Genomic DNA, 57671 nt, shown 5'->3' on the forward strand with positions numbered 1-57671 from the left:
ATCTCGGTCGACGCGGCGCGGTGGATTCCGATGCCCGGCTGGAGGAGGCCCGTGGCCTCGCGCTGGCGATCGGGATATCGGTCTGTGCATCGCATGCATTCCGTATCCGCACCGCTCGGCCGGCAACGCTGTTTGGCGGCGGGCAGGTGGATATCATAGCGGCCAGTCTCCAGGATGAGGACGCCGAACTGCTGATCGTCGACGGCAGCCTGTCGGCGATCCAGCAGCGCAATCTGGAAGAACGGCTCAAGGTCAAGGTCATCGACCGAACCGGGCTGATCCTTGAGATCTTTGGCGAGCGCGCCGCGACTGCCGAAGGTCGCCTCCAGGTCGAACTCGCGCATCTTGATTATCAGGCGGGCAGGTTGGTGCGCAGCTGGACCCACCTTGAACGCCAGCGTGGCGGTTTCGGCTTTCTGGGCGGCCCGGGCGAAACCCAGATAGAGGCCGATCGCCGGATGATCCGTGATCGCATGGCCAAGCTGCGCCGCGAACTCGAACAGGTCAAACGAACCCGCGGATTGCACCGAGAGCGCCGGCAGAAGGCCCCATGGCCGGTGGTCGCACTGGTCGGCTATACCAACGCGGGCAAATCCACCTTGTTCAACCGGCTGACGCATGCCGATGTAATGGCTGAGGATCTGCTGTTTGCGACGCTCGACCCGACGATGCGCGCAATCCGTCTGAATGGCGTCGAAAAGGTCATTCTGTCCGACACCGTGGGCTTCGTCTCGGATCTGCCCACCGAGCTGGTCGCAGCCTTCCGTGCGACGCTCGAAGAGGTTCTGTCGGCCGATCTGATTATCCATGTCCGCGATATGTCGCACCCCGAGGCGCAGATGCAGGGTGAATCGGTCGAGGCGATCCTCACCGATCTGGGGCTCGAGTTCGATCCGGTGCTGGCGGGCCAGGGGCTTGCAGTTCCGATGATCGAGGCCTGGAACAAATGGGACGCGCTGGATGAGGACACACGCGCGTTTCTGCTCGAAACCGCTCCCGATGATCGCACGGTCTGTCCGATGTCAGCGTTGACCGGAGAGGGGGTTTCCGAACTGCTGCGCACCGCGTCTGCTGCACTGGTCATCGGGCACCGCGTATATCCGGTGAGCCTGCCGCAGCATGACGGGCAGAAGCTTGCCTGGCTGCACGCGCATGGCGAAGTACTGGAATCGCATGAGCAGGGCGATCAGGTCGCACTTTCGGTCCGCTTGTCGGATAAGGACTGGGGCCGGTTCCAGGCGCTATAGCGCGCGTGTCGATCGCTTGGCGCGCTGCCACAGCTCTTCTTTCTGCGCGAGCGAAAGCCCGCCAAAGGCATCGCCGGCATCGATTTCCATCGCGCGGAAACGGCGTTCGAATTTTGCGTTGGCTGCCCGTAGCGCATCTTCGGCGCTGACTCCCATGTGCCGGACCATGTTGACCGCGGCAAACAGCAGGTCGCCGGCTTCGTCGACCCGCTCGGCTTCGGTTTCGGCATCGAGCAGTTCCTCGATTTCCTCGCCGATCTTCTCGACCGCACCCATGACGTCAGGCCAGTCGAACCCGGTCCGCGCGGCGCGCTTCTGCAGTTTCTGCGCACGCATCAAGGCGGGCAACGCCACCGCGACACCATCCATCGCGCTGGTCGCGCCGGCGTCATGGCGTTCCTCGGTCTTGATCGCTTCCCAATCCCATTGCTCGAGCGACTGGTCGGCAAAGATATGGGGATGCCGGCGGATCATCTTGTCGCTGATCGCATCGATGACGTTACCGACCGCGAAATGGCCAGCTTCCTCGGCCATGCGGCTGTGGAACACGACCTGGAGCAGCAGGTCGCCGAGTTCGTCCTTGAGCGCAGCCATATCGTCACGCTCTATGGCGTCAGCGACCTCATAGGCTTCTTCGATGGTGTATGGCGCGATCGTTGCGAAGGTCTGGGCGACATCCCACGGACAACCGGCATCGGGATCGCGCAGCCGCGCCATGATCGAAACCAGCCGGTCGAGCGGTACGGCCGCGATGGGGGGAGCGTCAGACTGATCGGTCGGGTCTTGCTGGTTGGCCATATCTTTAAGTCCGATAATATATATTATGTTAAATTATAGCGCATTCATCGGTTAGTGCTCTTGGGCGTCAGGATCATTCTGTCACCCTCAACCCGCCAGCTCTCCAGCGCCGAAAGAAAATTCATTCCCAGCACATTGGTATCGCCAAACGCTGCGGCAACGACAACTGCGTGATCCTTCATCGCCAGCGATCCGACCTGCAGATCGGCAACCGTTCCACGGTCTGCCTCGACGATTCCGTTGGCGGTCCCCAGCACCACCTTCATCGAAAACGCATCAGGCTCAACCCGCGCACTGCGCGCGGCATCGACAGATAGCGCGGTATAGCTCGCACCGCTATCGACCATGAACCGCACCGGCGCGCCGTTGACCTGCGCGTTGACCCAGAAATGGCCGTCGTCACTCTTGCGCAGCGTGGTCGGTTCTCCGCTGATTGCCGGCGCGCTGCTGAGGCCAAGCTCACCGGTCACGCGTTGCCAGATCACCTTCAATTCGGGCCGAAAGCTCACCAGCAAGAATATCAGCGCAAAAATGCCGACCCAGCCCAGCGCCATCTTGAGCGTCTGGCCAATCGGCAGGCTGCGTGACACCAGCGCGCTTCCGACAAGCACCAGCAGCAACAGGCTGTAGATCAAACCGGCGGTTTCACTCTCACCCATTAAGCGTATCTCGAAAGGTCGATGACCAGGCCGTCATAGCCCGGTTCTATGTCGTTGGGCAGTTCCGCGCACAGCGTCGCATAATCGAGGCTTTTATCCATATGGGTCAACACCGTGTGACCCGCGCCGCACCGCGCGGCCAGCTCGCGCGCCATATCCACGCTGGCGTGCGTGGGATGCTTTTCATACCGCAGGCAATCGCTGACCAGCAGATCGCACCCAGCATAAAGCCCGACCATATCATCGGTAATCGTGCTGAAGTCCGTCGCGTAAACCACTGACATTCCATCAGCATCGAAACGCAGGCCAGTCGAAAGCACCGGCCCATGCGGTTGATCGACACAACGGACCCGCAGACCGCAGATGTCGAGATCATCCTGCAGATCAATCGGGGCGACGATCGCTGGGTAGCCGTCGCCGCCGACGAAAACATAGTCGAAACGGCTGCTTAGGCTTTGCAAGGCATAGCTTCGACCATAGCCTGGCAAAGGCTTGCGGCTGCGATGGTAGATAGCGCGCAGATCATCAATGCCGTGGGCATGATCGGCATGATCATGCGTCCAGATCACCGCATCAAGCGCAGCGATGTCCTGCGCCAGCAACTGGTTCCTGAGGTCCGGCGAGGTATCGATCAGGATACGCTGCCTGGCATGCTCGACGATCATCGAAACCCGTGACCGCCGGTTGCGTGGATTTTGCGGGTCGCATGCCCCCCAATCGTTGCCGATCCGGGGCACGCCGCCAGACGTGCCCGATCCCAGCAGGATCGCCTTCACGGCCGCGCCCGACTGAACAGGCGATAGAAGTTCTGCGAAGTGGTTTCGCACAATTGCTCATAGGGTTCATCACGCAACGCTGCGACATACCGCGCCGTGTCAGCTACGAACGCGGGCTCGCCCTGCTTGCCGCGATGCGGCACCGGCGCGAGGAATGGCGCGTCGGTTTCGACCATCAGCCGGTCCGCAGGAATTTCCCGCGCGACCGCCTGGAGGTCCTTGGCGTTCTTGAACGTGACGATCCCTGATATCGAGATATAAAGCCCCAGATCCAGCACCTTGGCCGCGAAATCTGCGCTCGCGGTGAAGCAGTGGATCAACGCGGGGAAGGCACCCTTCCCCATTTCATCGGCCAGGATCGCGGCGGTATCGTCCTCTGCATCGCGGGTGTGGATGATCAAAGGCAAGCCAGTGCTCCGCGATGCGCCAATGTGCGCGATGAAGCTGCGGCGCTGCTGGTCGCGATCCGAATGGTCGTAATAATAATCGAGCCCGGTCTCGCCAATGCCGATGACGCGGTCGTCGGTCTCGGCGCGGGCGACCAGACGCGCGGTATCGATATCGGCATGCGCATCGGCCTCATGCGGATGGATACCGATGCTTGCCCAGACATCGGCCTCGCGGTGGGCTGTAGCGGTAACCGCATCCCATTCGCTCGCGCGGGTCGAGATGTTGAGCATCGCGGTCACACCAGTTGCACGCGCCCTTGCGAGCAGGTCAGCCTGCTGCTCGGCCATGCCCTTGTAGTTCAGGTGACAGTGCGAATCGACCAGCATCACTCGGCGTCTTCGGCTGGCAGATCGATGCGCGGGAACAATGGCTTGGGCACGCCGACCTGATAATCGCTCTCGGCCAGCGCCGAGTACCAGTGCGATCCCATTGCGGCCAGCGAGCGAACGTCATCAGGCACACCCATATGATCGAGCAACGCCTTGGCGCTGCCGGGGATCACCGGCGAGATCGCGATCGAAAGCTGGGCGATGGCGATGAACAACGTCGCCAGCACGGTCTGCATCCGCTCGGGGTCAGTCTTCTTGAGCGCCCAGGGCGCCTGTTCATCGACATAGGCGTTGCAGGCAAACACCGCGCGCATCCATGCCTCGATGCCTTGCGACAGCGATAGTTCCTCGAACGCCTTGGGCATTTCCACTTGCAAGGCATCGGCCAGCACATCAAACAAGGCGGTGTCGGCAGGATGGTTTCCGTGGATCGCAGGCAGATGGCCATCGAGGTTCTTTGCGATGAAGCTCAGGATGCGCTGCGCCAGATTACCGAAACTGTTCGACAGATCGGCATTCGACCGCATTGCAATGGCTTGCGGCGAATAGCTGCCATCCTGTCCGAAGCTGACCTCGCGCAACAGGAAGTAGCGGAGCTGATCAACGCCGAAGGCATCGGCGAGCGCGAATGGATCGACGACATTGCCGACCGACTTCGACATCTTCTCGCCCTTGTTGAGCAGGAAGCCGTGGCCGAAAACCTGCTTGGGCACTGCAATACCTGCGCTGAGCAGAAACGCGGGCCAATAGACTGCATGGAAACGCACGATATCCTTGCCGATTAGATGCAGATCGGCTGGCCAGTGCTTGCGCATCAGACCGGTGTCATCTGGATACCCTAGCCCGGTGAGATAGTTGGTCAGCGCATCGACCCACACGTACATGACGTGCCCATCACTGCCGGGCACCTTGACCCCCCAGTCGAAGCTGGTGCGCGAGATCGACAGTGGACGCAGGCCACCTTTCACGAAGCTGACAATCTCGTTGCGGCGGGTGTCGGGCTGGAGAAACTCGGGATGCTCCTCGTACAGTGCGAGCAATTTGTCTTGATACGCGTCGAGCTTAAAGAACCAGCTTTCCTCGACGGTCCATTCAACCGGGGTACCCTGGGGTGACTGCTTGCCCCCCTGCCCGTCATCGACCAGTTCGTCTTCGGCATAATACGCTTCGTCACGGACCGAGTACCAGCCTTCGTATCGATCGAGATACAGGTCACCCCGCGCTTCCATCGCCGACCACAGCGCCTGGCTGGCGCGGTGATGATCGTCTTCGGATGTCTGGATGAAGCGATCATAGCTGACATCAAGCCTATCGCACATATCTTTGAAATACTGAGACATTTCATCCGCCAGTGCGCGCGGTGTGGTGTCCAGTTCGCGCGCCTTTTGCAGCATCTTGAGGCCGTGGACATCAGTCCCGGTCTGGAAGCGGACGTCGCGACCATTGAGCCGCTGGAAGCGCGCGATGACGTCGGCGGCGATCGCCTCATAGGCATGGCCGATATGCGGGCGGCCATTGGGATAGCTGATCGCGGTGGTGATGTAATAGGGTTCGCCCATGGCGGTTCTGTCTGCCGTTCGTTCGGGTGGTGGCCTGCTGGCCGGTCGTCGCCTATCTAGGCGGGGCCAGCCTTGCCAGCAACCCGCCAATTTGAAACGCGACCGCAGCCGCATCCAGATTGAGCAACACCGCGCGTGAGGCCAGGCTGCCGATGTCCTGCCAAGCCCCAATCGCATCGGGCAGCCGGTCGTCGCGCAAGGTGCGGATCCGGCGAGCCGCAAAGCGCGGTGCATAATGCAGCAGCGCCTGGAAACGATCGCGGTTGGCCTTGTTGGCCACCAGCGCGCCGAGCGCAATCCGCGCGCGATGATCGCGGTCGCCATGGTCCGCGATTTCGCTGAGCAAGCCATCGATCCGCGCCATATCGAGGCCGGCGAAGCTGAGCGCCTGCCCCGGAGCGCCCTGCCCCAACCTTACCAAGGCAGCAATCTCTGCGTCGGGGAGCTCGGGCCGCGCGGCACGCAGGGCCTCGGCCATATCGGTATCGCTCAGCGCAGGAAAATCGAGCACCAGGCATCGCGAGCGGATCGTCGGCAGCAGGCGCCCGGGATTGTGCGCGATCAGCAGAAAAACGGTGTCGGCAGGCGGCTCTTCCAAGCTCTTGAGCAAGGCGTTGGCGGCGCCGCGTTCGAGCATATCGGCCGAATCGAAAATGATCACCCGGCGCTCGGCCAGGCTGGGGCGCACCGTTAACCGCTTTTGCAGCGCCCGGATCTGATCGACTTTGATGTTGCGCGCCAGATCATAGGGCTTGCCGTCCTCGGCCTTGCGCGCTTCCTTGTCGTTTTGCGGACCCAGAGTGATGTAGTGGCAATCGGGATGCTTGCCCTGCACGAGCAAGCGGCCCGATGCGCTGTCTAGATCACCCCCGAAATGATCGGCGGCAAAGCTGGGCTCGCGGGTCAGCAAATGCGCCGCAGCAGCCAGCGCGAAGCTGCGTTTGCCGATGCCTTCTGGCCCAGCAAGCAGCCAGCCATGATGCAGCCTTCGCGACTGAAACGCGCGCAAAACCGTCGTTTCCGGCGCCGCATGCCCCATCCATTGCCCGAAGGAAGCCGTCATGACGTCACGCCGCCAGATGCGCGAGCGCTGCGATAATCCGCGCCTGCACCGCGTGGCTTTCACCGCTGGCATCGATCACGTGGAAACGTTCGGGTTCGGCTGCCGCAAATGTGCGGAACGCCTGCGCGACCGATGCGTGATAGGCGGCATCGCGCCCGCCGATCCGATCACTGCCAGCGCCATCCCTTAAGGTCGCGCGGCGTGCGGCTTCATCTGCCGGAAGTTCGAGCAGCAAGGTGCAATCGGGCAGAAAGCCCTGCGATCCGAACTGGTGCAGAGCGAGGACAGCCTCGTCACCCAGCCCTCCTGCGACCCCCTGATAGGCGCGGCTGCTGTCGATGAAGCGGTCGGAGAGCACCCATCCGCCGGCCTCGATCGCGGGCCGGATTAGCCTCGCGACATGATCGGCGCGCGCAGCGGCAAACAGCAATGCCTCGCTGCGGGCGTTCCACCGGTCGGCGCCGCCTTCGAGCAGCAGAGTCCGGATCGCCTCGGCACTCTCGGTACCTCCGGGCTCGCGGGTAATCGTGACCTTGCGGCCATCCGCTCTCAGCGCTTCGGCAAGCAGCCTGATCTGCGTCGATTTGCCGACCGCTTCGCCACCTTCGATCGAGATGAAGCGCCCGCGCATGCTGGCGTCCTCAGCCTCCGAAAAACGACAGGATACCGGCCCAGAGGCGGCCGAAGAAGCCCGCCTCATCGACGGCTTCGCCTGCGACCAGGGGCATCACCTGCTGTTCCATGTCAGGCGCGGAGACGACCAGGGTTGCGACCTGCTGGCCCTTGGCGATCGGGGCCTTGAGCGGGCCCTGATAAACAACCTTGAGCGTCACCTTGTCGGTATCGGCAGTGCGCGGCAGCGTGAGCGCCAGATCACGCGGGGCGACAAGCGTCAGTTCGCGCACGCTCCCCAATTGTACGGGCGCAGTATCCACCTTGCGGCCCTTGGCGAACAACGGAACCGATTTCCAGGACCTGAAGCCCCAGTTCATGAACCGGACCGATTCATCGACACGGCCGTTGTAGCTGTCCAATCCGGCGACCACCATCACCAGCCGGCGCCCGTTCTGCTCGGCCGAGCCGGTAAAGCCGTAGCCCGCTTCCTCGGTATGGCCGGTCTTGAGGCCGTCAGCGCCATCGACCTTGCCCAGCAGCGGATCGCGGTTGGGCTGGGTGATGCCGTTCCAGGTAAAGCTGCCCTTGGAATAGAAGCGCTTATATAGTCCCGGGTGGTTGCGGATCGTCGCGGAAGCAAGCTGTGCCAGATCGCGCGCGGTGACCTGGGTAAGCCCCTCGTCGGGCCAGCCATTGCTATTGCCGAAAAGACTGTTGGCAAGGCCGATCTCTCTGGCCTTTTTGTTCATCATATCGACGAACGCTTCTTCGGACCCGGCAATCCCCTCTGCAAGCACGACACAGGCATCGTTGCCTGACAACGTGACGACGCCGTCGAGAAGATCGGAAACCGTCACCTGGCTGCCGACCGCCAGAAACATGCTGGAGCCCTGGTTGTTCCATTTGCGCCATGTCTCGGGCGATACGGTCATCGTCTGATCGAGCTTGATCTCACCCTTCTTGAGCAGATCGAACGCAACATAGACGGTCATCATTTTGGCCATCGACGCGGGCGGAATCTGCCGGTCGGCATCGCGTGCAAACAGCACCGCGCCCGATGAGAGGTCGGTCATATAGGCGATGGGTGCCTCGGAGACATAGCTGGGAGCCGCCGCCAGCGGGGTCGCCAGCAGCGAGAACATGGCAAGACCAATAATCGGGGTTTTCATCTGTTTCTCATGAATTTGATCGAGGGGGAATGCGGGCCTTTATCCGGCCCGTTCGTGTCAGCGACCGGGGTCCTGCTGGATTCGAACCCCCTGATAGCCATTCCGCTTCGCCAGCGTAAGACCCTGTTGTGCCGCGTGAGCGTTGGCATAGGGGCCATAACGGACGCGAAACACTTTGCCATCGTTGCTGACAACCGTGTTTGCGCCGATCCGCTTGGCGAGATCATCCGCCCTTGCCCTGGTCGAAAATGCGGCGACCTGAATGAAATATGCCTCAGCGGTGACGGGCCTTGCGGCCACCGCAGGGTTTGGCGGCGCTTTTGCTGGCGCTGGTTCGGGCGTTGCGCGATTAGCGCCGGTGCTGTTTCCCGCGATCGTCGGACGGGAGGGCGGGCTCTGCGTCGGGCGGGGCCCCTGCCCTTCGACGATGAAGCCGGTATTACCCTGCGCCACTTGGCCAGACACCGATGGTGTGGCGGCTCCGGAGGTCGGGGCTGCCTTGGCCACAGCTGCGACCTTCGGCTTGCTTGCCTTGATGGGCTTGTCCTGAACCTTGCCTGCCACAGGTGCGACCACTGGCTGGGCGATCGCAACCGCCGGGCCATTGTCGCCGAGCTTGCGCCGCAACGGCACCAGCAGCGATTCAGGCGTTTCCATCCGCATGGCAACCGGCTGCCCCGTACGCAGCACCGCGCGCTCCGCCTCGGGTGGATTGACCCTGCGCACGCGGACCGGGAACGACCCCTTTTCGAGCACACCCAATTGCTTGGCTGCACCGTATGACAGATCGATCAGACGCGAAGCCGACGCTGGCCCGCGATCGTTGACCCGGACGAGGATAGTTTTTCCGGTGTCGAGTGCGGTCACCTCGACATAGCTGGGCAGCGGCAAGGTCCGGTGCGCTCCCGAAATGGCATCGGGGCTGAACAGTTCGCCATTGGCGGTGCTGCGCCCGTTGAGTTCCTTGCCGTACCAGCTCGCATAGCCGGTCTCATCGTAATTGAAGACATCGACCGGCGTGTAAGTGATCCCCTCGAGCACATAGGGTTCACCCAGCTTGGCAGGGTAATCGGAGACCGATCCTGCCAGCGTCGGCGGCGCGGTGTCCAGGCTGCGGCTCAAGCCGCCGCCACCGCCACAGCCGGTCAGCAGCAGAGCCATCCCCAGGCTTGCGATCATCATCGTCTTCATCGCCGATTCCCCCTTGAAGTCTGCGCCTGTCAGTTGCGGACGCCGTCAGCCAGCAGGCCCACCGACATCGCGTAATAATTGGAGCAGTTGTAATCCAGTATCGCGCGGTAGTTGCGGGTCAGCAGGTAACCTGTTGCGTCAAGCCCCGGGGTGATCAGCAACGATGCCTGGACCCGGTCATCGGCTGGCCAGACCCCGCCTGCCGGGTAAATCCCCAGCGCCTTCCATTCCCGCATCGTCTTCCATTCACTGTGCCGCTCGACCGCGCGCGCGCATTTTTCTACCCGTTCACGGTTGGCGATGGCGGTTGTATCAAGCGTCGAAGGCACCGATACAGCAAAGCCCCAGGGCTCGCCGCGCCGCCATCCGGCAGCGACCATATAGTTGGCGATCGAGGCGAAGGCATCGGCCCGGCTCGACCAGATCTCCGCCTTGCCGTCGCCATCGCCATCCTTGGCAAGCTTGAGGTACACCGACGGCAGGAACTGGGGGTATCCGAACGCCCCGGCATAGCTGCCGCGCAACACCGAACGCGGCACGCCCATGTCGATCATCTTGAGCACCGCGACCAGTTCGCCTTCAAACAGGTCGCGCCGCCGACCCTCATAGGCCAAGGTCGCCAGCGCACGCGGCAGATCGGTGTTACCCATGATCGTGCCATAGCTGGTTTCATGGCCGAAGATCGACACCATGATCGAAGCGGGAACCCCTGTCTGCTGCTCGATGGCGACCAGCCGCGCGGCCTCATCGGAATAGACCTGCCGACCCTGGCGGATTTTGGCGCCGTTGATACGCTTGGCCATTTCAGGACCAAACGACGGGAACGACTGACCTGCGGGCGTCGGCGCAAAGCGGCGGTCGAGCGCTGCAACGCTCTCATCATAACCCAATGACGGTAACACGCTGTCGATGGTGCGCTGCGATACGCCTTCACGCCGGGCACGCGCGGCCACGGTATCGAGATAACGAATAAAGCCCTTCGTCTGCTGGATATTGGCGGGGGCATTCACCCCCGGCAGAGGCTGGACAATCTCGCGTTGGGCGGTACTTGGCGATCCGCACGCCAGCAGGCTGGCTGTGGCTGCTGCAAGCGCCATCCGCGCGCCAAATCGTGAAACAAAGCCGTGTACGATATTGAAAATCATGCGATACTCCCAAGTGGGCGTTGTGCCACACAAAGCCTTCAGGGGGAAAGGGCGAACATCCGCCACCCATCCCGGCGGGGCCACGTTTGGCCGGGATGGCACGGCACTTGAAGGAACTCATGCCCACCACCTGCAAAACCGGTAGGCAGGTCGCCATCCGATCCAAGTTTCGCTTTTCAGACTGTGCTGCCTTCGCTAGGAACCGCGCCGCACTGCGCACGCACCGAATTTTGGTCGCGTAACGCCTGGCATCGATGGAAGAGTGTCCGAGTGGTTTAAGGAACCGGTCTTGAAAACCGGCGAGGGTGCAAGCTCTCCGTGGGTTCGAATCCCACCTCTTCCGCCAGGTGCTAATCCCACAAAATCCCTGATCAGCTCCGAAAGTCCAGCTTACCTGCGGGTTACGTTGGTGATTCGGATCCCTGTGTGTCCCACGTCGTCCAGACCGACATTTTTGCAAATGTGGGAACAAATTTTATGATCAGCTCCATGGAAACGACTTCGAACACCGGCCCGAAGACCAAGTCTCAGTCCAGCCGCCGTGTCAGTTTTGGCGACGGCCTTTTCCGCTATGAGAGGCCCGGAGGGACAAGTAGCTGGGTCTGCCGGGTACGGCACAAAGGCAACCGGAGAGATTTCGGCCTGGGCAGCTGTAAGACAGTGGGCCTGGAGGAGGCTCGCGAGCGGGCGCTGGTGGTGCGCCGTCAGGTCGAGCAGGGCTACGACCCGCAGTTCGAGCGGCGCAAGATCGAGGCAGTGCCCAACTTCCGGGACGCTGCGCAGAAGGTCTTCGACATTCATTCAAAGACATGGCGCAATGGGAAACATCATGGCCAGTGGATGCGCACCATGGAGATGTATGCTTTCCCGCAGCTCGGCAAGATGAGGGTGGATCGGATCACCGGACCAATGATCCGCGACGTGCTGATGGAAATCTGGCTGGCAAAGCCAGAGACCGCGCGCCGGGTCCGGCAGCGGATCGGTATGGTGCTCGATTGGGCCTATGCATCCGGCTATCGTGAGAGCGAGGCTCCCATGCGTGCGATCACCAAGGGCTTGCCCCGTCAGCCGCGCCGTGATGGTCACTACCCGGCAATGCCTTACGAGAAGGTGCCAAAGTTCATCCAGAAGCTGCGCGCTCGGGAATCGTTCAGTCGCCTTGCTCTCGAATTTGCCATTTATACCGCTGCCAGATCGGGCGAGGTGCGCGGCATGACCTGGGATGAGGTTGATCTTGAAAGCGGTCTCTGGACGCTTCCTAAGGCGCGTATGAAGGCATTCCGCGAGCATGTGGTCCCGCTCAGCCCGCGACCGCTGCGGATTATCCGTCGCTGTGCGCAGCTGCGCCTACGGGAATCGCCCTATGTGTTTCCCGGCTTCAAGAACAATAGGCCCCTTTCCGACATGACGCTGTCCAAGCTCATGAAGGAAATGCTTCAGCCCTACACCCCTCACGGGTTCCGGTCGTCGTTCCGGGACTGGGTGAGCGAAGAGACGAACCACCCCAGCGATGTGGCAGAAGCAGCCCTCGCCCATATGGTCGCCAACAAGACCGAGGCGGCCTACCGGCGCGGCAATCTGCTGGAGAAGCGCCGCGTCATGATGGCCGAATGGGCCGCCTATTGCGACAAGGAGAGCTGAGGTGTCTCGCCTGTCGCGCCAAGAGCGCAGGTGCTTGCGCAAATTCGAGAGGGCGGTCGAGCGGATGGAGCCGCTCGACCGGGAAATCTTTCTTGGCCTCCGCGTCGATGAGCTGAGCTACCGCCAGCTTGCAGCTAAACACGACATAACCTTGCAACAGGTCGAGCAGCATTTCGCCAATGCCCTGTTCGTGCTGATGCAGATGCCAACAGAGAAGCCGCCAGACTGGTGGCAGTTCTGGCGCTGGTGATGCTGCTTCGACCTTGCCAATCGCAACCCATGCCTACAGGGTGCCCCTGCCCATGCGAACCGATCTAGACCACCTTCCGGCCAACAAGCAGCGCGAGCTTGAGCGCGTGAAGCAGATCATCTTCGAAGAGTTCGAGGACGCGCTGGCGCTTGCCACGCACCAGTGGAAGAAGAAGGGCCGGATCGAGAAGCTGATCCTGTACGGCAGCTACGCGCGTGGTGGCTGGGTGGACGAACCACACACAGCCAAGGGATACAGGTCCGACTTCGATCTGCTGATCATTGTCAACGACAAGCGGCTCACCGAGCGCGTCGATTACTGGCTGAAGCTCGAGGATCGGCTGATACGCGAGCTGGCCATCGATCGCACACTGCACACGCCGGTCAACTTCATCGTCCACACCCTGCAGGAGGTGAACGACGGGCTGGCACATGGCCGCTATTTTTTCATGGACGTGGCCAAGGACGGCATCGCGCTACACGAAGCTGATGAGAGAGTTCTGCATACGCCCAAGCCCAAGACGCCTGAGCAGGCTCTGGCAATGGCGCGGGAGTATTTTGACGAGTGGTACCCAACGACAGCCCAGTTCCACGGATCAGCAATGCATTCGATCGGTCAAGGCTGGCTTAAAAAAGCCGCCTTTGACATGCACCAGGCCACCGAACGACTGTACCATTGCGTTCTGCTCGTCTGTACCTTCTATTCGCCCCATGTGCACAACCTTGGTTTCCTGCGCACCCAGGCTGAGCGGATCGATATGCGGCTTGTTGATGCCTGGCCTCGTGACACTCGGCTTGATCGAGCTCGCTTTGAGAAGCTGAAAGAGGCCTATGTGAAGGCCCGGTACTCGAAGCACTATCGGATTACCGAAGAGGAGCTGCTGTGGCTTGGCGGGTGTGTGGAAGAGCTTGGACGGGCTGTCCACGCAATCTGTTCGGAACGGATCATAGACCTTCAGGCAAAGGCTCTCGCTGCGAGTTGACTGCGCAGTGTCGGGAGCAGGACGCGGGCAACAACGTCTGGCTGCATCAATGCTGCCGTCAGCCATCAAATCTGACCCCTTGATGACTGCTCGAACCGTCAGTTCGCGAGCCCCACCGGCACCCATTTTCTGCCACCTCATGGGCATCAAATCCGGCGGGGTAAGAAGGGCCGCGATGCTTCGCATCGGACCCACAATTTATAGTCACACACCTCACGCACACGTGAATAACGGTTTTCTGCCACTTTTCGAGGTGCCAATCCGCTGCCTCGTGACGTCGCCTCTATCGAAAGTGGCGGTTTTCTGCGGAATTTCGAGGCAGCGCATAGCAGCCTCGTCGGACGGGATAATGGCGGACAAAAGCGGCAAACGCGGGGACAAGATTTGGCCCTTTTGCGAGCCAACGTTACCCCCTTTTTCGAGGCAGGTCGCAACCCGCTGACTGGCCAAGGCATAGTAGAGCAACCCTAGTAGCCGTGCACCAAATCTAGTCCGTTCGCCGAGGTGAGGTTTGATGGATGCCACTCCAGCAATCGTGGAAACGGATAGCCTGGCGCGAAAATGTCTTATGGCACGCAGAGCGCCGAGAGGGGATAATTACCGGTGTCTGGCAGATGGCGCGACCGGTCCATCCAGCCATCTGGTTCTCAAACAATTGGTGCCTATATGCCTCGAACGCCTTTCCCATCATCTTCGCCATTATCGATCGAGCCAATCAGCATGCGGGTTCCCGATGCCTGCCGGTACACCGGCATCAGCCGCAGCACGCTGTACCTGCTTATCGTACGGGGTGAGGTTGAGGTGGTCAAAATGGGAGCAGCCACGCTTGTTTTGACAGAAAGCTTGCGTCAGTTGATCGAGCGACATCGCTGCAGCAGCCCAAGCCTAAAGCCACCACTTCCCCAAGCGGCATCCGCGCGGCACGGACAGACAATGCGCGCCATTGCCGACTGAAGTTCTGTCACGTCAAATTCTTCGTTAGCTCTGTCATCAACCATCAATGGTCGGCATGGGATGTCTGCTTTGCGCCCCAATCTCGGCCAATGGAGATTGTCCGGCGATTGCCCGAAAGCGGACATCGTTGCCTATCGGCCGGGCAGCCGGGCCTGGGACAGAGCGGCCCGTATTCGCAGCCAGCACTACGGCAGGCCTAAACGGGAGCGGTCGCTCGTCGGCTGGTCGCGAAGCTGTGTTACGCAGACGCCTCGTCGTCCTCGACGAGAATTGCCGGTCCATCTGACTGCGCGAGAGCGACCTGAACCTCGCCGTTTTCATTCGACAAGGTCACGAGCACAACGATCCCTGCGTCGAGCATGAGCACAACATGCAGGTTCAGTAGAGCCTTAATCCGATTAACCCAGCCCAAAATCTCTTCGGGTGCATACTCGCGCTGTTTGCCCGCAAGCGCATGTTTGAGCGCCCCGCGATGTAGAAGCTCGCCGCATTCGTTATAGACCTTCTTCAACTCAGCGAGGTCCATCTCGCCCTTCTTGAACTCGTATGAAGCTGGTGCTGCGCCATAGGTGACGGCGCGCGGGAACGAGTTCTTGTTGCTCCCCTCAAGGAGCTTGAAGATCATGCCGGGCTGATAACTGTCACGGATACGAGACGTGATCCCGATGAGGTTGTGGACAGCGGCACTCGACAGGGCGATTAACTCGCAGACGTAGCGCACTTGCAGAATGCAGCTTTCAGCGTCCGTGAACCCGTCGACTGCCCCAGCCTCCGTTTTAAACCGGTCCATGTAGCGATCGATAGCCGCTGTCCGCAGCTTAATTTCCTCCATGAAACCAGAATAGATGCCGATGTGCTGCGTCGGTTCTTGCGGATCAGCCGGCATCGCGAACTCGCTCATCGATCTGTTCGATGCGATCTTGCCACTCGTCGTGATCCATCCAGCCGCAGTCCTGTAGCTGTCGAAATGCTTCCTCTGCGATGAAACGGAGGCTCTCCCCATCACGATCGAGGATACCACGGTAGACGTGGATACGACCGCTTCCCACCTCCCGCTCAGCAACCGAAGCGACGATCGACAGGACAAGGCGCGCGGCTGAATACTCGTCTTTGACGATCTTATTTCGCTTACTGCTGGTCGTCATAAGCGTAGGGCGAATGATCGTGCGGAGGTCGGGCCACACGATCTGATCGCGAAACAGATCGTCGCACCAGTCTAGGGCCTTCAATAACAAGGAAATGGCATTGTTGGGAAAGAACCGCTGTACAAGCTCGGTGAACAAAGCCATCTTCTGTGCGCCTCACTCGACTGCGTATTTGCCATTCAACTGACCCTCATTGCACGGGCTGGGTGGCCCGTGCCCCAACCTGAATTTAGCTACGATCTTCGTCACGTTTCCAGCAATAAATGCGACAGTCTATCACTGAGCGTCAGCCTCATGCTGCCGACCAACGACCTTACAACGTCTGATCGGCAGCTCTTGTCAGCCCTAGATGCTCGCGACACCACCAGCGAGAGTTGGTTCAAGGCTGCCATTGCCGGGTGGCAGAGCGGATGACCGCTTTCCGCAACTAGCCCACCAAAACCCGCCGTCGGCCCATTTGCCGAACTTCCGGCGATGGGACATACCTGACAATCACGACCATAACCGGGAAAACAAGTTGCGCGGAAACCGGTTATGCTTGACGTGGCTACGATGGCTCTCTGCCTCTAGTTATGTGCGGTGCCCTGCGATTCAGGGCGCACTGTCCGACACGGATCAAGGCAATCCATCGTGTAGGGCCGCTGATAAAGCAGCGCCCGACTAAGATCGTACCACATCTGCCGCTCCTCCTGCGCGGTTCGAGGAAGGTCAAAGCCCATGCTCGTTGCCAAAGGACGTCGATAAAGGTCAAACATCGCTGAAAAGCGGGTTCCCCATGCTGCAGCTGCGCGAGGCAACCGTAGCCAGAGCACAGCGCCGCCTATAAGGAGCGGTGCTACAACTACGTGAGATGGCCAGTTCTCAATCCCATTGTCTGCAATGACCATCGCCGCGCTCGTTAGACACGTCGCCAGAAGAGTGACATGAAAATCCAGCCGTGCCCGGCTATCCTGAAGCAGGTCTTGCGCATCTATCGGTAAAATTGCGCTCAGTCTTGGCCAAAAGACGACAGCATCGATGCCGTACATGACTGATGGGTAGCTTTCGAACGCTCGATATACGTTGCCGAATCTTGTTGGCAAGACATGCTCCCTCTTTGGTGGCCAAGAAGCCGTGACACGCGCTCCTCGCTTTGCCAGCATGGCTGACGGTCGCGCATCGTTATTTTGCTTCCACTTTGCCTCTAAATCGTACCATTCTGCCGCGATGGGCGTATAAAACTTGTCATATCTTGCAAGGCTGCGCTTCATGAGAATTTGAAGTGGATTGAACCGGCCATAGCCTTCAAGAAACCGTACTATAGGCCGATTTAAGAACAGCATGAAGAATGACAGCAAAATGAGTGATAGAGAAACTTTTCCCAATTTTTCCGCGTCGAATGAAACGTCCGGTCCAAGGCCAAGCGGATCAAAGTCAGCCACTTGGACAAGGTAGATCATCACAATCAAAACTGGCAGCAAGTAACCAATTACGAACCCTTTGCCAAACAGCTTGGGAATTTCATCGAGCATGGATCAAAAATCCATGCTGCTGGGCATAGTGCCTGGCCGACCTGGTTCAGTCATCGGATCTCCATCTAGCTCTGAAACGGCAACTTCCGTTGTAATCAATAGCCCGGCAACCGAAGCTGCGTCCTGCAGGGCGGTGCGCACGACCTTGGTCGGATCGATCACGCCAGCGGCCACCAAGTTTTCATACACATCGGTCGATGCATTGAAGCCCAGCGTTTCGTCGTTTCCGTCGAGCAGCTTGCCTGACACGATAGCGCCATCATGGCCTGCATTCTGTGCGATCTGGCGAACTGGAGCGTACAGTGCCTTGCGGATGATATCGATGCCGCGAGTCTGGTCATCGTTGATGCCGGTCATGCCTTCAAGCGCACGGGTTGCATACAGCAGCGCCGTACCGCCACCGGGGACGATGCCTTCTTCAACGGCTGCGCGGGTTGCGTGCAGCGCGTCGTCAACGCGGTCCTTCTTTTCCTTCACTTCGACTTCCGAAGCGCCACCGATCTTGATGACCGCAACACCGCCGGCGAGCTTCGCCAGACGTTCCTGCAGCTTTTCACGATCGTAATCGCTGGTGGTGTTCTCGATCTGGCCACGGATGGCTTCCACGCGAGCCTTGATCGCATCGGCTTCACCGGCACCATCGACGATGGTGGTGTTGTCCTTGTCGATCGAAACGCGCTTGGCCTGGCCGAGCATTCCGAGCGTCACGCTTTCCAGCTTGATGCCCAGATCTTCGCTGACCATTTCACCCTTGCTGAGGATCGCGATGTCTTCCAGCATCGCCTTGCGACGATCGCCGAAGCCAGGCGCCTTGACCGCAGCAACCTTCAGGCCGCCACGCAGCTTGTTGACCACCAGAGTTGCCAGTGCTTCGCCTTCGATGTCCTCTGCAATGATCAGCAGCGGACGGCCCGACTGAACGACAGCTTCCAGGATCGGCAGCATCGCCTGCAGGTTCGACAGCTTCTTTTCGTGGATCAGGATGAAGGGGTTGTCGAGCTCGACGGTCATCTTGTCCGGGTTGGTGATGAAGTAGGGCGACAGATAGCCGCGGTCGAACTGCATGCCTTCAACGACATCCAGTTCCGATTCCATGCCCTTGGCTTCTTCGACGGTGATCACGCCTTCCTTGCCGACCTTTTCCATGGCCTTGGCGATCATCTCGCCGATTTCCTTCTCGCCATTGGCCGAGATGGTGCCGACCTGGGCGATCTCGTTGGTGCCAGCAACCGGCTTCGAACGCGACTTCAGGTTTTCGACAACCTTTGTCACCGCCAGATCGATACCGCGCTTGAGGTCCATCGGGTTCATGCCGGCGGCAACCGACTTCATGCCTTCGCGCACGATGGCCTGGGCCAGAACGGTGGCGGTGGTGGTGCCGTCGCCTGCGATGTCATTGGTCTTGGAAGCGACTTCCTTGACCATCTGCGCGCCCATGTTCTCGAACTTGTCCTTCAGTTCGATTTCCTTGGCGACGGTGACGCCGTCCTTGGTGATGCGGGGCGCACCGAAGCTCTTGTCGATGACGACGCTGCGGCCCTTGGGGCCCAAAGTCACCTTGACGGCGTCAGCGAGAATATCCACGCCGCGCAAAATGCGTTCGCGGGCGTCGCGGCCAAACTTTACGTCTTTTGCTGTCATTCGTTTCGTCCTCGCAGGCGATCTTTTGAAACGTCGCAATTGATGCATCGGTGATCAACAAAAATTTTTCAGGGGATAGTGTGCAATGAAGAGATTTGTGACAATTGGCGGCGAAGCAGGCCATTGCTCATTACGTTCAGCGGCTAACGCCGCCGTTGTGATGTATCCACAGACCGAGTGTGGTCTCTCTCGGTTGCAAACCTAGACCCAAGCCGCGATCTCTACCTGGGCATGGGCAATTCTCATGAACAGGGTGCCATTGAGCAACTTGTCTCGCATGAGTGTCAGAAGTCGGCTTCGCAATGGCCCCTGTCGGTAGGAGTGGTCATTCTTGGCGAGCGAACATAAAGGACTGCCCCTGAGTCGAGGGCTGCCGTTGCCGAGTGGCAGATCGGAAGGCCGCTTTCCGCCATTCGCGCCCAGAACCAGCCATTCGGCCATCGGCCCATTTTCCGAACTTCCGGAGTTGGGACTTTGCAGTCGTTCCCAACCGGCATGCCGAATGACTGGTATTGCCAAAAGCGGATACGATCCTGCTCGGGAGCGCAGATGGCGGCTAGTCCCAACCGACGATCCGTGATGTGTGTAATCAAGTCTAACCGCAAATTGCGCTGAAATCGAATTGTTCAAGGTAAGTGCGACACAGCGGATCATGCTAACTTAAGGAGCTATTTGGCAGCCCTGAATACTATCTGCCAATATCCCAAAGCATCGAACAAACGAGTGCAACGGCGACAAAAATGAAGAGCAATACGGCTATCTCCATGGGCGTGGTGCGAAACGTCTTTTGGTGAGCGTCTTCAAAGGCTGCGATCTTGTAGCGCACCGTTTCATCGCCCTTGAGATTGCCGATGTCGAGTATCGGACCGTTTTTCAAGAATGCCAAAATCTCGTCGTTCTCGTCCCGGCTAGTGTTTGGATATCGCTCTAGCAGATCCTTGATCTGAGCCTTCTTAAGGCTCTCAGATTGCAAATCGGAAGTGTTCGTATCTTTATTCATGGGTTAGAATTCCTGCGTGTGTTGTCATCGAGGCAGTAGCTGCCTCATGGGGGTGTCAGTGCTTTGATGCCGAAGGGTCAACCAGACCGAAGCAACGCCAGCATGCGGCGCGCGGTCTCTTCTTCGGCCAGCACGATTTGTGTCAGCCCCAGTTTTTTGAGGTGGTCATACTCATCGCGCGAATGCGCACGCGCGATCACCTTGATTTCTGGATTCAGCGATCTCGATCGCTGGAAAATTGCGCCAGCTTCATAACCTTCCGGAATGGCGATGATCAGCTGTGCCGCCTGATCGATGTAAGCCTTTTCCAGAACGCCGGCGTCCACCGCATTGCCTCGAACGGTTTCAACGCCCTTGCGCAGTGCTCCGGCAACCTTATCAGGGCTATCTTCTATGACGATCAGGTCAGTTCCGCTGTCCAGCAGGTCTGCCGCCACGTAATGGCCGACCCGACCATAGCCGATCAGGACGATGTGACCCCGACTGGTGTCTGCAGCAGGTGGCAGCTCGCTGGCTTCGATCTTCGCATAGGCCTTGGAGACCCAGGTGAAGAGGAACGGGTTGAAGAAGATCGAGATGATCGCCCCGGCCAGGATCAGGTCACGCGCCTCATCCGGCAATACGCCAAGGCTTGTGCCCAGCGACGCCAGAATGAAAGAGAACTCGCCTATCTGGGCAAGGCTCAACGCAATCGTCAGGCTGGTCTTGGTCGATTTTTGGAACAGCTTGGCGATGGCGAAGGCTGCCAGCGATTTGCCAACGATGATGATCGCGACCGTGGCAAGCAATGGCAGTGGTTGATCGACAAGCACGCTTGGGTTGAACAGCATGCCAACCGATACGAAGAACAGCACCGCAAACGCGTCGCGCAGCGGCAAGGTCTCTTCCGCTGCACGCCTGCTCAATGCGGTTTCGCCCAGGATCATGCCGGCGAAAAAGGCACCTAGGGCAAATGACACCTCGAAGACAAATGCCGCGCCGAAGGCAACGCCAAGCGCGATGGCCAGCACAGCCAGACGGAACAGCTCCCGCGATCCGGTGTGCACCACCCAGTGCAGCACGCGCGGGATGATCCGGCGACCAATAAGCAACATGAACACGACAAAGCCCGCAACCTTGAACAGCGTTGCGGCCATGGGCTGGGCGACCATCATGAAGTCGGCGCCGTCGGGGTTGTTTGCAATTCTGGCCAGCGGAGGCAGCATGACCAGCGCCAGGACCATTACAATATCTTCGACGATCAACCAACCAATGGCGATTTGGCCGCGCTCGGTCTCGACCAGATTTCGGACTTGAAGGGCGCGTAACAATACCACCGTGCTGGCGACCGAAAGTGCGAGGCCAAAGATAAAGCCGGCAATCGGCGTCCAGCCCATGAACCACGACAGCAACATGCCCAGCAGTGTAGCCACCGCGATCTGTACGATCGCGCCGGGCACAGCGATGTTCTTCACGGCCATCAGGTCGCGAAGCGAGAAGTGGAGGCCCACACCGAACATCAGCAGAATGACGCCAATTTCGGCGAGTTCGTTGGCGATGCTGGCATCGGCCACGAAGCCCGGGGTAAATGGACCAACCAATACGCCGGCGAGCAGATAGCCGGCTATGGGTGAAACCTTGAGGCGTTGGGCCAGCGCGCCCATCAGGAACGCGACGACAAGACCGGCGACGATCGTGCCGATTAAAGGGGTAGCATGATGCATATTTGTGCTCTCTGGATCGAGAGAAATCAGATGAGCCGTAATTACGTGATGGCGGTACCGGTCCGGCCTGCACGCAACACAGCCCACAATTGAGAACGCATCGAAGAGGTCGTGCTGCTGGCTTCCAAAACCGATGAGCTCATCGCACCCACCGGCAGTTTAATCGTCAGGCATATTGGATTGCCGCTTAACGCAGCGGGCCTCAAAAGCAGCAGAACGACGCTTCGCTCAAGCCACTCCAGGCGGAGCGCGAGGGCCAGCTCCGGGCAAGCGGCGTTCGCTTGCGACTTCGTCTTTGGCCGAGTGGATTGGCTGCGGCAGCATCGCCGCGTAAGCTGGAGCATTCGTCCAGAACAACGATGGAAACCCAGGGTCTGCGGTATCCATCGTTCCGCCAGAATCGATCGTGTCTGATCGCGTATCTGCTGCCGCAAGATTTGCAGTTTCCTCGGCATCGTTCCGCGCAAGTGCGACTTGAGTGGTCGCTGGATTAAATGCAGAGCCCACGATCTGGGAGGATGGCATACTGCCAGGCAGCAGTGCACTTGCCAGCGCCACGAACAGGGCAATCAAGCCCGCGAACACGACCCTGTGTTCGTGCACAGGATGCGCAATTTCGTCGGTAGGCAGTGCAAGGCAATTGGACGGTCCCATTTATTGCAGACTATCCGAAAGGCTGGCCGAGGTAAACCGCCATGCCTCGCGATGCGCGATCTCGAACTGGGAATGGCGGCTTCCGGACGAAGCCGACGTTTCCAGTATTGCATCGAAGCAGCGTATGTTGGTCGGATGCGGCCGGAGGCTGGATGACGCATCGTGGGACTTACTTGCCGTTCTCAATCGCAGTGGCGAACGGCAGCTTCTGTAGAAAGCGGAACATCAAGTATCCGTCGGTCTCGCAATACCCTCGGATCGCGCCTCGCTCGCTTTCCCAAACTAGCCGTTCGATCCCGGCTTGCCCGAGCCCACACGCAGAACTTGAATGACGAGACAGCTGGCGCTCAGCGCTTCGTCACAGCTGCTCTAAGTGCTTGCGTTCCGGTGCAAAGTCCAATTTCCCGCACAATCCGAGTGTGGTAACGCTCCCGCATGCCCAGCTTCGCACACAAAAAACTCGTCGAGAAGATCCAGAAGATCGACGAGCTTCCGTCGGATGACGCGCAATACGTGCAATGGGTCGGTGCCGGTCAGCACATGGAATTCCTCAAGCAGAATGCAGTAGCGGACGAGATCGTCATTTACGGTTCCGGCCCCTACACGTTCATTCACTCAATCGTGGTGCCGGATGAAGCGCTAGCGGCCGCATCGCAGGATGACCTGCTGCGATGGAGCTGTAATCCGTATGTCAGCATCGCAAGCTATGTCTCCGGCGGTGGCCGCAAGGACATGTGGATCGAGCGGGACGACCGGCACCGTGGCTCAGAGGCGCTTGATCAGGGGCGCGATCTCATTTTTGCGCGCACATTTGAGGGGTGGAGCGGCGACGGGCGCGACTACATCGAGATCAATCAAGAATACACGCATCTGACGGGCATTCACTGGCGCCCTGAGGAAACTGCCTATTGCCGCTTCGACGACCACGGTGATCTTCGGCACTGCGCATCCGTCACGTTAGGTCGCAGTGGCGAAGAGGTACGACTCGTCTCGTTTACGTGGGAAGAGCTAGAGGAATACCTGACCATTGCACGTTGCTCGCTGGTGCGCATGTTCGATCTCACCTTGCTGAAGCACAGCGAATTTAATGGTTGGCCGGACGACATCGAAGAAGTGGTTCACGTCGATTCTGCCGATTTCTTCTACCGCCAGCGCCACTGCGGACGCTGTGCTTACACGCGCGGCATCCAGATCATCCGCCCGCGCCGTGGAGCTGACCAGGTCTTCCAAGGCGTGACGGATAGCTGGAGTGGGAACAAGTCCAAGCAATACGTTGAGTTCATTGCGCATGATTGGCGCAATGACCGACTTACCAAAATTTCGACCGACCCGGCAGCGACGACCAATTATTTTCAGGCGGAGGGCAACAATCTGCCGTTCGAGCTATCCCCGGCGTTCTTTCGGGCCGAGGTGCTGTCAAAATACAAAACCGACCGCGAAAAATACACGATCAAAGACCGTGAAGTGAGCTGCCGGGCGGCATGGTACCTGCGCGGCTACGACGTGAATGAGGCTGGTCAGGTCCATGCGTATATCTGCGATCTTCGTGCCCTTCCGTACACGGAGCAGCTGCACTGGCTGGCCTTCAACGTCGCGCCGCAGGCCAGCATCTCAGAGCGCGCCATTATCAACGATTTCCAAGGTGATTTTGTAACGTTCCGCCACCCGCGTGAGGAAGTCATGTCCATTGCCCGGCGATGGAGAGACCGCAAGGTTGAATGGTGGAAGCTGCGTGATCCCGATTTGATGGATCGGGCCAACATTCCGCTGACGGCCAGCAAGGATGAGTGGGCCGAGGCCCTCATGGATCTCTCGAAGCTTGTTGTCGAAGGCTTCGAGACAAAGCCCCTGCGCAAGCGCCTTGACCGCTTATCGGTCGAATACACCGACAATGACCGCACGCTGGCCTTGTTAGAAAAGCTTTTGAATGTCGGCCATCACCGGGATGAGCAGATCAAGCTAGCGGGGCTGCGGGAGGCACAATGGCTGCGGTCGAAGTTGCAGGGCCACGCAAGAGGCACCGAAGCGGCGCAAGCGGCAAAGGACGCCATCGCCAATTTTGGCAGCTTCAAGGATCATTTTTCGGACCTGTGCGCGCGGATCGCTGCGGAACTGCAATCGATCGAGTTCCAATGTGAAGCCGAACTGTGACGGAACGCGCCGCCATCTTTGATTTTGACGACAATGCCGAATGGGGGCCTCGCTTATGGGAACGGTTACGCCCCTATCTCCCAGGCGACATGGCCCAGATCGTCCGGGCCACAGAGCCTGAATTCATCGAGGACGCAGCAGACGTCGTGCTGGCGCATGCGGATAAGCGGGTTCTCTCTAAGGTGATGACCAACTGGCTTCGGTCCCATCGGATACGCGGTTACCATGGCACACGCGTCAATGCCACCGAGCTGGCCTCCATTCGCCGCGACGGCCTTCTGCCTCTGAGGGTCCATCAGCGTATCGAGCGCCTGGAACGCGCCTTGAGCAAGCATCCCCGGTGGGGCGAAGTTAAGCACACATTGCCAGCAGCGTTGGAGCTATTTGGCCCCGGAATGCGCTCTGGGAGGCGCGAAGGACAGGTACATCTGACGGTCTCGAGGGCAGGCCTCGAGAACGGGTTCAATCACTATCTGAGGGAAGGCTCTGAGTTCGATTGGCACGTCTCGCACCATCTGCTTGGTGCAGAGGGCCAGGGCCTGATGGCAGCGGACGGGCAACCGTACCTCATCGCGCTGCTGGTGCCAGGCGACGCTGCGCTCGAGTCATGCAACCGTTACGGCATGCCGACGGACAATTTTCCCAATCCGGTCTCCGACTTGTTCCGTGTTTGGAGCTATTGGCTGGCCTACCCAGATTATCGTGCGTCCTGCCTCAAGCTCGATTGCGGGATGGTTTTTTCAGACATAGTGCCTGTGTCCTGGATAGACCGTGTCAAGAAGATCGACATGACCTAGGCATACCGCCAAGTCGGCTAATTCACGGTATCGAATTGGCGGTTTCTGTCAGCAACGGACATTCGCCATGGACGATCGCGATGACCGGGTCTGGGTCGGCTACTGCCGGAAGCTCGTGGGACTTTCCTGCGCTTACAACGTGACTCGGCGAACGGCAGGTTTCGATATATGCGGACGTCCAGCGCTTCCCCGACGAGCGATCGGAGGGCGACTGGAGATGCACGTCGTCTGCCCAATCGGAGGTTGTGAAGTTCCTTGCACTACGGAGGTATGCGCCGTTTTTCTACCATGAGCCAAGCGGCGACGCGAGAGCCCGCTTTCTTTAAGGCCGGTGAAGTTCAGCATCAGAAATAGCTCCGCATCCATCGCTCGTATTAGTGGTTCGACTGTCGCAATTGGTTATATTGTCGGCATGGCAAATCACGAACATCCGACCATCAACGATTTCCTCGCCCGGCTCTACACGATCCGCGACGATGCCGGCGCCCGCGCGAAGGCGGAGGCGAACGCGGTCTCGACGCGCAACGCAGCTAGGGGCTTGCTCCGATCAGGAGCTACGCTGAAGGCATTGGCCGAGCTGATCGAGAAGGAGTTCGATGCGGCCCTTGGCGAGATGCTGGCAACGCTACGCCGTATGAAGTCGGTGCCGGACATCGACTATCAGGCCTGCCGGGATCAAGCGTTCCTGCGGGCACGCGACCTTCTTCCCGTGCTGCGCGGCGCAGCCGACCGGGATAAATGGATCGACATGATGGGGCGTGGCACGGCCGGAGATGTCATCAACAAGCGCGTGGAGGATCTGCTTCCCAAGATCGATTTCCGCTTCCGGCAATTTGATGTGGGCCTGGATCAGGTCGGGGTTACGAAAGCTGACGTAGCGTCGCCGGCAGCGTCACCAGTGCCACCGGCTGAGCCGCCAGTTGCCGCACAGATCGAACATGAACCCCGCCCGTATCAGGTAGCGCTGTCGTTCGCGGGTGAGCAGCGCGAGTATGTGCGCGACGTTGCCCGCGCGCTCGCTGCCCGCCACGTTGCCGTCTTCTATGATGAGTTCCAGGCCAATACCCTGTGGGGCAAGGATGGCGCCGAGCACTTCCACCAGATCTACTCGCGCGGCACCCAGTATGTGGTGATGTTCATTTCGGCCGAGTACGTCGCAAAAGCATGGACCCGCCAGGAGCGGTGCTCGGCGGTCAGCCGTCAGATGAAGGACGAGGCCGAATATATCCTTCCTGTCCGCTTCGACGACACGGCGGTGCCTGGACTCCCCGATACGATCCAATACCTCTCGGCGGGACGCTACACACCGGTTCGACGACACGGCGGTGCCTGGACTCCCCGATACGATCCAATACCTCTCGGCGGGACGCTACACACCGGCCGCGCTCGCAGTGGAAATTGCGAGGAAGGTCGGGGTCGGACCGACGTTGGGCAAGGAGTCCGACGTGCCCCCGCCTGCGTCCGGGGCCATGTCTGGCGAGGTGACGTTCGACTACGGCGCATTCAACGGCCGGTACGTCATCGGCACCGACGCGACGACATTCGAGACCCAATGGAGCAAGGGAAGCGACACCAGCATCCACCTCTACAACGACCCCCAATCGATCCATGGTATCGCTGTTGCGCGCGGGGCGACCGCCATCGAGCAGATCACCGATGCGTCAGCTTATGACTTCACCTCCCGCTCGCGCGCCCTCCAAACCGGTGAAATTGCAGTCCTTCGCAATACCAACGGCTTCTTCGCGGCGGTCCAGATCCTTGCGGTCGATGACAACATGCGGGGGGCTCCGAGTGATGCGCTGACCATGCGGTATTTGATACTCCCCGGAGGGGAGCATGATTTCAGTGCGCGGATTGGCGCGGCGACGATGGCCTGAGCGGATGAGCGGAAGATCACAGGTGTTGGGAGCACGCCCATCGATTGCCGAAACCGTCGCCGGCTTGACGACAAAAACCGATAAGGGGCGTTCGTCGCCCCGCTTGAGGTCCGTCAGCTTTTAATCTCGGGTACGACTTTCTCAAGCCGCTGTACGAGCAACACGGCTTCATAAGGCGAAGACCAGTTATCAGTATTTTTGGCGAAAAGGACACAGCTCGCGGCATCGTCGCGCTCCAGCGCTTCCGCCGCGAAATGCTTCATATGCTCGCGCCGCAGGTTGGCATACGCCGCCTGATGGACATAGAAGCCGACCGTTGCCTTGCGATTGAGCGGCGGCACGATCTCCATGAAGCAATCATGGCCCGGTTTCGCTTTCTTGCGCGTGACCGACTGCCTGAGCCTGTTCAGTCCGCGTTCGACCTTGGGCTGCTCCTCGGGACTCGCGGAGCTGAGTATGAAAATGCCCATAGTGGTCCATCCGCCAGGCTTCGTCCGAGCCAGTTTGTCGATGATTTCTTTGTAGCTTCGGTGGATCGTCGGCGCGGGCTTATTCAGCTCTATTCCGGCGTCGCGGGCGTTGTAATACCGATCGATTATGCCAGACATTCCCGACACCATCAGACGATAGAAATCTTTTCGCTCCGCCCCGAGATTGAAGCCTGTCGACAGATAGACGCCGAGGAAATCCAACTCGTCTCCGAAAATTTCAAAATGTTTCTGGAAGTGGAAGCGCTCCGAAAAATAATGGAGGAACGGGATTTCCTCATCGAGGATATCCGCGATGCAGCACAGGTCGGCGATATGCATCGCCGGAGCCAGATTGTGCCCGTCGGGGATGAGCCCGGCTTTCGCTAGCTCTTCTTCCGATGAACTAAGAACTGAGAGGTCGTCGAGCGTCAACGATATCCGAATGATCTGATCGACATTTCCTGCGTCCAGACTGAGAGACTGCGTAATCCTGAGGCTGTCCGCATCGCCCGCGCGCGCCGCAACGATGTGCCTAGCCAGACGCTCGGATTGAATGGAGGGCGCGACCACCATTTCGTTCAAATGACGCTTAAGACGGTCTGGCGCGCCCCGCAGTCCTTGAGGCGTCAATCGATGAGATTTCGCTTCAGCAAGGAATATTGTTTTGTCGATGACGGCGATGATATCCGTTTCGAACTGTTGAGCGCCGACCACCCATTTGGCATTTTTTTTGATTGTTGACGTAGGCAGGACCGACCGGATCACTGATTCCGTTTTGTCTTCGAGATAGGTTGCGCGACGATCTGACAAATCGCTTTCGATCTTCGCTGAGGTAGCGACGTTCCACATGATCTCATTAATGTGGCTGAAGATCGCCTGCGGCATAACGAACATATACCCGCTACCCAGATAAATTCCGGGGCGGGCCCAGACGGGATTAGAGAGAAACATGTGTTCGATTTTATGGTCGGCAAGTTCTCCTGGTTCGATCGAGAGCATCCGCAAAATGCGCTCGACCTGGTCTTTCTTCTTACCCGTCATAGCGGCGATCTCAGAAGCGGTAACGGACATATCCGCTGAATGCCGCAGGTCCGCATGCGACATCAAGAAGCCCATAACGCCTTCTCGCGAAGTTCCTTCCGGTATCACATCGAGCAAGCCTTCTGGAGTGCCGACGAGATCAGGGAATTCACGGAAATAGCCTTCAACCATAGTCTTGCTATCTCGCGCGCTGAGCACCCGCTTCAAAGCGTCCATGTGGTCGTTACCGCGCTGCTCGATCGTCGTCAGGATGCTCTCGGACACGTCGAGGATATCGCTGAAGGTATATCCCGCCGCCGCCTCCAGTTTGGCGTCCAGCGACGCGTACAACTCGCGGCAAATCTGTTTGACCTCGCTGAAATATCCCCAGTTTCTGACCGCCTGTGTGTGCAGCCTGATTTTCTCCTGAAGCGCCATTAGGGCCTTTTGGCCGTCATCCACTTCGTCTGCTTCAGCGATCAGCCGGCGTTTGAAAATCGTATCGGATATCTGCGGCACGCTATCGAACACGGTCTGCAAAACGTCGGCTGTGGAAGGGGCTTTGCCCCATTGTGCGACCGGTAAGGCGAGAGCCATGCCCTAAAGCAGCTCGATGTGATGCTGCTCGATACCTTTGGTTAGCGTACGGGTTTCGCCATCGTTGTTTATCGCGGCGCGAGTGCCGTAAAACGCGAACGTCGATACAACGCTTTCTGGCATGCGCTCTTTCAGAACACCGAACAGTTGATCGAGAAGGGCCGGATATTTTTCAACATCTTCGCGGGCGGATCTAAGGACGGCATCCTTAAACTCCTCCTGCCGCTCGCCGATGCCGAAATCCAATTTCTGAAAGACTATTTTGTTTGGATTGCCGGGTGGCCGAGTTGCGACCCGCCTTTTAGGCTTTCGCCCCCGCGACTTCGGCATCTCTTACTCCCCCGCTACGATCGCCATCTCTTGTGCTGCTCCTGTAGAACATCCACCCTCCTTGTGGTTAGGGCGCTGTACGGAGATAGCACCTCGCAGCCGAGGTGTCAGCTATCGAGCCGTCGTTGCTCCAAAGCCCACCCAGCAGAATGTCCGAGCCCGGTAGTGTGGCTACAGTCCGCGAACCTCCGCTTCGGGGCATCCAGAAATTTCAATTGACCGTCAGCATTGGCGCATTGCTGACCGTCTGCTTCGCAGCTTTCCATCGACCGCTTCTTTTTGAAGCCAACCTTCACTGAAACTGATCCGAGCGACCGAGTCGGGGTCGGGGACTGCCGGACGGTCTTGTGACTTTTCCGCTGTTCCCGCGCGCTGAGTACAGCGGCGAGTTTAGCGCAAAAACCCGACATTCATCAATCGGTCTCCCGCCTAGTTCGGCCTTTGTAACTGACGCATCCGCCAGAAGGCTGGGTCGGAAGCGATGGTCGGATCTGCTGCGAGAAGATCGCGAACTATGTCCCCAAGGTCGCTTGGCGGGGGCGCTTCTCGATCGATGACGGAAGCGATCAAGCGCAATGCAGTTCGCGGGTATGTCGCGATCGGAGCGTTGCTCTCGCACAGCTCCAGCCCATTGCGCAGATCATAAAATTTTGTAGGCCGGATGAGTCCCAGGACGGTATCGACGGCCTCTTCGAATGCCAGGCCCGCCAGCCCCGGAAGCTTTGCCAGATCGTCAGACACTTCTGTAGTTCGAGCCGCGACATCGTTTGGCCAATAGTCGGTCAGGAATCGCTTGATGACGTTTGTCCAGGTGGCGGCTCGCTCGGTCTCTTCGATTTCTCGCAAGATCGTGCAAATTTCCCATGCCATCGATGCCAACACACTGTTGGGCATTCGTGTCAGGGCATGGCGGCATTCGACCGGTGAAAGTTCGAAGCCATCTTCCATCCGAATGACTGCGAAGGCGGCGCTGACCACAGCGCCTGACAAACGCTCACGCGCCGCTCCGTCAGTTTTGTCGTGCTCAAGTGCTTGAAAAATTGACGGCTTCAAACGGTTGAACAGCGGTGAATACTGTGGGGCATTGGAAACCGAAACAACGCTCATAAGATCGATGGCCTCCTCCCCGCCCGCGTCGAGGATCGGAAATAGGTAGCGATCGACCCAGTCCGGTGCGAGCCAGTGAAGAAATGCCAGTTCTCGGATCAACGCGGCTCGTGCGATCAGGCCCGGGCGCCCGCCAAGTTTTGCGAGCGAATTGAATCGCGTGCGAAATCTCTTCGTGAGTCCGCCGCCTTCGGCGCGCGGCACATTGCTCTGCATCCGCACCAATGCGTTAGCGAGGATTGCAAGCGGGTGCGACAGGATAACATCGGACAGCTCATGAGGCTGTTCGTCCCGCTCGTCGATTTGGCTTGCCAGCGGTAACAATCGATCCCACAGGCGCAAAACGGTCGGGAAAACCCGTTTTCTTGGCGCGTCCGCCCGTCGCTCGATCAAATTAGCGAGCGTATATGCCATACTTATAATCGACGCATCGGGCCCTGTGATCACTGCGGAGATCACTTTCGCCAGATCGGGCAACGGCGGCGGGTTCGCGATGTGCTCCTGATAAGAATATTGGCTCAGCAGTGGTTGCCATCGATCGGCTTCGAAAAGGCCACGGCGTTGGTCCGCCAGCAGCGCTCGAAATGCTCTCTGCGGGTCGTCCCGCACAAGCACCTGCCATATGTCCGATTGACCGATCCGATCTGACTCTTCTGCACGCGCAGCGCTTGCGATTAGTTCTTCGTCGGAAACCTGCGCCAATACCCGTAAGTCTGCGGAATACCCTGATCCAGAATAGCTGGCGTTCACCAAGTCCGCCAAGATAGGAATTTTCGTAGGTAGACTGGGAAATACCTTGTGAAAACGGGTCAGTCGAGATCGCGCATTGGCGGAGAGACGTCCCTTTGCGGTTGTGATCCGCGACAGTTCTCGCACCGTGTAGTAAACACGTGTGCGCCTTCTAAGTCCGACATCAGTGAATTGCCGCACCGTTTCTGTTTTCATTCCGGCCAATATCGCAGTCTCGAGCCGGTCGCGAGTCCGCTGGTCGAGTCGGTTCCACCGCCGGCAATAGAAGCGAACCAGCTCAGGATTGTTGTCTCCAAACCAGTAGCGATCGCGCGTGGTAGATCTCAGGTAGCGCTCGATAGCTTCCGCCGGACCAGCATTTGATATCGTCGCGCTCCATGCGGCAATCCGCTTAAAGATCATCGCGTCGCGGCCCGCCCACCCGTCGGCAATACGAGCTGCCATGATCCGATCCCGCTTGGCCAGCCGACGCCACAGACCGGTCATTAAGCGAATGAGCGGTCCGAAGTGATCGTTATACTGATCAGGGGGATTTCGCCGCCAACCACGGCGATGCCAATCGTCTTGCTCAGAGAGATCGTCGTCCGGCTCTGGGGCGTGCACCAGCGCGATGTCCCACGATTGCAGGTCGCCATTGTGTGCAAGGAGACCTGCGTCGGAGGCGATCTCGAGTGCTTCCACCAGTGTTCGCTCCAGCGCCTCGATCAATCTCACCTCTGCCTGCGATGTCTTGGGCCACGCTTCCAGACGACGTTGCCAATCGCGCTCATCGGCTCGGAACTCGAAATGTCCCAAGTCGTGAATGTTTTGCGGAGGCCCCTTCGGCGTTTCCGGCTCTCGGAAGCTGATCTTCCTGCTGACTGTCAGGCGCGGCTTCACGGCAGCAACCATGTCGGCGACTTGTCTGGCGCTCACCGCGTCGGAATTTTGCCGTCTAGCAACGGGATTTGCAGCGGGCCGGAGCCGCGCTTCGACGAACATTGGCCAAAATGTAGCATAGGGTTCCGGGAGCGGGTCGTTCTGAAGACGTAAAAGGACGTCGATTGCATGCGCCACACGCATCGCGTCGCGGCCTTGTAAGGCTACCGCGTATCGTGCAGCACTCGACGAAGTGAGTCGATCCTTGAACCATGCACGATAGGACCAGTCGTCCAGCGGCTCGTTCTCGCTCCCGAGCGCCTCCAGCCACGCCGGGTCGGCGGCGTGGCATGCGACGACCGCAGTGCTCGATATCGCACTATTCAGATAGCGCAGCCGGTCACGCTCGGTATCCGAGCTGGCCGCATGCTCGGTGGCGGTGATCCCCCTGATCTTTTCCTCGGACCAGGTTAGCGGGTCGCGCACCATCTCGGCCCATTCGCGCAGCGTGCGATAGAGTGGAGAATAATCGTGATTCCGGACAGTGAAGATCAGCGGATGCAGCCCCTTTCCCCGCCACATCTCGCGCAACCCGCCCGCATCGTTTTTATCGTCGGCGACCAGCGCGTAGGCAGGCTTCAAATCGGGGAAGTTGAGCCGGCCCTCTTCGGTCGCCTCGAGCATATAACGCATTGGAGGATCGTCAGCGGAATAGCCGACCAGCACAAGCGTGTAGCGGCGCATGAGGTCATAGACCGTCCGCGAGGCCCAGCCGTTCCGCATATACGCTTCGCCGAAGTTCGGAGCGGTGAGGACAAGATCGGTCTGGCTGAGATTCAGCATCCGATCGGCGACGCGACCATGCAGATGAAGCACGCCGACAAACTCCGGCGAGCCGACGGCCGGCATGCCTTGGCCCGCACTGCTTGGAAGCCGCTGCTTAGTTTGACGGTACCAAGCCCTTTCAAAGATCGAGTCGAAGTTCGTCGTGACGATTCTTGGAATGCCGTCGCCGCCGCGCGAAATATCGAGCAAGTCGCGATGGGCGGCGAATGAAGCCCCGCGCTTGGGTTTCACTAGTTCCGCGATCGCGTGTCGGACTGCGTTGATGGGTTGCTGCCAATCGGTACCGCGATAGACCAGACGGCGCTCAAGAAGACCGATCAGACGATCATATTGACCCGCCGAGAGTGCCTCGACCTCGGCCTGAGTAGCAAGGCTGTCCGGCTTCCCGGGGATGGCCTGGCCGAGGCGTTCATAGGCGAGTTCCGCCAGACGCCCGAACAACGGTAGCCCCGCAGCCACGGACACGCCCGCCCCGATCACGAACATCAAGTTGCCGTTCCGCTGCTCACTCAGAAGCGAAATTGGAATATCGGGACCGTCCGGGACGAACAACATCTGGACATATATGCAGCATTTTGACCGCAGTGATCCAGTGCATTCTTAATCTTCGTTCGCCAGGTCGCCTCAGAGCGCGCATCACAACCAGGCATATGGAGAAAAGTGATAGTCATGGATCGATGTCATTTCAGTGTTGCCGGTTTTCAGCCTGACATCTCGGGAATCTGCTAGGCCCTTCCCAATGATTTGCGGACGCGCCAAGTCGACGGTTAAATGGCAGCGTATAGCGAATTTCGGCGTTCGCAAGCTGACCGCTATCGGGGCGCTTTTCTGACTGTCCAATTAGGTCAACGCCATCGGCTGCTTGCGGCCAAACCTGCCGTGCCTAAATGCCGATGTGAACGGCCGGCTCTGGGTCGGCTGCCGCCCGATAATCCGAGAAAATAGACCAATAAGCACTGCTTTGCGGTCCCCTTCGGGCCAGGCTCTAGGCGTTCGCCCGTAATCCGGTTGCATCGGTTTACGCCCATGCGGGTGACGATCCCTGACCGGTCCAGGGCAGGGCTGCTCCCTGCCCCATGATGATCGCCGGCAATGCCGGCGCAGCTTTTCCTTGATTGCGAGTGGGGAGGAAGGGCTCTGCCTCTCCCTCCCCCGCAAGTCCTGCCTTGGGGCCGAGGCTCGCCTTTGGCTGCGCCCGCACCACCCCCGGCGGCAGAACTTGCCCCCCTCCCTCTCCGCCCCTCGCCGGGTCGGCAGGGGTCATGCGCGGCGCATGACCCGCTGCGCGGATCAGGAAGGAGAAAACATCATGACCAAGACCACCACCATCGATCCCCATAGCCGGATCACAGACCGCATCATCGCCGAACTGGAGCAGGGCATCCGACCGTGGGCCAAACCATGGAGCATGGACAAGCTCGCCGGGCGCGTGACCCGCCCCTTGCGGGCGACCGGCGAACCCTATCGCGGGATAAACGTCCTGCTGCTGTGGCTGGAGGGCATCGCCTCCGGCTATACCAGCCCTACATGGATGACCTACCGGCAGGCGCAGGCTCTGGGTGCCCAAGTGCGTAAAGGCGAGAAAGGCGCGCCGATTGTCTATTACGGCAGCGGCAGCAAAACCCGCACCGATGAGCAGAGCGGCGAAAAGCGCGAGGAAGGCTTCCGCTTCCTGAAATCCTACACCGTGTTCAACGCGGAGCAGATCGAAGGCTTGCCCGAGCGCTTTGCTACCACCGAGGCCCCTGCCCCCGTGCTTCCCGGTATCGAGCGCGATGCACGCGCCGAGGCATTTTTTGCCAGTGTCCCGGCAGAGGTACGCCATGGCGGCGATCGTGCCTGCTACATGATCGGCGACGACCGCATCCAGCTTCCGCCCTTTGAAGCATTCGAGGACAGCCACAGCTACTACACCACGCGCGGTCATGAGACAGTGCACTGGACGCGCCATCCCACCCGCCTTGATCGTTCCTTCGGTCGCAAATCATGGGGCGACGAAGGCTATGCTCGTGAGGAGCTGGTAGCCGAGATCGGAGCCGCATTCCTTGCGGCCGACCTTGGGCTGGCACTGGAACCGCGCGCCGACCACGCCAGCTACATCGCCAGCTGGCTGCAGGTTCTCAGGAACGACAAACGCGCCATCGTGCAGGCCGCAGCCCATGCCGAGCGTGCCGTGGCCTATCTCCACCATCTGGCAACCCCTGCCGACATGCAGGAGGCGGCATGATGGACAGCCTTGCAACGCAGATCGTGGAGCGCGGCCTTGCCGCCTCCACCTTCCTTCTGGACATCAACCGCAGCCTCGCTGTGCCGCGTGACTTCCCCCTGCCCTATCCATGGAATCTCCCCTCCCGGCTGTTTCAGTTTCCGGTCGAGGTCAGTGCAGCCGAAGGCGACGGCACCCGCCGTATCGGGCTGCTGCACCCGCTGCTGGCCGCTCATCCCTTTGTGCGGCATGTAGAAGCCACCTTAGGCCTCACGCTGGACGCTCACGGCGCACCCCATGCCTGTGGCGTCAGCAAAGCCCGCACCGGCCAATGGTGGCATGCTGTGGATCTTGTCAGTGCCGGGCAGTGGCGTGCCTTGCTCGATACCCGGGAGTACACCACAGCAGAGGACATTGCCCGCGCCGTGGCTTACGGCCTCACCTATTCCCGGCATGACGGAAAACCCACCGGCTACCTCACTACGCTGGAGGCCCGCGCCATCATGGCCGCGATCGACGCTCCCGAGCCTGCCAGCCGACGCGGGATGCTGGCATTCAGTACCCCGCGTGCCTGCAAGGCCGACACAGGCACAGTCCACTGGCCAGTCAACCACCCTGCCCTTCCCGCCAACGAAGGCGCATGGGCATTGATCCATGGCATCGAATACGGATGGTTTGCCAATGATCGTTCCGGCTTCCTGCACTGGACCGAGCTGGGCCGCGAGCGTTACGCCGCCGGAGACGCTGACATATTCACCACCGCCACCGGTCAGGGCGCATTCGCGTTCTGACCGGGCACAGCCCCGATAAATGGAGGCCGCTCCCTCAGGGAGCGACCAGCGTCATTGCCCACCCTCAGCCGCCCTTGGGCGGGGCTGCACAATGCGGTCGGTGCATGACAGGTTTTGCAAACATGTGGTCAGGCGAAAGGGATGTTCGTTTCCCTGCCTGGGCAATGATTAACCACTGCATGGCATCGGAGAGACGCAGGACAGCCGCAGATCGCAAACGCTGCCATGTGCGGCCCCCCTGCCAACGCAACCCGCTGGCGACGGATCGACCACGAAGCCCGTCGGCAACTTATGTGCTTTCGCGGCATCAGCTACTCGGCAGGGCATTTGCCGCTCATCTCGCGATATCGGCTAGCCCGAATCATTGCGTCTATGTTCCCATTCTGTTCTATTGCCGGGATGCCATCCGTTTGCCCTTATGCGACCGTCTAAGCGGCTCGCCCGCCTAGCCTTGCGAACGCTGGAGGACGCGCTTGCTCAAGCACAGTGCGGCCCTGTTGATCGAAGCTGGGGCCAGCAGTTCGCGCTTAGCTGGCTGCATCAATCGGGGGTAGCTGAGTCGTGGCAGTGCGCCGCTTTCTGGAATGCGCTAACTGATGAATGCGAATGGGCGTTCACTCCAGAGCAGGGACAGCAGCTCCGCATAACCAGCCTGATAGGGTTTCTCGACACGTGGCATTTCAAGCTGGGGATCGATCGCCCTTGCCTCCAAACACGCGGCAGGTGGGCAAGGCGTTATGCTGCCGACATTGACAGCGGCAGCGGCACTCCCCAGCATCCATGCATGTGCAACAGATACCAACCGGGCGAACGAACCCGAATTGAGGATCATTTCAGCGCCAAGCGGTTGCGGGAGTACAACGAAGGACCGCCCACGGTTCATCCGAAGGAACCCGGCTGGATCGTGCGCTTGGCCGATGGTGAAATGGTGCTGGAACAGATGACATGGGGGTTTCCCGTCGTGCTACGCGGCAAGCAAGGGCAGCCCCTCAAGCCCAAGCCCGTCAACAATGCCCGCTTTGACAAGCTGGGAGCGTTTTGGAAGCGGTGGGCTGTCCAGCCGGGCAATCGCTGCCTCATACCCACATCGCGCTATGCTGAGGCAGTCGGAACGCCAGGCAAGATGACAGAGACATGGCTGTCACTGAAGGAAGAACCGCTTTTTGCGTGGGCAGGGTTATGGCGGTCGTCCGACGAATGGGGCGACTGTTACACCGGCGTGATGACGGACAACGCGCCGGAGTTGGCGCATATTCACGACCGGTCGCCAGTCGTGCTGTTGCCCGAGCAATGGCAAACTTGGCTTACCGCATCGCTGGATGATCTATACCAGTTCGACAGGCCGTTTCCTGCCGATGCCATGCAAATCAAGGCTACGTCCGACCTTTGGGCGCGGCCAAAAATGAAGGGCAACGAACAATGAGGCCAAGACGCGATCCCGTATCGTCGGGCCAGCGCAGCGTTTGGGATTTTCCACGACCAGCGGTTGCCGAACCATGTCATGCGCATGTCAGAATTGAGCATCGCGGTATCGTCATCGCTGAAACGCGCGCCAGCATCTGTACGTTCGAAACCAGCCATCCCCCGAGCTATTACATCCCGCCGGATGCGATTGCCCCCGGGGTACTTCGGCGCGCCTCTGGCAGCTCATTTTGCGAATGGAAGGGCGCAGCAACTTACTGGGATGTTGTGGTGGGTGAGGAGGTGTTGCCCCGTGTTGGCTGGAGCTATCCCAGCCCTACGGCAAGTTTTGCAGCATTGCGCGATCACGTCGCATTCTATGCAGGACCGTTTGACCATTGCACCGTGGACGGTGAAACAGTCGTGCCTCAGCCGGGGGCATTTTACGGCGGGTGGATCACTTCTGCCTACGCCGGTCCGTTCAAAGGTGGGCCGGGCAGTATGGGTTGGTGAGCAATTCTGGTCAGGCATCAGCGTTAGCTTAGCGATCTTGTTTCCGGTGGCGCGTTGCGACCGCATCTCGCATCACCTCACGGGCTTTAGCAATTAGGTTGCTCAGCCGGGCAGTCGAGCTGGCTAGACGGGTCACCGAAAGATTCCACTGCCAACACTGCTGTTCATCGCCAATTATTGCTCTGTGATAACTTTTTTCCCTACATTGCAACAATTTGCTACTCTTCAGCGCCCGAAAATTCATGTAAAGAATCGGTGAGGGAACAGGCAGGCTGGGGTGGCAAGCGGCCTAATGATCTGAATTGATTCAGATCGGTTGAATGTAGAGATCCGCTTTTCAGCGGCCTCGAAATTCAACCTCGGCGCGTGATGGCAAGCACTCCTACGCGTCAAAGTTCTGTACCCGGCGCTATGGTTCCAATGCGACCCAGAGTCATAGCACCGGGTGCAGTTCCGTGCCTCTTTGGGTGCATCACAGGCGCCCTGATCCCCGATCCCCGACGACCGGCCAGATAAGAAGCTGCGCGGCAAGGCAGGTAAACCGCCGCCAGCTTCGTCAGACAGCTAGGCGTTCGCCAACAATAGCCCGTGCTGGTTGTCGTCGCTGGGGGCCGGTCCCGTCACAACGCCCTTGATGGCAAGACCGGCGATAAGCGCGCACATGCCAGAGCCAACTATGACCTCTGCAACCGCAGGATCGCGGCGAGCGTCACCGGCTGCAACGTCTTTGCGCCCTAGCTCAACCATTGGGGCGAACGGCGAATGCTCGGCAGTGAATTTGATATGGCTCGTTGGCGTGCGTACGAACGGCAGGATCGCCTTAATCGCCGTGTGGTTCTGCGCCTAGGTGAACGCCAGGTTTGCCTGCCTGCCTGGGCAATGATTGGCCACTGCATGGCATCGCGGAGATCCCAGATATTCGCCGATCGTAACAGGCGAATTAAGCGACGATCCTGAAGAATGAAGCCATACTGGTAGGATAAGAAAATCATCGACAACAATAGCGTATTTTGGCATAGTAACGGCACGGTCTGAGATCGGCGTTTTGATACGCAGGGAACTGAACGTGGGAATGAATATCGCGGATATGTATTCAGGTTTGTTATCAAATACATACACTTAACTTAATCATACCACCTCTTCCGCCACCATTGTCATAATCATTGGCATTTTGTGCCAGTCCGACCGCTCCGGGTTGCGTTATTAATGCAATTGAGCTCGACTTGCTCGGTCCGGTTTCCAGGCATCTGCGACACACCGCCGATCTTCGCAACCATCACCAAGAAGGCTGCCCACCGCCTCACGGTCGCGGTCAGTCGGGGCGGTTTGCGGCGTTAACCCGGCTTGTTCTGACGAGCCGCTGCGATCATGCACATGAGATTGCGATATCGTGCTTGCTGAAACTTCGCAGAGCTTAACCAAAACTTATGCGGAAGCCCTCATATAATAGCATGGTCGCAGGAGATAACCGTGCCATCGAAACGTTTTGCGCAGCAGGCCCACGTCGTCGAGATTCTCGCCGACGCAATCTCTGCGCACGTGTGTGATGCGGACCATGCGATCGACAAGATTTTGTCAGGCATGGGCAGCCTGAGCGACGTGGACCGCGCCTATGTGTTCCAGTGCCGGCCAGGCGACATTGTGGACAACACCCATGAATGGTGCAGCGAGGGCACGGCCCCGATGATCGATGTCCTGCAGAACATGCCGATGGATATCATAGCCCCTTGGCGGGAAGGCTTTGAACGCGGCGAGCCGCTGCATGTGCCATCGATCGATGCATTTGACCTTTCCCCTGATCTGCGTGAACTGATGGCGATGCAGGGGATCAAAGGCATCTTGCTCGTGCCCTTGCAATGGGATGGTTCGATTGTTGGTTTTGTCGGGTTTGATCAGGTCGGCGTGGCACGTCCGTTTTCAGCCGAGATCCTCCGTATTTTGATCGCGGTCGCAGGAGCCGTAGGAACAATTCTGGCCCGTGCCGCAGCCAACCGTGAAATCACTCGCACCAAGACCGAATTGGAAGAGGCAGTCCGGCAGCTGCGCCATCTGGTGATGCATGACGACCTGACCGGCGCGCCCAATCGGCGAGCCTTCCACCTTGCGATCAACGTCGCTTTGGAAAACGGCGAGCGGCACCAGACCGAAACCAGCGTTGCCATGATCGACCTGGCACGCTTCAAAAGCGTTAACGAGAAATACGGGCATACCGAAGGGGACCGGCTGTTGAGCCAGATCGTCCAGCGCTGGGCGGTGGTCAGCAAAAGCGGGGTAGACATCTACCGGATCGGCGGCGATGAATTTGCAGTTGTGCTGAATGACCGCGACGCGGAAAGCGCGATGCACGATGTCATCGACCGAATGCGGCTGGCGCTGTTGGAGCCCTTCATCCTGGGCGATCAGAATACGCGGATCGACATGAGCGCCGGGCTGACGGTTGCGCCGCGTGATGGAACGAGCGCTGAGGTGCTGGCTGCAAATGCGGATCTTGCGGTCTTGACCTCGAAGGTCGAAAAAGGTCGGACGTGCGCCTATAGCCCAGACCTGCGCAAGCTCGCGCTGCAACGCCATGAGACCGCGCAGGATTTGCTCGCAGCCAGCCCCGACAAGGATTTTGTCGTCGTATACCAGCCGATCGTCGACCTCCACACTGGCGCGATCGTCAAGGTCGAGGTCCTGCTGCGATGGCAACATCCGACACGCGGTTTGCTCAATCCCGATGATTTTATTGATGTCCTGTGCGGCCTCGATCAATCACGCAAAGTCGGTCGCTGGGTACTGGAAACCGCATGCCGGCAGGTTGCCGAATGGAACCGCCGGTTTTCGCTGGATCTGGTCGTTGCGGTGAATGCATTTCCACTGCAGGTGGCGACCTACGACTTCGTTCTGGAGGTTCAAAGCGCTCTATACCATAGCAAGCTACCTGTTCGTTGCCTCGAGATCGAAGTCACCGAGAATATCACCATGCAAGACGGGTCGCTGAACTTGAAGGTCTTGAAGCAGCTGTCAGATATGTCTGTGGCCATTTCACTAGATGATTTCGGCACCGGTTTTGCGAGCCTGAACAGCGTGCTGCAGATTGATGTCCAGACCCTCAAGATCGATCGCAGCTTCGCTTTCGGACTTCATCCGGGCGATCCCCGGATCGAGGTGTTGAAGGCGATGCGGCACATGACAAAGGGGTTGGGAATCCGCTCGGTCGTCGAAGGTATCGAAGATGAGATCGTGGCAGGCATCGTGCGCGACATCGGCTTTGATTTCGGCCAGGGCTATTATTGGAGCCGCGCGATTGATCCTGAATCATTTGCCGTGTTGCTTGCGCAGGACCATGCATCGGCAATGAAATACGGCTGAGCCTGACCGTGGTTCGACCGGCGTGGAGGCAAGTTGGCGTGGGGACAAGTTGGCCTGCGGCCCGTCCGGCCTGGCGCGCCAGTCGTCTGGCATGCACACAGCCGGACGGGACACATCATCAAGGACAGCCGGCGGGCTGCACTTCGCGTTGAGCCACTCCGCCCAGCGCGCCACCGAGCGCAGCACCTGCGCGGCTGGCCTTGCCCGAACGACCGCCCATCAGGCCGCCCAAGCGCGCACCAGCCGAAGCACCGGCCTGGCTGGCACCAGCGGCAGAACAGTCCACCGTTGATGCGGGCGCTTGCCCAGCGGCACCATGATCGGATGACGAGGCCGTTGCCGAACCCGAAACCGAACCTCCAGGAATGGGTGCGCCGTCGCGGTCGACCCGGCCAAAAATCACGAAATAGGCTGGCGTGTATTCAAGCCCTTCCGGCAGAGCTTCCTGGCGTGGTCGCTGCTGCTTGCCGGTGGTGGTGTAGGATGTCTGATAGATCGCATTGTAATCAGGAAAGCCCTTCGCGGCATCCTTGCGGGTCAGGTTGCCGTAGTTTGATATGCAATACAGGCCCCAATCGTCAATCTCCCCTTCCCCGCACGCAGCATCGCCCTTGAGCCGGATGGTCGGCGGGTTGGCAGCTAGGCTGGTGCACATGTTGCCGTTGGCGGTGAGGGTGAAATAGCCAGCCGGGCAACGGTCGAGGGGATTGGCTTTCTGAACCGACCCAGCGGTTGCGGTTACGGTTTTCTTTTCGCCCGGAAGGCACCAGCCAGCACTTCTGAAATAGCCATCGGCACATTCGCGGCCCCCTGGATAGTATGTCGGCTTCGCATTGCGGCCCGGATAGCATGTGTCAGTCCGCGGCCCGCCGGGCTTCACGACATCCGACCAGCCGGGCGCACAATTGCCTTTTTTCGGCTGGGGCGACATTGATCCCTGGGCCTGTGCTGGCGCGTTCGAAGCACAGCACAGTCCAGCGATAGCCAGAGACCCGAAAAATCCGTTCAATTTCATTTAGATAAACTCCGATAATCGTCCCGCATCGATGGCCCCTAGGGTCCACGTCACAAACCCGCCGATGCCTGCCGATTTGCCGAGCCAGTCTGATCATCGATAAGGTCCTGCAGCACATCCCGTAAAAGCGGGAGGCAGGGTCGGGAATTAGCGGGTACCGGTATTCGGTGCTGCCTGGGATAGGGCACGGTCGGGCAAGGTGAAATTGAAGATTGGATGCGCTGTTCGGGCTCGCTAAGAGGACTCAACGATATGGACGACAGCACAGACACCGGACCGGCGGCCCCGTCGTCATCTATGCGCATCCAGGACCCGTGCCGCATCTTCATCGTCGAGGATGATGCGGTCCTGCGGGCAAGCCTGATCGAGAGAATCAGGCGCGAGCCCGACATGCTGATCGTCGGCGAGGCCGACTGCCTGTCCGCCGCAAAGGCTGCGCTGCGGGGAGCGGCTGCGGGTGTGGATATCGTGCTCGTCGATCTGGGCCTGCCCGATGGCTCGGGGCTCGACCTGATAGCTCTTATTCATCAGAGCAAGGCAGCCGCCAAAGTGCTGGTGTTCACCGTGTTCGGCGATCGCAAGACCATCAGCGATGCGCTGGCCGTTGGCGCGGATGGGTTTATCCTCAAGGACAGTGGCCCTGCCGAACTGGCCACCGCCATTCGTGCCGCGCGTGATGGCGGAGTTCCGATCAGCCCCAAGGCCGCCGCGCAGCTTCTGCGCGCCTTCCGCAACACTTCAACGGCTAAATCCACAGACCAGCCAGCCCTGCCCGGAATCACGCCTGACGACTACGGGCTGACCGCACGCGAGCGTGAAACGCTCGAAACGCTGGCACGCGGCTTCACCCAGCGCGAAGCCGCCGAAATCCTAGGCGTCTCACCGCACACGATCGTCTCACACGTCAAGGCTATCTACCAGAAGATGGCGGTCAACTCACGCTCCGAGGCGGTGTTCGAGGCGATCCACAGCGGCCTGATCAAGATGGAGGGGCGATGACGCTCGCTGCAGCGGCGACGACCGGGTCCGCCCGTGCGCGCGCAATCCGTCTCGTCATATGGGTCGTGGCGGTTCAGGCGATCTTCTGGGGTGTCGCACTGCTTGTACGACCTCCGGGGATCGATCCGGTGTTTGAACGCCACCGGGTCGCGAACATCATGCTGATGGGTTCGGATGGCCAGCTGCGCGAAGCTATCGGACACCCCAACTACAATTTGGGGGAAAGTGGCGAAGCGCGTTTTGTCGGCTCGGTCGAACTGGACCGGCCCGAATCCGGGTTGGTGGTGTTCGCATCACGCTATAGTCGCTTCGCCAACCTGACCGTGAATGGCCGCGCTGTTCCCATGGCGGACGCTCCAGGATGGCGCAGCGGCTCGTTCGGCGGCAAATGGGTGGTACCGGCCGGACTGCTGCGCGCCGGGCGCAACACATTGGAAGTCGATGTAAAGCGCGAATGCTGCCGCGCCTATCTGGCAAGCCTCATCGCTGCTCCGCCGGGGGCAATCGACGTGGCTATCCGCCAATGGCGGCTTCAGCGGTTGCTGCCCGCGATCGGCCTGCTGGTGCTGGGGATTTTCGGCGCTGGTTCATGTCTGCTGGCTGCAGGCAACTCAGCCTATCGCCAGCAGGCTTATGCAGCGGCGCTGGCCTTTACCGGGATGGCCCTGGGCGGATTGTGGCAGATCGACATCCTGACCCCTTCGAGCGAACCACTCTATATTTCAGTCGGGGAGTTGACCCTGCTTGCTACATTTGCCGGGCTGGTAGCACTGGTGGACCGGTGGTTTCCGGGCGGACCACGCCACGATCGGGCGTTGGTTGTGCTTTCGTTGGGGTTCTTCATCCTGATCGCGAGCGCGGCCTTTACGACCGATGGGATGCAGGGCCAGATTCGCAACCTGCTCGACATCGCGATGGTGTCGCTCGCCAATGTCGCCATCATCGCCAGCGTCCTGCGCGGTCTGAAGACCGATCGTCAGCTCTGGACACCCGATGCAGCGGTGGTGCTGCTGGTGCCCTCAATCAGCTTGGCGGACCTAATAGATAGCCTGCAAGTCAATCCCCTGAACCTGAACATTGCGCCGCTGGGTGTGCTTGCACTTGCCGTTCTGCTGCTGCTGGGCATCATTCGGCGGGGTCGGATGCTGTCGCGGCGTCTCGAGGACGCCAACGCCCTGCTTGATGCGCGCATTGCCGCTAAGCAGGCCGAATTGGAAGCGACAGCCGAACTGCTGCGTCAGCGCGAGGCCGAAGCCGCCGTTCAGGGCGAACGCAGCCGGATCATGCGCGATATGCACGACGGGATGGGCGGACAATTGCTGTCGGTGCTGATGCTCTCGCGCGACGAAAACAGCCCAAGGCAAATGATAATTCGCACTGTGGAACAGGCGATCGACGATCTGCGGCTGCTGATCGACAGTCTCGATTCAGTGGGCGACACGATGGACATTGCGCTCGGCCAGTTCCGCGAGCGCGCGGAAACCAAGCTGCGCGCGGCCGGAATGCGGCTAGCGTGGTCGAACATGCTCGATGGCCAATCGATCATGCTGCCCCCCGGCACCATCTTGGCGGTGTACCGGATCATGCAGGAAGCGATCAACAATGCTGTGCGCCATTCGGGTGGTCAGGTCGTGTCACTTGCCATTTCCCCCCATAACGATGGCGGCTTCGAGATCAGCATTGCCGATGACGGTCAGCCTGGTGCGGCGATGTGGAAACGCGGACGGGGGCTGTCCAACATGGAGACACGGGCTCAAGCGATCGGCGGTACTCTCGTCATCGAAACAGGGACCAAGGGTACGCTGGTCATATTGCGTATTCCGGGTGCCTGATCCTGTCGGAATACCCGCCGGTCGGGCGAAGAAGCGCTGGCTCTCACCATTTTAGTTGGTGCAAGCAGATGCGGTCTCAATCGCGGGGTGACTATAACCGCATCTGCTTGCACCTCATGACTCCCCGGGTCGCAAAAAGAAGCCATGGATCCGTTGATCAGGTTAGCAGTACGGCGTGCAACCATATCCGCGCCTGATCGCCTCCCGTCTAGACCAGAGTTGCGCCACAAGGCATACCGCAAACGCGGGATTGTCTCTGCCAAGCAAGACTGTGCCTGGACGACGATGATGATCGCGCCGTCGACCTCGATCAGGTCAAGGGTCAGAAAATTATGTGGCTTGAGCTGGCATGAAGCGACGATCAGGCCATGCCAATAAGCGCGACCACAATCAGCACGGCCGCCAACACCGTCAATCCGCTGATCCGCCAGGCCAGAACAGTCCGTTCTGCTGTATCTGCGGCATCGACAATCCGGGTGGCAGCAACACGCGCCGCCGCTTGCAGCTGGTTAGCCACAGCACCGCGCCAACCTGCCATCTGTCGGGGCACAGTGCGAAGCGGGGCCGTCGCGCGAGCGATACTGCGGGTCCACCACAGCGGGTCTGCCTGATCGCGCGTGCCTGCGCGCCACCGGGTCGCGGCCATTGCCCCGGCAAGCGCAAGCCCCAGCGCGACGGGCCAGACGGCAGACCACAGGCTTGCCAGCCTGAGCGGATAATCCGCTGGCATGCCGCTCCATTCGCCCCACATCCACCATGGCAGCCCCACAGCTGCCAGGCCGAGCGCGAGCGTCGGCAACGTGACCAGCCAGCTTGGACGCGCGCCATCGTCCTTTGACGGCGTTGTACCTGCCGACAAACGATGCAGAAACCACGCCAGCACCAATGTCGTAGTGACCGCAGACAGCGTCAGCGCAAGTTCGGCGGCTTTGCCAAGGCCCGGCTTGGCTGCCATCTTGGTGAGCCCGCCCCCGGTCATCGGCGCACCCGCCACCGATAGCGCGACCAGCCCGAGCATGATCAGCACCGAAATCCGCCAACGACCGCCCGACGCGGCAAACACCGCAACGCCCAAGAAAAGCGCGCCCTTGGCCAGCCCGTGGTGAAAAGCATAATAAGCGACCGTTGCCATGTCCGCCGCTTGGGTCTCGATGGCGGTGCCAACCAGTGCAATGACCAATCCTATCTGGCTGATTGTCGAATACGCCAATATCGCCTTGGGCGCGCGCACCCTCAGGCCGACCAGCGCACCGGCAAAAGCAGTAAAAAAGCCCATGACGACGAGAACCGGGCCAACACCGGTTCCGATTGGCAGGAAGACCATGAGGCCGATAATACCCGCCTTGACGATTGCACCGGAGAGAACGGCGGATGCGGGCGTCGGCGCAGCCGGGTGCGCCAAAGGCAGCCAGACGTGCAGCGGCATGAGCCCGGCCTTGATGCCAAAGCCTCCAACGAGCAGCACGGTCGTCATAACGGCAAGCGGCGTCGTGGGCAACGCAGCCCGAATATCGACGATCAAGACGCTACCGGCGACTGTCGCGCCAATCACGAACGCAAGCAGCAGACACACCTCTCCCAGGATCGCCAGAACTGCATAAACCCGCCCGGCGTGCAGCGCTGCGGGCGTCGCTTCATGGACCACCAGGAAGTACGCCGATAGCGAAACCGCCGCGAAGGCTACATAGAAAGTCGCAACATCCTGCGCGAGAAATACACCGAGATTGCCGGCCAAGGTAAGACACCAGAAGCCCGTGAAGACCGCCGGTTTTTGCGTGTTTGCCATCGAACCTTGCGCATGAAGGGCTGCGGCAAACCACAAAGTGGCGGTGAGCGCGAACAGCAATGCTGCCGGCCCCGCCGCGCCAAGCGTCACCCCGAGCAGAAGATCTGGCGCCAGCGTCAATCCATCGACGCCGACGATCGCAAGCCACAAAGCGGGCAGCGGAGCCAACGGCAACAGCCTCAACGCATGCTGTCGCACTGGAGGCAGCGCTGCGAACGCGCCGATCAGCAGCGGCCAGATCAAGGCTGCCAACGGCAATGTGGGGCCAACGACGCCGTTCACCGCAGATACTGTCGTTCGGCGATCTGGGTCGCCAAAGCCAAGGGGCTGAAGGCCGATGCCGCGAGCAATCCGACCGCGATCGATGCAAAGGCGGTGATGACCGCGGGCGCAATCAGGCCTAGCGGGCGTTCGTTTGGCTTTGCGCCTTCAGTGGTCGCCGCTGTCGGCTGAAGAAACCAGATGCGATAAAGCATCGGTAGAAAATAGGCGGCGTTGAGCAGGGTCGAAGCACCGAGCACCGCTAGCACCCAAAGGGCATCGGCCTGCACCGCGCCGATGCCGAGATAGATTTTGGTGACGAAGCCCGCTGTCGGGGGCAATCCGATCATTCCGATTGCGCCCAGAGAAAAGCAGACCGATGTCCAGGGCATGTGTGCACCGATGCCGTCGAGCTGGTCGATCCGCCGAATGTCTGCACGCTCGTCGAATATCCCGGCGCAAAAGAACAAGGTGATCTTCATCAGCCCCTGATGGACGAGATGTGCAAGCCCGCCGATCACAGCGAACGGGCTTGCCAAGGCAATCCCCAAGATGATGTAAGACACCTGACTGACGGTGGAGAACGCCAGCCGTTTCTTGATCTCATCCTGCTGCAGTGCGCGCGCCGAACCCCATAATATGGTCAGCGCAGCCAGCACCGAGAGTGGCAGCGCCAGTCCCAGATCGGTCATCCGCTCCAGCCCATAGACATCAAGCACGACCCGCATCACCCCAAATGCGCCGGCCTTGACCACCGCAACCGCGTGTAGCAGCGCGCTCACCGGGGCGGGCGCGGCCATCGCCGCAGGCAACCAGCCATGCAGCGGGATCAAAGCTGCCTTGGCACCGAGCCCTGCGATAAACAGCGCAAAGATGACCTGTTGGCTGGTGCGATCAAGCGGACCAAAATCGACCGGACGGGCAAATTCCACCGGGCCGACGGCGCTTTCCAGCCAGACAATGGCCACCAGCAGCATAGCCCCGGATGGCAGCGCGTAGCTCAGATAGCTGCGTCCCGCTGCGATCGACTTGGCGTTTTGCTTATGGACCACCAAGGGCCATGTCGACAGCGTCAGCAGTTCGAAGAAGATAAAGAACGAGATCAAGGTACCCGACAGCGCAATTCCGGTCGTAGCCGCGACGCACAGGCTGAAAAAGCCGAAAAAGCGCGACAGTTCAGGCCCGTCACGCAGATACGCTATCGCGTAGACGGTGGTCAGCAGCCAAAGGAACGCGGACAGCGAGACGAACAGCAGCGAAAGCGCATCGACGCGCAGCAGCAGGTAAAGCCCAGGCGCAAATTCCAGCCGCGTTTCATGGACCGTGCCTTGCGCGACTTCGGCGAGCATGAACACGATCAGCCCAAGCTTGAGCACCGCGCCACCCAGATTGAGTGCGATGCGCAGCCGCTTGCTGTCCTGCGCCAGAAAAAAGGTTATCGCCGCCGGGATCAGCGACGTCAGCAGGATCAGGACGGGCAGCAGCGCGGTCATTCCAGCCCCTCCGCTGCAGCCGCCGGTCGCCCCGTCTGGATCAGGCTGAACGGCGCTTGAGACCCAAGCCCGAGCAGGATCGCGGCCAGCGCCAGCAACAACGGCGCGACCTGCAGGCTGCGCGGTACCGGCGCGAAGGTCGCGTCGTCATCGCGCGAAAAGGCCATCGCCAGCGGGCGGTAGAGATAAGCCGCCGACAACAAGCCGCCCAGCAGCAGAACCACGGCCCAGATAGTCTGTCCTGAGGCAAAAGCAGCCGTCAGCATCAGGTATTTCGCGGTGAAGCCTCCTGACGGCGGCAGCGCAACCAGCGCAACCCCTGCGATGCCAAAAGCAGACATCGTCATCGGGGTGGCCGACGCCAGCCCGCGCATGCCACTCAACCGGTCGTTGCCGACCGCGATGATCCACACCCCTGCGCACAGGAACATCGCTGCCTTGGCCAGGCCATGGCTCAACGCCTGGAAGATCACGCCGGTCCAGGCACCTGCCGCCCAGGGCTGCGCGTAGGAATCGCCGCCGGCCAGCGGGAACACCAGGAATAGGTACCCGATCTGTGCAACCGTCGAGTATGCAATGATCAGCTTCAGCCGGTTCTGGCGCAACGCCAGGACCGATCCGTAAAACACTGCCGCAGCACCCAGACCACCCAGTGTCGCGAGCAAGGCAGGCGTGGTCAGCCCAGGCAGCGCCTCAAACCACAGCCGCAGTAGGATGACGAACGAGGCTTTTGGCACCAGCGCCGAGAGAATCGCCGACGCCGGGGCGGGCGCGCCGGCGTGCGCGGGCGCCAACCACGCATGAAACGGAAACAACGCCGTCTTGACCGCCAGACCTGCCGTCATCAAGCCCGCTGCCATAATGTCAGACGCTCTGCGACTGCCTGTTGCGCCTGATGCATCGCCGATGTCCCGTGCCGCCAATAAGCCGATGTCGAGCGTCCCATGTCCCGCGTAGAGCAAGGCTGCTCCCAGCAGGTAGGCCAGCGACCCCATCAGCGCGAACATCAGGTAACGCAGCGCCGCGGCCAGCGATTCTCGTTTGCCCTCGATTGCCACCAGCGCGACCGCCGCGACGGTCAACAGCTCCAGCGCTACGTAAAGGTTGAACAGATCGCGCGACAGGAAAGCGACATTCAGCGCCCCCCACAGCAGCAGCGCCAGCGGCCAGAACGCCCATTGTCCGCGGGTCTCTGCCTCCGATGGGCTGGCGCCGTACAAGGTGCGAGCGCTGACCAGCACCGCTGCCATCACCAGCGCGGCCATCCCCGCAAATGCCAGCGCCAGGCCATCGGCGCGCAGCGTGATCCCAAGCGGCGCTTGCCATCCGCCAATGACGAGGTCGACAGGCCCGTCGGTTGCCACAAGGGGCATCAGCACGGAAAGCGCGATGACGACGCCAATGACGGACAGCAATGCGATCCATTCGCCGCGTCGCTCGACGACAACCGCCATCAGCGCCGCGACCAGCGGCAGCGTGACCAGCGCGACAATCGCCAGCATTCCGTTCATCCAGCTGGGTCTTTCACGATCGTTTGAACCGACCGGTCGGGCAGGCCTGCCTTGAGCGGCCGTTGCCGGGCATCACTCTCCTCGGGCAGATGCGTCTGTCCGGTAACCTTTGCAAAGGCGAGCACGAGACCTACGCCAAATGCCGTGGCCGCCAGCGCGACAACGATTCCCGTGATGATCAGCGCCTGCGCCACGGGATCGGTCGATGCGAGCTGATCGCGCGCACCCGAGGCGCCGAACAGCAGGAATATGCCCGATCCGATGATATTGAACGCAATCAGACGCCGCAACAGATGAGCCTGCACAACGAACCCATATAGCCCGAGTCCGATCAGTGCTGCGCCGCACAGGCCAAACAGCGTCGCCGATGCGATCATCGCGCAGGCTCCTTGTCCGGCTGATCAGGTCCCAGTCCATCGCCTGCCATGGGTGCGCCGAGCACCAGCAATGCCAAGGTTGCAGCAATCGACAGCGTCAAACCCGCCTCAATTGTTAGAATCAGCGGCTTGGCATAGGCTGTGGGCAGGCCCAGAAACGTCCCCGCGACGGCGCCTGCGAGGCCTACCCCGATAAAAAGCAGCGGGCCTGCGATCAGCGCCCATCGCAGCCGCGTCGATGAGACGCGCGGCGCAGCTTTTAGCCCAGCCATCATCACCAGCAGCCAGACCGCCGCCAGCACGGTGCCGCCCTGAAAGGCTCCCCCCGGCTGCGCAGATCCGGTCCAGACCAGATACACGCCGAGCAGAAATCCAAACGGCGGCAGCAGGCGGCCAAACGTCGCCATCACGCCGCCAGGGCGGGCATGCTGGCGCAAACCCGGTCTGCGACCCCAGTCCTGGTCACGCGCAAGCGACCACAGAGCAATCAGCGCCGCCAGCAAGACGATGCTTTCCAGCAATGTGTCCCATCCGCGAAAGTTCAGCAGAACCGCCGTCACCGGATTCTCAACGCCCGATGCGGCAAGGTTCTCGGCGACCGCCAATTGAAGCCCTGCTGATGGAGGCAAAGTGATAAACCCCCACGCCAGCCCGCCACCTATTCCAGCGGCTCCGACCATCGTCGCAATCCGGGCTGCAGACGAAGTGGGCGGCGACTGGGGTCCTGCTGCGTCTTGGTCCTGATCCCGCGATGTAAGGCGTTCGAGCCGAGATACCGCGCCAATCATCAGCACGCCGGTCAGCCCTGCGCCCAGCGCGGCCTCGGTCAGTGCGACATCAATCGCCTCCAATCGCAGCCAGGCCAACGCGACAAACACGCCATAGACGATAAAGAAAACCACCGCGCCAAACAGGTCACGCACTGCGATGGCCGCCAGCGCTGCGCCCAGTATCAGCGCGCACAGCATCAGATCGAAGCCGGTTGCGGCCAGACCGCTCATGATGCGCGGTCTTTGCTGCGCACGGTATCACCAGGAATGGCGGCAGTGCTGGCAGGTCCCCGGCGCGCAGCGGGCTTGGTAATCGCTGCGCGCGCGACCAACTGCGCGGTCGTGCCCGCCGCGACCAGTGTCAGCGCCCACACCATCGCCAGCTTGCCGAGGGTCAACCAGTCTGGTGCCTGCAAGGCGAGGCCGACGATCAACAGACCCAGCCCGACATTGTCTGCCTTGGTCAATGCATGCAGGCGGCTGTGGGTATCGGGAAAGCGGATGATCCCTGCCGTTCCCGCCCAGAAAAACAGCAGGCCGGCACCGATCAGCGCACAGGTGATGCCATCAACCAGCATCGGCAGCTCGCGCTCCAGTGGCCTTGACTGCGACGATCTCGGCAACGTCATCCGACTCTTCGGGGTCCCCGCTACCATCCAGGCTAATTGCTTTGACGAATGCTATGGCCGCAAAAGCGGCAAGCAGCGCCAGAACAAGCGCCACGTCGATCATGCGCCAATCGGTTGCACCTGCAAGCAGCAGCACGGTGCCGACACCGCCCGTACCCACCAGTTGTGCCGCCATCATCCGATCGGCGGCATCGGGTCCACGCCAGATCCGCCACATCGCTCCGCCAAGACTCAGCAGCAACACCCCGGCCGCGCTTGTCAGCAAGGCGCTCATGTCGTGGCTCGATCGCGCCGCGATCGCTCGTTCGCCTGCCCTGCCAGCGCCTTGGCAAACCGGCGCTCCTCACTCCGCACCGCCGTTGCGACGTCTTGGTCGCGGTTGAGGACGTGGATGAGCAAACGGTCGCCCTGGCTTCCGGCAGAGAGTGTTCCCGGCATAAGCGAAAGTTCACCGCCAAGCGCCACCCTGGCGCCATCGGGCAAGGCAACCGACACCGAGACCCAATCGGGGTCAATCGGCAAGCGTGGATGAAAAGCGCGCCATGCGACGTCGAGCCCGCCGACCAGTGACTGCCACACGAAGCGGGGTACCAACATCAGGACAGAACGTATACGCAAGGGCGGTCCGCTGGGCACCAGCCATAGGCTCAGCGCGGTTGCTAACGGCACGACAACACAACCGAGCAGAAGTGTATCGATCTGGGTGCCGGCCAGAGCCAGCCAGATCACCAATGGAAGCACAGACCTGCGCAGGAAGATAACGGCTTTTTTGCTGGCCCTTGTATGCCGGTCCACGCCGAAATATGTCGGCCCTGATTGTCGCATTCTGCCCCCGGCTTTAAAACCGCACCCAAATGACCTGGCGGCAAATTCACGACTGCACAGCAGGCCTGGGTGCGTGGCGATCATCATAGATCAACCTCGGCACTTCAACGCCGAAACACCCGTGACCGTTCCCAAGGTTGCCGCCTTGCCAGGCAATAGAGCATAGGCTGATCACCTGAACAATTGGTGGCTCATCGCTCACCACGCAGATATCAGCCATCCACCGGATGGAGTTGCCCGAGCAATGGAGCTATTGCTCAAGTCCCTGAGTTGTTCTGCGCCGAGTGTTGGCACCTTGCGCTAAATTTTTCAGCGGCGTGCGCGGGATTCGACCAGCAGCCTGTGATCATAACTGATCCTGCGCCTCGATCTGGAGCGAGGCAGCGATCGACATCAAAAGCGCATGGGCGTGCCACATAGATGCTTGAATCTCGTCCGACACCTGCGCTTTGTCGAATTGAACACTGGCAGCCCGTTCGGCAATCTGGATCGCCTCAGTAGCCAGAAGCGTAGAATTCTCACACAACCCGTGGATGAGACTTTCAACCAGCAGCAGCGCCGCCACACCATGCGAGTCGGTGGGGGTCTGCGCGCCCGCAGTAGCGGGACCGTTATCGTTAGAAGCCATGATAAAGCCTTTGGTACAGGCGAGAGCACGTGTCCGCTCTCAGCCGCCGACGCCTGCGTAGCCTGCCAACGATAAAAAGACCTTAGCCGACATCATGTCATTTCGCCACAACCTATAACAACAAAAGGCAATGTTATTCATCAATATCTAAATGGGTTGCAGAAAGGTATCAGATCCTGATGGACAATCGCTTCATCAAAAAATTGCAGGGCCTGGCTCAACTGACAGCCAACGACAAAGCGGCATTGCTCGATGCCACGAGTGCCCCACGAGCCTATGCTGCACGACAGGACCTGATCCGCGAGGGTGACGAACCCGGGCCCATGTTCGTCGTGCTGGAAGGCTGGGTGTGTCGTTACAAGATACTCCCCACCGGGACCCGCCAGATCCTGGCATTCCTGATGCCGGGCGATGCATGCGATCTGCACATCAAGCTACTCGCAGAAATGGACCACTCCATCCAGGCGATCACACCCTCCCTCGTCGCGACGGTCTCGAGAGATCGCATGAATGCAATGCTGGACGGTCACCCCAATATTGCCAAGGCGATGTATTCGGCCCAGCTGGTCGATGAGGGCATCTTGCGTGCATGGATCGTCAGCATGGGCCGACGCAGCTCAACCGAGCGCGTCGCACATCTGATTTGTGAGCTGTATCTGCGGGCGCGCAGCATCGGCCTCACCGGCGAGGGCCACTTCGACCTGCCACTATCGCAGCTCGTGCTTGCCGACGCGCTTGGAATGACTGCGGTGCATATCAACCGAGTGCTCAAGGAATTGCGATTGTCGGGAGCCATGGCGCTCAACCGTGGCAGCGTCACAATTCTTGATCCGGTCAAGCTGATCCATGTCGCAGGGTTTGACGAAAACTACCTGCATCGCCGCTTACGCCAAGCGGGCTGAGCGCACTGAACGAAAGTCCGTGCAAGGTCGCACGGGCATTGCTCCTGCCATTTTCTTATGTCATACACCATGTCATAACCTAATCCGATGGGCGGGGGACACATGGACGTTTTAAGAACGCCGGACGATCGGTTTGCCGGCTTGCGAGACTTTCCCTTTGCGCCGCACTATGCCGAGATCACCGATTGCGCCGACAGCACAAAGCTCAGGGTGCATTATATCGACGAAGGCCCCCGCGATGCGCCGGTGGTGCTGATGATGCACGGCGAGCCGACTTGGAGCTATCTGTACCGGCACATGATCGGTCCGGTCGCAGCATCGGGCTTGCGCGTTGTCGCGCCCGACCTGATCGGCTTCGGCCGGTCGGACAAGCCAGCTCTCAAAAGCGACTACAGCTATGCCCGCCATGTCGCGTGGATGCGGCAGTGGATCGAGCAGCTTGATCTGCGCAACATCACCCTGGCCTGCCAGGACTGGGGGTCGCTGGTCGGGCTGAGGCTGCTGACCGAAATGCCCGCGCGATTCAATGGCGTCGTGCTTTCCAATGGCGGGTTGCCTGCAGGACAGGAAGCCCCGCGCGCATTCGCCATCTGGCGGGCGTTTTCCAAATGGAGCCCGGTGTTTCCGATCGGCAAGATCATCGCCAAGGGCACCGCGCGATCGCTGTCGGAGGCCGAGGTCGCTGCCTATGACGCCCCCTTCCCCAACGGCAGCTACAAAGCGGGCGCGCGCATCTTTCCCAGCTTCGTACCGTTAGGGCCGAATGTGGCTGTTCCCGATCAGCTCAAGGCGTGGGAAATACTGGATCGCTGGGAAAAGCCGTTCCTGTGCTGCTTTAGCGATCGCGATCCTATCACCCGGGGAGGCGATGCCCTGTTTGTCGGGCGTGTCCCGGGCACCGCCGGGCAAAACCATCGCACCTTGAGCGGGGGGCACTTTATTCAGGAAGACGACCCCCAAGGGTTCGTTGGTTGCATTCTGGAGGTCGCCGCGCAGTCGGAACGCTGATCAGCGCTCATTCCTCGATCAGATCGAGATACGCAATCACGTCATTGTCAGTGGCAATGTACAAGCCGTCCTGCACTTCATCGCTCTGCTGCGCCGCGATCTGCAACGCTTCGGCCATCGGCCCATAAAACAGGCTGCTGGTCGCCCCGCCCTCGGTATCGCCATCGAGCAGATACAGCCGCACGCTGACAGTGTCCCAAGTCGATCGCATCAGTCGTTGTCCAGCTCTGCGCCATCGACCACCCTGCCCTCTCGCAAAGCTTCAGCCGAATGGAGTGTTCGTTGCGACTTGGTCTGGCCGAACTTGGCCCGGTTCGCGGCAGCCAGTGCCTCGCCCTGCCTGCGTTTGTGGGCCTTGCGTGCCTGTCTCAAGTTGATGATGTCCGCCATCACCTCAGGCTCCGTCGGGCTGTTGCGCTGCCGCTTCGGACTTTTCCATAAATTGTCGCGCAAGGTCACGCTCTGCCCGGTCGGCAAAGGTCCGGTCGATGTCCGGAGCGCTGCCGAACATGAACAGCATGCACCAGATCGCGAAACGCGCACCGCTATCCGTTGCAAGCCCAAGGTCGACCTTCATGCGCTCCACCGCCGAGGCGAGTGCCTGCGGTGCAATGCTGGACGGATCGCGCGTCCCGAAATAGCGTTCCAGCTGATCTTCAAAGGTCATGGACCGGTCCTGTCTGCGTGAATCGCGCCGCATTAAGCCGCATCAGGATCCTTATGCAACCAGTCGGCATGCCGAGGTGCCTTTTTGGTCTCGTTCCATTCATCGAGCATCAGAGGCGCAACCCGCTTGAGCTCGATATACTGCTCGGGAGTGCCAATGTTGCAGGCAAGCTCGACCCGGTGCCCGTTGGGATCGAAGAAATAGATCGAGCGGAAAATGCCGTGAAAGGTCGGCCCCAGCACATCGACACCCAGACCCTCGATATGCGCTTTGGCCGCCATCAGCGTGTCGATGTCTGCCACTTCGAACGCGATGTGCTGCACCCACTCGGGGGTATTGGTGTCGCGCCCCATATCGGGCTGCTCGGGCAGTTCGAAGAACGCCAGAACGTTGCCTCCGCCACAATCGAGGAAGACGTGCATATACGGGTCATATGCCCCGGTGGATGGAACATGGTCTTCTGAGAATGCGCTGGTGAAGGTCATCCCCAGTACGATCTCATACCATTCGACGGTCTGCTTCGCGTCACGGCAGCGATACGCGACGTGGTGAATGCGCGACAGTGCGAACGGCGCATTCATTCTGCAGGTTCCTGCACCTTGAGCACGCCGCGGCGAAGCTGGTCTTCTTCCATCGACTTGAACAGCGCGGTGAAGTTGCCGTTGCCGAAGCCTTCGTCCTTCTTGCGCTGGATGAACTCGAAGAACACCGGGCCGATCACTGGTTGACCGAATATCTGCAGCAGCAGGCGCGGGTCGTTGTTTTCGGTCGAGCCATCAAGCAGGATGCCGCGCATCTGCAACTCTTCGACCGGCTCGCCGTGTCCCGGCAGACGTTCTTCCAGCGCCTCGTAATAGGTTCCAGGCGGCGGGGTCATCAATGGTGCGCCCATCGCCTTGATCCTGTCGAGGCAGCCGATCAGGTCATCGCAGATGAACGCGATGTGCTGGATCCCCTCACCATTGTACGCGCGCAGGAACTCGTCGATCTGGCCGCCGCCCTTGGCGCCTTCCTCGTTCAGCGGAATGCGAATCTTGCCGTCGGGCGCGGTCATCGCGCGGCTGGTGAGGCCGGTATATTCGCCCTTGATGTCGAAGAAGCGAATTTCGCGGAAGTTGAAGACCCGTTCGTAGAACTTAGCCCAATGGTCCATACGGCCGCCATAGACATTGTGCGTCAGGTGATCGATCATCTGGAAGCCCGCACCGACCGGGTGGCGGTCGACGCCAGGGAGATATTCGAAATCGATATCGTAGATCGACAACGCATCGGAATTATCGAGGCTGGCATAGCGATCGATCAGATAGATCATTGCACCGCCGATACCGCGGATGGCCGGCAGCCGCAGTTCCATGGGGCCGGTGCGTGTTTCAACCGGCTCAGCGCCGCGATCGAGAGCTTCTTTATAGGCCACGCTA

51 protein-coding genes and 1 tRNA gene (2 of these 52 running past the window's edge) are annotated in these 57671 nt (G+C 60.0%); 18 read left to right on the top strand and 34 right to left on the bottom strand.

The features are described from left to right. A protein-coding gene (hflX, locus tag IEW00_RS12635; protein ID WP_188514771.1) for a GTPase HflX crosses the window boundary here: on the top strand, positions 1-1247 show its 3' portion. Its footprint begins 61 nt before the window's first position; only the last 1247 of its 1308 coding nucleotides appear in the window; its start codon lies beyond the left edge, outside the window; it ends in the stop codon at positions 1245-1247. Here the strand turns inward: hflX and mazG are convergent. Genes mazG through IEW00_RS12685 form a run of 10 tightly spaced genes read right to left on the bottom strand, consistent with a single transcriptional unit; the run spans position 1242 to position 11001 of the window. Continuing rightward, entirely contained in the window at positions 1242-2045 is an 804-nt protein-coding gene (gene mazG, locus IEW00_RS12640) for a nucleoside triphosphate pyrophosphohydrolase (protein ID WP_188514772.1), read from the bottom strand. The genes hflX and mazG overlap by 6 nt on opposite strands. 44 nt (positions 2046-2089) lie before the next feature. Next, positions 2090-2704, bottom strand: a complete 615-nt coding sequence (locus IEW00_RS12645; RefSeq protein ID WP_188514773.1) for a retropepsin-like aspartic protease family protein — start codon at positions 2702-2704, stop codon at positions 2090-2092. Next, on the bottom strand, positions 2704-3480 hold the full coding sequence (locus tag IEW00_RS12650) for an MBL fold metallo-hydrolase (RefSeq protein ID WP_188514774.1): 777 nt from the start codon (positions 3478-3480) through the stop codon (positions 2704-2706). The genes IEW00_RS12645 and IEW00_RS12650 overlap by 1 nt, the downstream gene beginning before the upstream one ends. Next, positions 3477-4256: a TatD family hydrolase gene (locus tag IEW00_RS12655; RefSeq protein ID WP_188514775.1), complete on the bottom strand. Its 780-nt coding sequence runs from the start codon at positions 4254-4256 to the stop codon at positions 3477-3479. The genes IEW00_RS12650 and IEW00_RS12655 overlap by 4 nt, the downstream gene beginning before the upstream one ends. Next, a complete protein-coding gene (gene metG, locus IEW00_RS12660; RefSeq protein ID WP_188514776.1) occupies positions 4256-5818 on the bottom strand; it encodes a methionine--tRNA ligase in 1563 nt (520 codons plus the stop codon). Before metG ends, IEW00_RS12655 begins: the two co-directional genes overlap by 1 nt. Before the next feature lie 52 nt (positions 5819-5870). Next, positions 5871-6881 carry a DNA polymerase III delta subunit-related protein gene (locus tag IEW00_RS12665; RefSeq protein ID WP_188514777.1) on the bottom strand — a complete coding sequence of 337 codons (1011 nt, stop codon included), beginning with the start codon at positions 6879-6881 and terminating at the stop codon, positions 5871-5873. 4 nt (positions 6882-6885) lie between these two features. Beyond that, entirely contained in the window at positions 6886-7512 is a 627-nt protein-coding gene (gene tmk / locus IEW00_RS12670) for a dTMP kinase (protein ID WP_188514778.1), read from the bottom strand. A 10-nt stretch (positions 7513-7522) separates the two neighbouring features. Next, positions 7523-8665 carry a D-alanyl-D-alanine carboxypeptidase family protein gene (locus IEW00_RS12675; protein ID WP_188514779.1) on the bottom strand — a complete coding sequence of 381 codons (1143 nt, stop codon included), beginning with the start codon at positions 8663-8665 and terminating at the stop codon, positions 7523-7525. A gap of 57 nt (positions 8666-8722) precedes the next feature. Next, positions 8723-9856 (bottom strand): septal ring lytic transglycosylase RlpA family protein, encoded by a 1134-nt coding sequence (locus IEW00_RS12680; RefSeq protein ID WP_188514780.1) that lies wholly within the window; start codon positions 9854-9856, stop codon positions 8723-8725. Between the two features lie 29 nt (positions 9857-9885). Then, positions 9886-11001 carry a lytic murein transglycosylase gene (locus IEW00_RS12685; protein WP_188514781.1) on the bottom strand — a complete coding sequence of 372 codons (1116 nt, stop codon included), beginning with the start codon at positions 10999-11001 and terminating at the stop codon, positions 9886-9888. Between the two features lie 256 nt (positions 11002-11257). On the opposite strand from IEW00_RS12685, the gene IEW00_RS12690 reads away from it, so the two are divergent. The 5 genes from IEW00_RS12690 (at position 11258) to IEW00_RS17640 (ending at position 14828) form a co-directional block, all read left to right on the top strand. Then, positions 11258-11347 (top strand) — tRNA-Ser (locus tag IEW00_RS12690). Between the two features lie 143 nt (positions 11348-11490). Next, positions 11491-12642, top strand: coding sequence for a tyrosine-type recombinase/integrase (locus IEW00_RS12695; RefSeq protein WP_188514782.1), 1152 nt, complete (start codon positions 11491-11493; stop codon positions 12640-12642). Between the two features lie 34 nt (positions 12643-12676). Further along, on the top strand, positions 12677-12892 hold the full coding sequence (locus tag IEW00_RS12700) for a sigma-70 region 4 domain-containing protein (RefSeq protein WP_229737021.1): 216 nt from the start codon (positions 12677-12679) through the stop codon (positions 12890-12892). A gap of 52 nt (positions 12893-12944) precedes the next feature. Beyond that, positions 12945-13874 carry a nucleotidyltransferase gene (locus tag IEW00_RS12705; protein WP_188514783.1) on the top strand — a complete coding sequence of 310 codons (930 nt, stop codon included), beginning with the start codon at positions 12945-12947 and terminating at the stop codon, positions 13872-13874. 720 nt (positions 13875-14594) lie between these two features. Next, positions 14595-14828 (top strand): helix-turn-helix domain-containing protein, encoded by a 234-nt coding sequence (locus tag IEW00_RS17640; protein WP_308419336.1) that lies wholly within the window; start codon positions 14595-14597, stop codon positions 14826-14828. Between the two features lie 238 nt (positions 14829-15066). On the opposite strand, the gene IEW00_RS12715 is transcribed toward IEW00_RS17640, so the two are convergent. The 6 genes from IEW00_RS12715 to IEW00_RS12745 form a co-directional block, all read right to left on the bottom strand. Continuing rightward, positions 15067-15729, bottom strand: coding sequence for a hypothetical protein (locus tag IEW00_RS12715; protein ID WP_188514784.1), 663 nt, complete (start codon positions 15727-15729; stop codon positions 15067-15069). Beyond that, positions 15704-16117 carry a hypothetical protein gene (locus IEW00_RS12720; RefSeq protein WP_188514785.1) on the bottom strand — a complete coding sequence of 138 codons (414 nt, stop codon included), beginning with the start codon at positions 16115-16117 and terminating at the stop codon, positions 15704-15706. Before IEW00_RS12720 ends, IEW00_RS12715 begins: the two co-directional genes overlap by 26 nt. Before the next feature lie 422 nt (positions 16118-16539). Then, positions 16540-17484, bottom strand: coding sequence for a hypothetical protein (locus IEW00_RS12725; protein WP_188514786.1), 945 nt, complete (start codon positions 17482-17484; stop codon positions 16540-16542). Positions 17485-17487: 3 nt separating this feature from the next. Then, the gene (groL, locus tag IEW00_RS12730; RefSeq protein ID WP_229737022.1) at positions 17488-19125 is read right to left on the bottom strand and encodes a chaperonin GroEL; all 1638 of its coding nucleotides are present in this window, start codon (positions 19123-19125) and stop codon (positions 17488-17490) included. Positions 19126-19813: 688 nt separating this feature from the next. Further along, positions 19814-20125 (bottom strand): hypothetical protein, encoded by a 312-nt coding sequence (locus IEW00_RS12740; protein WP_188514787.1) that lies wholly within the window; start codon positions 20123-20125, stop codon positions 19814-19816. A gap of 77 nt (positions 20126-20202) precedes the next feature. Beyond that, entirely contained in the window at positions 20203-21828 is a 1626-nt protein-coding gene (locus IEW00_RS12745) for a cation:proton antiporter domain-containing protein (protein ID WP_188514936.1), read from the bottom strand. A gap of 1089 nt (positions 21829-22917) precedes the next feature. Between IEW00_RS12745 and IEW00_RS12750 the strand changes: the two genes are divergently transcribed. From IEW00_RS12750 to IEW00_RS12760, 3 genes are all read left to right on the top strand, one after another. Continuing rightward, positions 22918-24633, top strand: a complete 1716-nt coding sequence (locus IEW00_RS12750; protein ID WP_188514788.1) for a hypothetical protein — start codon at positions 22918-22920, stop codon at positions 24631-24633. Beyond that, complete coding sequence (locus IEW00_RS12755; RefSeq protein ID WP_188514789.1) at positions 24630-25430, top strand: hypothetical protein; 801 nt, start codon at positions 24630-24632, stop codon at positions 25428-25430. Before IEW00_RS12750 ends, IEW00_RS12755 begins: the two co-directional genes overlap by 4 nt. A 331-nt stretch (positions 25431-25761) precedes the next feature. Further along, positions 25762-27102 carry a TIR domain-containing protein gene (locus IEW00_RS12760; RefSeq protein WP_188514790.1) on the top strand — a complete coding sequence of 447 codons (1341 nt, stop codon included), beginning with the start codon at positions 25762-25764 and terminating at the stop codon, positions 27100-27102. Positions 27103-27420: 318 nt separating this feature from the next. On the opposite strand, the gene IEW00_RS12765 is transcribed toward IEW00_RS12760, so the two are convergent. From IEW00_RS12765 to IEW00_RS12775, 3 genes are all read right to left on the bottom strand, one after another. Further along, on the bottom strand, positions 27421-29394 hold the full coding sequence (locus IEW00_RS12765; RefSeq protein ID WP_188514791.1) for a hypothetical protein: 1974 nt from the start codon (positions 29392-29394) through the stop codon (positions 27421-27423). Between the two features lie 3 nt (positions 29395-29397). After that, entirely contained in the window at positions 29398-29640 is a 243-nt protein-coding gene (locus IEW00_RS12770) for a hypothetical protein (RefSeq protein WP_188514792.1), read from the bottom strand. Positions 29641-30153: 513 nt separating this feature from the next. Then, the gene (locus tag IEW00_RS12775) at positions 30154-33840 is read right to left on the bottom strand and encodes an SIR2 family protein (RefSeq protein WP_188514793.1); all 3687 of its coding nucleotides are present in this window, start codon (positions 33838-33840) and stop codon (positions 30154-30156) included. 754 nt (positions 33841-34594) lie between these two features. Here IEW00_RS12775 and IEW00_RS12780 point away from each other — a divergent pair. From IEW00_RS12780 to IEW00_RS12800, 5 genes are all read left to right on the top strand, one after another. Further along, positions 34595-35512, top strand: a complete 918-nt coding sequence (locus tag IEW00_RS12780) for an ArdC family protein (protein ID WP_188514794.1) — start codon at positions 34595-34597, stop codon at positions 35510-35512. Further along, on the top strand, positions 35509-36282 hold the full coding sequence (locus IEW00_RS12785; RefSeq protein ID WP_188514795.1) for a hypothetical protein: 774 nt from the start codon (positions 35509-35511) through the stop codon (positions 36280-36282). Before IEW00_RS12780 ends, IEW00_RS12785 begins: the two co-directional genes overlap by 4 nt. A 451-nt stretch (positions 36283-36733) precedes the next feature. After that, on the top strand, positions 36734-37705 hold the full coding sequence (locus IEW00_RS12790; RefSeq protein ID WP_229737023.1) for an SOS response-associated peptidase: 972 nt from the start codon (positions 36734-36736) through the stop codon (positions 37703-37705). Beyond that, positions 37702-38196 carry a DUF427 domain-containing protein gene (locus IEW00_RS12795; protein ID WP_188514937.1) on the top strand — a complete coding sequence of 165 codons (495 nt, stop codon included), beginning with the start codon at positions 37702-37704 and terminating at the stop codon, positions 38194-38196. The genes IEW00_RS12790 and IEW00_RS12795 overlap by 4 nt, the downstream gene beginning before the upstream one ends. A 1539-nt stretch (positions 38197-39735) precedes the next feature. Further along, positions 39736-41550: a bifunctional diguanylate cyclase/phosphodiesterase gene (locus tag IEW00_RS12800; protein WP_268235830.1), complete on the top strand. Its 1815-nt coding sequence runs from the start codon at positions 39736-39738 to the stop codon at positions 41548-41550. Between the two features lie 118 nt (positions 41551-41668). Here IEW00_RS12800 and IEW00_RS12805 read toward each other — a convergent pair whose 3' ends face one another. After that, positions 41669-42205: a hypothetical protein gene (locus IEW00_RS12805; RefSeq protein WP_188514797.1), complete on the bottom strand. Its 537-nt coding sequence runs from the start codon at positions 42203-42205 to the stop codon at positions 41669-41671. A 612-nt stretch (positions 42206-42817) separates the two neighbouring features. On the opposite strand from IEW00_RS12805, the gene IEW00_RS12810 reads away from it, so the two are divergent. Both IEW00_RS12810 and IEW00_RS12815 read left to right on the top strand, forming a co-directional pair. After that, complete coding sequence (locus IEW00_RS12810; protein WP_188514798.1) at positions 42818-43564, top strand: response regulator; 747 nt, start codon at positions 42818-42820, stop codon at positions 43562-43564. Next, the gene (locus IEW00_RS12815; RefSeq protein ID WP_188514799.1) at positions 43561-45396 is read left to right on the top strand and encodes a sensor histidine kinase; all 1836 of its coding nucleotides are present in this window, start codon (positions 43561-43563) and stop codon (positions 45394-45396) included. Before IEW00_RS12810 ends, IEW00_RS12815 begins: the two co-directional genes overlap by 4 nt. Before the next feature lie 361 nt (positions 45397-45757). On the opposite strand, the gene IEW00_RS12820 is transcribed toward IEW00_RS12815, so the two are convergent. The 9 genes from IEW00_RS12820 to IEW00_RS12860 all read right to left on the bottom strand — a co-directional run bounded on the left by IEW00_RS12820 (position 45758) and on the right by IEW00_RS12860 (position 53676). Then, positions 45758-47464: a complex I subunit 5 family protein gene (locus IEW00_RS12820; protein WP_188514800.1), complete on the bottom strand. Its 1707-nt coding sequence runs from the start codon at positions 47462-47464 to the stop codon at positions 45758-45760. After that, on the bottom strand, positions 47461-48936 hold the full coding sequence (locus IEW00_RS12825; protein WP_188514801.1) for a proton-conducting transporter transmembrane domain-containing protein: 1476 nt from the start codon (positions 48934-48936) through the stop codon (positions 47461-47463). The genes IEW00_RS12820 and IEW00_RS12825 overlap by 4 nt, the downstream gene beginning before the upstream one ends. After that, positions 48933-50447 carry a complex I subunit 5 family protein gene (locus IEW00_RS12830; protein ID WP_188514802.1) on the bottom strand — a complete coding sequence of 505 codons (1515 nt, stop codon included), beginning with the start codon at positions 50445-50447 and terminating at the stop codon, positions 48933-48935. Before IEW00_RS12830 ends, IEW00_RS12825 begins: the two co-directional genes overlap by 4 nt. Then, complete coding sequence (locus IEW00_RS12835) at positions 50444-50824, bottom strand: NADH-quinone oxidoreductase subunit K (RefSeq protein WP_229737024.1); 381 nt, start codon at positions 50822-50824, stop codon at positions 50444-50446. Before IEW00_RS12835 ends, IEW00_RS12830 begins: the two co-directional genes overlap by 4 nt. Continuing rightward, on the bottom strand, positions 50821-51825 hold the full coding sequence (locus IEW00_RS12840) for a hydrogenase subunit MbhD domain-containing protein (RefSeq protein WP_188514803.1): 1005 nt from the start codon (positions 51823-51825) through the stop codon (positions 50821-50823). The genes IEW00_RS12835 and IEW00_RS12840 overlap by 4 nt, the downstream gene beginning before the upstream one ends. Further along, positions 51822-52172, bottom strand: coding sequence for a cation:proton antiporter (locus IEW00_RS12845; protein WP_188514804.1), 351 nt, complete (start codon positions 52170-52172; stop codon positions 51822-51824). The genes IEW00_RS12840 and IEW00_RS12845 overlap by 4 nt, the downstream gene beginning before the upstream one ends. Continuing rightward, a complete protein-coding gene (locus IEW00_RS12850; protein WP_188514805.1) occupies positions 52162-52497 on the bottom strand; it encodes an MrpF/PhaF family protein in 336 nt (111 codons plus the stop codon). Before IEW00_RS12850 ends, IEW00_RS12845 begins: the two co-directional genes overlap by 11 nt. Next, positions 52494-53135: a Na+/H+ antiporter subunit E gene (locus IEW00_RS12855; protein WP_188514806.1), complete on the bottom strand. Its 642-nt coding sequence runs from the start codon at positions 53133-53135 to the stop codon at positions 52494-52496. Before IEW00_RS12855 ends, IEW00_RS12850 begins: the two co-directional genes overlap by 4 nt. Positions 53136-53394: 259 nt before the next feature. Next, positions 53395-53676, bottom strand: a complete 282-nt coding sequence (locus tag IEW00_RS12860) for a hypothetical protein (protein ID WP_188514807.1) — start codon at positions 53674-53676, stop codon at positions 53395-53397. Between the two features lie 179 nt (positions 53677-53855). Here IEW00_RS12860 and IEW00_RS12865 point away from each other — a divergent pair, with 179 nt between their 5' ends. Both IEW00_RS12865 and IEW00_RS12870 read left to right on the top strand, forming a co-directional pair. After that, entirely contained in the window at positions 53856-54578 is a 723-nt protein-coding gene (locus IEW00_RS12865; protein ID WP_229737025.1) for a Crp/Fnr family transcriptional regulator, read from the top strand. A gap of 102 nt (positions 54579-54680) precedes the next feature. Continuing rightward, positions 54681-55586 carry a haloalkane dehalogenase gene (locus tag IEW00_RS12870; RefSeq protein ID WP_188514808.1) on the top strand — a complete coding sequence of 302 codons (906 nt, stop codon included), beginning with the start codon at positions 54681-54683 and terminating at the stop codon, positions 55584-55586. A 7-nt stretch (positions 55587-55593) separates the two neighbouring features. On the opposite strand, the gene IEW00_RS12875 is transcribed toward IEW00_RS12870, so the two are convergent. The 5 genes in view from IEW00_RS12875 to hppD are tightly spaced (at most 32 nt apart) and all read right to left on the bottom strand, a layout consistent with a single transcriptional unit that may run on beyond the window. Beyond that, positions 55594-55797: a hypothetical protein gene (locus tag IEW00_RS12875; protein ID WP_188514809.1), complete on the bottom strand. Its 204-nt coding sequence runs from the start codon at positions 55795-55797 to the stop codon at positions 55594-55596. Beyond that, entirely contained in the window at positions 55797-55976 is a 180-nt protein-coding gene (locus IEW00_RS12880; RefSeq protein WP_188514810.1) for a DUF4169 family protein, read from the bottom strand. The genes IEW00_RS12875 and IEW00_RS12880 overlap by 1 nt, the downstream gene beginning before the upstream one ends. Positions 55977-55980: 4 nt before the next feature. Continuing rightward, the gene (locus IEW00_RS12885) at positions 55981-56253 is read right to left on the bottom strand and encodes a hypothetical protein (RefSeq protein WP_188514811.1); all 273 of its coding nucleotides are present in this window, start codon (positions 56251-56253) and stop codon (positions 55981-55983) included. 32 nt (positions 56254-56285) lie between these two features. Next, the gene (locus IEW00_RS12890) at positions 56286-56834 is read right to left on the bottom strand and encodes a VOC family protein (RefSeq protein WP_188514812.1); all 549 of its coding nucleotides are present in this window, start codon (positions 56832-56834) and stop codon (positions 56286-56288) included. Then, positions 56831-57671: the 3' portion of a 4-hydroxyphenylpyruvate dioxygenase gene (hppD, locus tag IEW00_RS12895; protein ID WP_188514813.1), read on the bottom strand. The gene runs 263 nt beyond the window's last position; only the last 841 of its 1104 coding nucleotides appear in the window; the start codon falls outside the window, past its right edge; it ends in the stop codon at positions 56831-56833. The genes IEW00_RS12890 and hppD overlap by 4 nt, the downstream gene beginning before the upstream one ends.

Source organism: Blastomonas aquatica (genome assembly GCF_014639875.1).
GTDB lineage: Bacteria > Pseudomonadota > Alphaproteobacteria > Sphingomonadales > Sphingomonadaceae > Blastomonas > Blastomonas aquatica.

What these genes read in the sequence shown, in the direction of transcription:
- mazG (WP_188514772.1), bottom strand. Translation starts at nt 2,045, where the DNA reads ATGGCCAACCAGCAAGACCCGACCGATCAGTCTGACGCTCCCCCCATC.
- IEW00_RS12645 (WP_188514773.1), bottom strand. Translation starts at nt 2,704, where the DNA reads ATGGGTGAGAGTGAAACCGCCGGTTTGATCTACAGCCTGTTGCTGCTG.
- IEW00_RS12655 (WP_188514775.1), bottom strand. Translation starts at nt 4,256, where the DNA reads ATGCTGGTCGATTCGCACTGTCACCTGAACTACAAGGGCATGGCCGAG.
- metG (WP_188514776.1), bottom strand. Translation starts at nt 5,818, where the DNA reads ATGGGCGAACCCTATTACATCACCACCGCGATCAGCTATCCCAATGGC.
- IEW00_RS12665 (WP_188514777.1), bottom strand. Translation starts at nt 6,881, where the DNA reads ATGACGGCTTCCTTCGGGCAATGGATGGGGCATGCGGCGCCGGAAACG.
- tmk (WP_188514778.1), bottom strand. Translation starts at nt 7,512, where the DNA reads ATGCGCGGGCGCTTCATCTCGATCGAAGGTGGCGAAGCGGTCGGCAAA.
- IEW00_RS12675 (WP_188514779.1), bottom strand. Translation starts at nt 8,665, where the DNA reads ATGAAAACCCCGATTATTGGTCTTGCCATGTTCTCGCTGCTGGCGACC.
- IEW00_RS12680 (WP_188514780.1), bottom strand. Translation starts at nt 9,856, where the DNA reads ATGAAGACGATGATGATCGCAAGCCTGGGGATGGCTCTGCTGCTGACC.
- IEW00_RS12685 (WP_188514781.1), bottom strand. Translation starts at nt 11,001, where the DNA reads ATGATTTTCAATATCGTACACGGCTTTGTTTCACGATTTGGCGCGCGG.
- IEW00_RS12695 (WP_188514782.1), top strand. Translation starts at nt 11,491, where the DNA reads ATGGAAACGACTTCGAACACCGGCCCGAAGACCAAGTCTCAGTCCAGC.
- IEW00_RS12705 (WP_188514783.1), top strand. Translation starts at nt 12,945, where the DNA reads ATGCGAACCGATCTAGACCACCTTCCGGCCAACAAGCAGCGCGAGCTT.
- IEW00_RS17640 (WP_308419336.1), top strand. Translation starts at nt 14,595, where the DNA reads ATGCGGGTTCCCGATGCCTGCCGGTACACCGGCATCAGCCGCAGCACG.
- IEW00_RS12715 (WP_188514784.1), bottom strand. Translation starts at nt 15,729, where the DNA reads ATGAGCGAGTTCGCGATGCCGGCTGATCCGCAAGAACCGACGCAGCAC.
- IEW00_RS12720 (WP_188514785.1), bottom strand. Translation starts at nt 16,117, where the DNA reads ATGGCTTTGTTCACCGAGCTTGTACAGCGGTTCTTTCCCAACAATGCC.
- IEW00_RS12725 (WP_188514786.1), bottom strand. Translation starts at nt 17,484, where the DNA reads ATGCTCGATGAAATTCCCAAGCTGTTTGGCAAAGGGTTCGTAATTGGT.
- groL (WP_229737022.1), bottom strand. Translation starts at nt 19,125, where the DNA reads ATGACAGCAAAAGACGTAAAGTTTGGCCGCGACGCCCGCGAACGCATT.
- IEW00_RS12740 (WP_188514787.1), bottom strand. Translation starts at nt 20,125, where the DNA reads ATGAATAAAGATACGAACACTTCCGATTTGCAATCTGAGAGCCTTAAG.
- IEW00_RS12745 (WP_188514936.1), bottom strand. Translation starts at nt 21,828, where the DNA reads ATGCATCATGCTACCCCTTTAATCGGCACGATCGTCGCCGGTCTTGTC.
- IEW00_RS12750 (WP_188514788.1), top strand. Translation starts at nt 22,918, where the DNA reads ATGCCCAGCTTCGCACACAAAAAACTCGTCGAGAAGATCCAGAAGATC.
- IEW00_RS12765 (WP_188514791.1), bottom strand. Translation starts at nt 29,394, where the DNA reads ATGGCTCTCGCCTTACCGGTCGCACAATGGGGCAAAGCCCCTTCCACA.
- IEW00_RS12775 (WP_188514793.1), bottom strand. Translation starts at nt 33,840, where the DNA reads ATGTTGTTCGTCCCGGACGGTCCCGATATTCCAATTTCGCTTCTGAGT.
- IEW00_RS12780 (WP_188514794.1), top strand. Translation starts at nt 34,595, where the DNA reads ATGACCAAGACCACCACCATCGATCCCCATAGCCGGATCACAGACCGC.
- IEW00_RS12785 (WP_188514795.1), top strand. Translation starts at nt 35,509, where the DNA reads ATGATGGACAGCCTTGCAACGCAGATCGTGGAGCGCGGCCTTGCCGCC.
- IEW00_RS12795 (WP_188514937.1), top strand. Translation starts at nt 37,702, where the DNA reads ATGAGGCCAAGACGCGATCCCGTATCGTCGGGCCAGCGCAGCGTTTGG.
- IEW00_RS12805 (WP_188514797.1), bottom strand. Translation starts at nt 42,205, where the DNA reads ATGTGCACCAGCCTAGCTGCCAACCCGCCGACCATCCGGCTCAAGGGC.
- IEW00_RS12810 (WP_188514798.1), top strand. Translation starts at nt 42,818, where the DNA reads ATGGACGACAGCACAGACACCGGACCGGCGGCCCCGTCGTCATCTATG.
- IEW00_RS12815 (WP_188514799.1), top strand. Translation starts at nt 43,561, where the DNA reads ATGACGCTCGCTGCAGCGGCGACGACCGGGTCCGCCCGTGCGCGCGCA.
- IEW00_RS12825 (WP_188514801.1), bottom strand. Translation starts at nt 48,936, where the DNA reads ATGACCGCGCTGCTGCCCGTCCTGATCCTGCTGACGTCGCTGATCCCG.
- IEW00_RS12830 (WP_188514802.1), bottom strand. Translation starts at nt 50,447, where the DNA reads ATGAACGGAATGCTGGCGATTGTCGCGCTGGTCACGCTGCCGCTGGTC.
- IEW00_RS12835 (WP_229737024.1), bottom strand. Translation starts at nt 50,824, where the DNA reads ATGATCGCATCGGCGACGCTGTTTGGCCTGTGCGGCGCAGCACTGATC.
- IEW00_RS12840 (WP_188514803.1), bottom strand. Translation starts at nt 51,825, where the DNA reads ATGAGCGGTCTGGCCGCAACCGGCTTCGATCTGATGCTGTGCGCGCTG.
- IEW00_RS12845 (WP_188514804.1), bottom strand. Translation starts at nt 52,172, where the DNA reads ATGCTGGTTGATGGCATCACCTGTGCGCTGATCGGTGCCGGCCTGCTG.
- IEW00_RS12850 (WP_188514805.1), bottom strand. Translation starts at nt 52,497, where the DNA reads ATGAGCGCCTTGCTGACAAGCGCGGCCGGGGTGTTGCTGCTGAGTCTT.
- IEW00_RS12855 (WP_188514806.1), bottom strand. Translation starts at nt 53,135, where the DNA reads ATGATGATCGCCACGCACCCAGGCCTGCTGTGCAGTCGTGAATTTGCC.
- IEW00_RS12860 (WP_188514807.1), bottom strand. Translation starts at nt 53,676, where the DNA reads ATGGCTTCTAACGATAACGGTCCCGCTACTGCGGGCGCGCAGACCCCC.
- IEW00_RS12865 (WP_229737025.1), top strand. Translation starts at nt 53,856, where the DNA reads ATGGACAATCGCTTCATCAAAAAATTGCAGGGCCTGGCTCAACTGACA.
- IEW00_RS12870 (WP_188514808.1), top strand. Translation starts at nt 54,681, where the DNA reads ATGGACGTTTTAAGAACGCCGGACGATCGGTTTGCCGGCTTGCGAGAC.
- IEW00_RS12875 (WP_188514809.1), bottom strand. Translation starts at nt 55,797, where the DNA reads ATGCGATCGACTTGGGACACTGTCAGCGTGCGGCTGTATCTGCTCGAT.
- IEW00_RS12880 (WP_188514810.1), bottom strand. Translation starts at nt 55,976, where the DNA reads ATGGCGGACATCATCAACTTGAGACAGGCACGCAAGGCCCACAAACGC.
- IEW00_RS12885 (WP_188514811.1), bottom strand. Translation starts at nt 56,253, where the DNA reads ATGACCTTTGAAGATCAGCTGGAACGCTATTTCGGGACGCGCGATCCG.
- IEW00_RS12890 (WP_188514812.1), bottom strand. Translation starts at nt 56,834, where the DNA reads ATGAATGCGCCGTTCGCACTGTCGCGCATTCACCACGTCGCGTATCGC.